The following is a 57,671-nucleotide window of genomic DNA, read 5'->3' as shown; positions in this document are numbered from 1 at the left end:
TGTTCCATGGGGCTTCCTTCCAGGGGGACGATTGACCCGGCCCCGTTTATCTGGGACGAAAATCACCACATATGAAATGGCGCGTCAAATATGAAAGAGCGCCTGGTTCAATGGAGGAAAACGCCATGGCCACGCGGCACTGTCTTGCGCTGGACCTTCACGACGATCCCGAGACCATCGCGGCCTACCGGCGCTGGCATGCGCCCGGCGGTCCGCCCGCCGCGGTGACCGAGTCGATCCGCCGCGCCGGCATCCTCGACATGCAGATCTGGCTGACCGGCCCACGGCTGTTCATGATCATGGAGACCGGGCCGGACTTTTCCCCCGAGGCCAAGGCCGCCGCCGACGCCGCCGATCCTGACGTCCAGGTCTGGGAAGCGCTGATGGGCAAGCTGCAGAAGGCCCTGCCCTGGGCCGCGCCGGGCGAGAAATGGACGCCGGCCGAGCAGATCTTCAGCCTGGCCGAGCAGCCCTGAGACGCTTCAGCTCACGAACGGGAACGGCGAGATGGCCTTGCTGGCCTCCTCGACCAGCAGGGTGCGGTTGATCGGCGCGGCGGCCCGTTGCGGGCAGGCCGGCCGCTCGCAGATGCGGCACGACGGGCCGATCTCGACCGCTGCTGGCGCGGCGATGTCCAGGCCCCGAGCATAGACCAGCTTGCCGGCGTGCTTGAGCTCGCAGCCCAGCCCCACCACCAGTTCGTCCTCCAGCCCCGCCTGCAGGCCCGACACCCGCCGCACGGTGCGCGACACGGTGAAGTAGCGCTCGCGGTCCGGGGTCTCGATCACCTGGGTGACGATCCGCCCCGGGGTCTTGAAGCTGTCGTGGACGTTCCAGCGCGGACAGGCGCCGCCGAACCGCGAGAACGGGAACGGACCGGCCGCGAACCGCTTGGAGATGTTGCCCGCCGCGTCCAGCCGCATCATGAAGAACGGCACGCCGCGCGACCCGGGCCGGCTGAGGGTGGTCAGCCGCTGGGCGGCCTGTTCGTAGCTGATCCCGAACCGCGAGCGCACCCGCTCGATGTCGTAGCCGCTGGCCTCCATGGCGGCCAGGAACGGCTCGTAGGGGGTCATGATCGCCGCGGCCAGGTAGTTGTCGAGGAACACCTTGAGCAGCTGGCGCGTGGCCCGGTCGGGGGCCTGGAAGCGGTCGGTCAAGGCCGACAAGGTCTCGCCGGCCTCCATCAGGCCCAGCTGGTAGCACATGGCGAAGATCCGGCTGGCCGGGGCCAGGGTCTCCGACAGCATCAGCCGCTTGCGGTGATGGTCGTAGCGCCGAAGCGACCCGGTCATGGTCTCGACCGGCATGACCCGCGCCTGGATCCCGAAGCGTTCCAGTAGCCGGGCGCGGACGGCGGGCCCAAGGTCCTGGGGATCGGCCTTCATCGCCGCGACGATCGGCTCGGCCGCGGTCTCCAACTCGGCGAAGTGGTTGCGCTGCGCGCCCACCAGATCCCGCACCCAGTCCGTCGGCGAATGGGACGACACCGGCGCCGCCCCGTCCGGCCGCTCGAACGCGCCCAGGTCGATCAGCCGCCCCCGGTCGAGATAGGCGCGATAGAGCCGCGCCATGGCCTCGGCGATTCCCGGCGACAACTCGGCCACCTCGGCCGCCTCGTGTCGGCTGACGCCCAGATCGGCGAACATCTTGTCGGCCAGCACCTCGTCGAGGCCCGCCCCGCCGCCCGGATCGTCAGCCGACAGGCTGCGCAGGTCCAGATCGTAGGCGTCGGCCAGGCGCAGCAGGATCTGGGCGGTGACCGGCCGCTGGTTGCGCTCCAGCAGGTTCAGGTAGCTGGCCGAGACGCCCAGGTTCTCGGCCATGCGGCTCTGGGTGACGCCCAGATCGCGCCGCAGCCGCTTAAGCCGGCCGCCGAGAAACAGCTTCTTGTCGTGGTTCGCCATCCGGTCACGTTGTCACGTATTTACAATAATTACAAAGTCGATTTGTGACAAATTGCCTTCAATAGGTTCGACGCCGACCGCACCGCGACCCAAGCTCTCCCCACGAACTTTCCCCGGCCTCAGCGGCCGAGCCGACGATGGGACGAAAAGAGCATGACGCTGCGCAAGACCTACGCCCAACACCGCCAAGAGCTGCTGGCCCGCTATCCCCAGGGCGTTACCCCCGGCGGCGTCGCGGTCGACGACATCATCCAGCTGAAGCTGCAGAACACCTTCTCCACCCACCTGGACATCGCCCGCGAGATGGCCGGCGTCATGCGCGCCGACATGGCCGCCTACGACGCTGACGCCGGGCGGTTCACCCAGTCGCTGGGTTGCTGGTCGGGCTTCCACGCCCAGCAGATGATCAAGTCGGTCAAGCGCCTGCGCGGCACGACCAAGGGCGCCTATGTCTACTTGTCCGGCTGGATGGTGGCGGGCCTGCGCAACCGTTTCGGCCACCTGCCCGACCAGTCGATGCACGAGAAGACCTCGGTCGTCGACCTGATCGAGGAGATCTACGTCTCGCTGCGCCAGGCCGACGAGGTGGCGATCAACGACCTGTTCAAGACCCTGCGCGCAGCCCGCGAGGCCGGCGACAAGACGGCCGAGGCGGCGGCGATCGCGGCCATCGACGGCTTCGAGACCCATGTCGTGCCGATCATCGCCGACATCGACGCGGGCTTCGGCAACGAGAACGCCACCTACCTGCTGGCCAAGGAGATGATCAAGGCCGGCGCCTGCTGCCTGCAGATCGAGAACCAGGTCTCGGACGCCAAGCAGTGCGGCCACCAGGACGGCAAGGTCACCGTGCCGCGCGAGGACTTCATCGAGAAGCTGCGCGCCTGCCGCCTGGCCTTCGAGGAGCTGGGCGTCGACGAGGGCGTCATCGTCGCCCGCACCGACAGCCTGGGCGCCGGCCTGACCCAGAAGGTTCCGGTCAGCCAGGAGCCCGGCGACCTGGCCAGCGACTACATCAAGTGGCTGAAGACCGAGCCCATCACCCCCGACAACCCGATCCTGCCGGGCGAGCTGGCGCTCTATCGTGACGGCCGGTTCGAAAAGCCCGTACGCATGCCCAACGGCCTGTTCGCCTTCCAGGAGGGCACTGGCAGGGCGCGGGTGATCGAGGACTGCATCGCCTCGCTGACCCAGGGCGGCGCGGACCTGCTGTGGATCGAGACCGACACGCCCAATGTCGACGAGATCGCCTCGATGGTGGCCGAGATTCGCAAGGTCGTGCCGAACGCCAAGCTAACCTACAACAACTCGCCGTCGTTCAACTGGACGCTGAACCTGCGCCGCCAGGTCCGCGACCAGTGGATCGCCGAGGGCAAGATCCATAAGGACAGCTATCCCGACGGCGCGGCCCTGATGTCGGCCGAGTTCGACGCCAGCGACCTGGGCCGCGAGACCGACGAGCGCCTGGCCCGCTTCCAGGTCGACATCTCGGCCCGGGCCGGGGTGTTCCACAACCTGATCACCCTGCCGACCTTCCACCTGACGGCCAAGAGCATGGACGAGCTGTCGCGCGGCTATTTCGGCGACGACCGCATGAAGGCCTACGTCAATTCGGTGCAGCGCGAGGAGATCCGTCGCGGCGTCTCGGCGGTCAAGCACCAGCACGAGGTCGGCTCGGACCTCGGCGACAGCTTCAAGGAAATGGTCGCCGGCGAACGCGCCCTGAAGGCCGGCGGCCACGCCAACACCATGAACCAGTTCGCCGCCGAATAGCCGACGCCCCTTCCCTCTCCACCCGATCGAGGAGTCATCCCATGACCACCACGCGATTTGCGCCCGTCGCCATGCCGAACCCCGCCGACCAGCAGCGGGCGGTCGACCGGGTGGCCGAGGCCTCGCACCGCCTGAACGAGGCGGTGCGGCGCGCCACCGAGGCCGGCTATTCGGTCGAGCTGGTGCGCACCTCGCGCCACCACGACGGCGCCGGAAACTGGGGCGACCAGATCGTCCCGACCGTCCGCCCCGGAACGAGATAACCCCGTCTCCGCTCATCCGGCGAACGCCGGGACCCAGATGGAAGAGCTTTGAGGTTGACGCCAAAAGCGCCGAGCTCCTCCCATCATCCCATTTGCCATAGGATCTGGGTCCCGGCGTTCGCCGGGATGAGCGGATCAAACTGTCGTCCCAGATATCGCGTCCAACAGGATTTCCCATGCCCCTCGACATCGCCGCCAACGTCCAGATCAACGGTCCTGTCGAGGGCCGCGCGGTAGAGGTCCTGACGCCCGAGGCCTTGGCCTTCGTGGCCGATCTGCACCGGCGGTTCGACGCCCGTAGACGCGCCCTGCTGGCGGCGCGCGTCGCCCGCCAGGCCCGCTTCGACGCCGGCGAGCTTCCCGACTTCCTGCCCGAGACGGCCGAGGTGCGAGCCGCCGACTGGACCGTCGCGCCGATCCCCGCCGACCTGCAGGACCGCCGGGTGGAGATCACCGGGCCGGTCGACCGCAAGATGATCATCAACGCCCTCAACTGCGGGGCCAAGGTGTTCATGGCCGACTTCGAGGACGCCACCTCGCCGACCTGGGCCAACGTCCTGGAGGGTCAGGTCAACCTGAAGGACCGCTGGTCCGGCGACCTGACCCATGTCGACCCCAAGTCCGGCAAGAGCTATGCGCTGGGACCCAACCCGGCCGTCCTGAAAATCCGCCCCCGTGGCTGGCATCTGCCTGAACAGCACATGGAAGTGGATGGCCAGCCCGTGAGCGGGGCCTTGTTCGACTTTGGCCTGTACCTCTTCCACAACGCCAGGGCCACGCTGGCGCGGGGCTCGGGTCCCTACTTCTACCTGCCCAAGCTGGAGAGCCACCTGGAGGCGCGCCTCTGGAACGAGGTGTTCGTCCACGCCCAGGGGGCGCTGGGTCTGCCGGTCGGCACGATCAAGGCCACGGTGCTGATCGAGACCATCCCCGCCGCCTTCGAGATGGACGAGATCATCTACGAGTTGCGCGACCACATGGCGGGCCTCAATTGCGGCCGCTGGGACTACATCTTCTCGTTCATCAAGCGCCTGGGCCGCCGGTCGGAATTCCTGACGCCGGACCGTTCGGCCATGGTGATGGGCAAGGCCTTCCTGGGCGCCTATTCGCTGAAGCTGATCCAGACCTGCCACCGGCGCGGGGCCTTCGCCATGGGCGGCATGGCCGCCCAGATCCCGGTCAAGGGCGACGACGCCGCCAACCAGGCCGCCTTCGCCAAGGTCCGGGCCGACAAGGAGCGCGAAGCCGGAGCCGGCCATGACGGCACCTGGGTCGCCCACCCCGATCTCGTGCCCGTGGCCATGGAGGTCTTCGATCGCCTGATGCCGACGCCCAACCAGCTGGACAGGCGCCTGGCCGATCTCGACATCACCCAGGCTCAGATGCTGGAGCTGCATGACGGCGACCGCACCGAGGCCGGCGTGCGCGAGAACATCCGGGTCGGGGTGCGCTACACCCAGGCCTGGATCGAGGGCCGGGGCGCCGTGCCCCTCTACAACCTGATGGAGGACGCCGCCACGGCCGAGATCTGCCGCACCCAGCTGTGGCAATGGATCCGCCTGGGCGCCGACCTGGCCGACGGCCGGCAGATGAGTTCGCAGCTGTTCGTCAGCCTGCTGACCGAGGAACTGGCCGACCTGCGCCGCGACTTTTCCTCACCCCGCCTGGAGGACGCCGCTCTGCTGTTCTCGCGGATGGTGCTGTCCGACACGCTGGAGGAGTTCCTGACCCTGCCGGCCTACGAGCTGATCGCCTAGGGTTCGGACCCGATCGGAATCGGCCTTGCGGTCCTCTTGACGGAGGATCGCGAGGCGCGTCGTCGTGATCTAGCGGAGTCTCCGCTTCCCCCTTCCCGCCTGTAGAGATTTCACCTATCGATTTGATAGGAACAATCAATTTTACCTATGGCGGGAAGAGCGTTGTCTAGGCGGGCGCCGATGTCGGCGAACAGACAAAAGCCAACGCGGAGAAAGACGATGGACGCCAAGGTCGAAGACAGCGCCGCGGGCCAATGCCCGGTGGGCCACGGCCGCCCCAGGGGCAACCGCGACTGGTGGCCGCAGAACCTGCGCCTCGAGAGCCTCAACCAGCATTCGCCGCGCTCCAACCCGATGGGCGAGACGTTCGACTACGCCGAGGAGTTCAAGAGCCTCGACCTGAACGCGGTGATCGCCGACCTGCACGCCCTGATGACCGACTCCCAGGACTGGTGGCCGGCCGACTTCGGCCACTATGGCGGCCTGTTCATCCGCCTGGCCTGGCACAGCGCCGGCACCTACCGCATTTCCGACGGTCGCGGCGGCGCGGGCGGCGGGCAGCAGCGCTTCGCCCCGCTCAACAGCTGGCCGGACAACGCCAACCTGGACAAGGCGCGCCGGCTGCTGTGGCCGATCAAGCAGAAGTACGGCCGCAAGCTCTCGTGGGCCGACCTCTATGTCCTGGTCGGCAACGTCGCCCTGGAGTCCATGGGCTTCAAGACCTTCGGCTTCGGCGGCGGCCGGGCCGACACCTGGGAACCGGAGGAGCTGTTCTGGGGTCCCGAGGGCTCGTGGCTGGGCGACGAGCGCTACAGCGGCGAACGCCAGCTGCATCCGGCGCTGGGCGCGGTGCAGATGGGCCTGATCTACGTCAATCCCGAGGGCCCGAACGGCAATCCCGACCCCTTGGCCTCGGCGCGCGACATTCGCGAGACCTTCGCTCGCATGGCGATGAACGACGAGGAGACCGTCGCCCTGATCGCTGGCGGCCACACCTTCGGCAAGACCCACGGCGCCGGGGATCCGTCTTTTGTCGGTCCTGAGCCGGAAGGCGGCCAGATCGAGGCCGCCGGTCTGGGCTGGGCCAGCAAGCACGGCAGCGGCCTGGGCGTCGACGCGATCACGTCGGGGCTGGAAGTCACCTGGACCCAGACGCCGACCCGGTGGAGCAACCACTTCTTCGACAACCTCTTCAAGTTTGAGTGGGAGCTGACCAAGAGCCCTGGCGGGGCCCACCAGTGGGAAGCCAAGGGCGCCGAGGCTGACATCCCGAACGCCTTCGATCCGTCGAAGAAGCAGCGTCCGAGAATGCTGACCTCGGACCTGGCCCTGCGCTTCGACCCCGCCTACGAGAAGATCTCGCGCCGGTTCCACGAGAATCCCGACCAGTTCGCCGACGCCTTCGCCCGCGCCTGGTTCAAGCTAACCCACCGCGACATGGGCCCGATCGGGCGCTATCTGGGGCCGCTGGTCCCGCAAGAGACCCTGATCTGGCAGGACCCGATCCCGGCCGTGAACCACCCGCTGGTCGACGCCCAGGACATCGCGGCGCTGAAGGCCAAGATCCTGGCTTCGGGCCTCACCGTGCCGCAGCTGGTCTCGACCGCCTGGGCCTCGGCCTCGACCTATCGCGGTTCCGACAAGCGCGGCGGCGCCAACGGGGCGCGCATCCGCCTCGCGCCGCAGAAGGACTGGGAAGTCAACGACCCGCCGACCCTGGCCAAGGTGCTGGCGGCGCTGGAGGCGATCCAGGCCGAGTTCAACGCCTCGGCCGGCGGCGGCAAGAAAGTCTCGCTGGCCGACCTGATCGTCCTGGGCGGCGCGGCCGCGGTGGAGAAGGCCGCCAGGGACGCGGGAACGCCAGTGGAGGTTCCGTTCACGCCTGGGCGCATGGACGCTTCGGCCGAGCAGACCGACGCCGACTCGTTCGCGCCGCTGGAGCCCCTGTCGGACGGCTTCCGCAACTATCGCCGCGAGGGCCTGCAGTTCATGGCGCCCGAGGAAGCCCTGGTCGACCGGGCGCAGCTGTTGCGGCTCTCAGGCCCGGAGCTGACGGTGCTGGTCGGCGGCCTTCGGGTGCTGGGGGCCAACGCTGGCGGCTCCAAGGCGGGGGTCTTCACCGACCGGGTGGGCGTGCTGACAAACGACTTCTTCGTGAACCTGCTCAGCATGGGCACGACCTGGAGTCCGACGGCCGTCAACGCCTTCGCCGGCCATGACCGCAAGAGCAGCCAGCCGCAGTGGACCGCCACCCGGGTCGACCTGATCTTTGGGTCGCACGCCGAACTGCGGGCCTTCGCCGAGGTCTATGCCTGCGCCGACTCCCAGGCCAAGTTCGTGAACGACTTCGTGGCCGCCTGGAACAAGGTCATGAACGCCGACCGGCTGGACCTGAACTGACGCCTTCCGAAAGGGACAGGACATCTGGGCGCCCGTCATCGTGACGGGCGCCCAGACTTGTCCTTCGAACTGCGATCTTACTCCCGGCCGGCGACGAGGTTGGCGTCAACATGCCCATGGGGCTTGGAATGCCCGCCGCTGCGGAGGTAGCGGCGATCAATGTCGGCGATGATGTCCTCGGCCTTTTCACCGGCCTGCAGCCGGATCAGGACATCCAGCTTGGCCTCGCTGCGGTCGTCGTTCTCCTTGGAGGCCGGCGAGCCGACATAGAGGAAATAGGCCAGGCCCACGACCTGCCAGATCAGTTGCAGGAATTCCGACTGCCAGTTCTCGAAGGTGTCCCGGCCCATCTCGACCAGGTAGGGCGTCAGGCTCGGCGCCTGGTGCAGGGCCTGCTGCTCATCGACGAAGGCGAACCAGCCGAAGATCCAGTGCCCCACGATCGAAACCAGGAAGAAAAGCCCGGTCAGCCAGGCATAGGCGTAGCGCTTCATTGCGGGATCCTTTTCAGCCCATTTCCTGACCTCCAAACTCCGGCGCCGTCCGAAAGGTTCGCGAACCCCTTCCTCCGGTCACGCGTTGCGAACAGGGCAGGTCACCAAGGAGGTCAAGGCGATGGGACAGCTGGACGGCAGGATCGCGATCGTCACCGGTTCAGATTCCGGGATCGGACAAGGGATCGCCGAGGAACTGGCTCGCGAAGGGGCGGATATCGCCATCACCTATCTGCACGACGAGGCCGGCGCGGGCGAAACCCGGCGCAAGGTCGAGGCTTGCGGTCGCCGAGCCTATGTCACTCGCCTGGACCAGGCCGACGAAACCTCGGTGACCGCCCTATTCGACGGAGTCGCCGAGGCGCTGGGCACGCCTGACATTCTGGTCAACAACGCCGGAGCCACCGACATCCAGCGGACCCCGTTCGCCCAGACTCCCACCGCCGACTTCGACCGGATGATCAAGGTCGATCTCTATGGCCCCTTCTTCTGCAGCCGCGAGTTCGTGCGACGCCGCGAGGCGGGCGGCAAGATCATCAACATCACCTCGGTGCACGAAGTCACGCCCAGCCCGGAATACACCGCTTACAACGCCGCCAAGGGCGGATTGTTGACCTTCACGCGCGGCCTCGCTCTGGAGCTGGCGCCGAGGAACACCACGGTCAACGCCATCGCGCCGGGCCTGACACGGGCGCCGCCGACGCTGGAACGCATCGAAAGCCCCGAGGGGCAGGAGAAGATCCGGAAGAACATCCCTCTGCGCCGCGCCGGCGAACCGCGCGAGGTGGGACGCCTGGCCGTCTACCTGGCCTCGTCCGACGCCGATTACGTCACCGGCCAAAGCTTCACCATCGACGGCGGACTGGAGACCAATTGGGGCCAGGGCGCCTGATTCCGTCTAACCGAACCACAACCGGTCCACGGGCGTTCGGACTGCATGGAAACCTTCCGTCTCCTGATCGGTCCGGACAACGGCGACGCCACCGTCGGCCAGCTCTGCGCGCGGGCGGTGATCCTGTTCCTGTTCGGCGTGATCTGCATCCGCATCGCGGGGCGCCGGACCTTTTCGAGCATCACGCCGCTCGACATCATCGTGGCGCTGATCATCGGCTCGAACATCAGCCGCGCCATGACCGGCAAGGCGCCGTTCTTTCCCGGCCTGGCCGCGACCCTGGTGGTCGTCGTCCTGCATCGCCTGCTGGCCATGGCGACGCTGCACTGGAGCCCCCTGGCGCGACTGATGAAGGGCGCGCCGGTGACCCTGGTGCGCGACGGCGTCGCCGACGAGGCCGCCATGCGCCGTCACGCCATCGGCCGCGCCGACCTCGCCGAGGGCCTGCGGATGGAACAGGTCGACCGGATCGAAACCGTCAAGCTGGCCACGCTGGAAGCCGGCGGCAAGATCAGCGTGGTTCCCCGATCACCCGCCGAATGATCGGCCGCGACGCGCCGCGACGCGCCTCGCATCTCAAGAGTCGATGGCCGACAAGAGAAAACGCCCGGGCCAGACCGGCGGGGGAGCCGTGCTGACCCGGGCGGTCGCCCAGGGGGGAGGTGATGGGCGACTTAAAGTTAGAAGCTGTAGCGCAGGCCCAGGTGATAGAAGCGGCCCAGCAGGTCGTAGAGCGCCGGGTTGGCGTCCAGGCCGGTGTTGGTCTGGGGCGACGGCGTCGGATCGCGGTTCAGCAGGTTGTCGACCTTGCCGTAGAGCTGCAGGCCGTTGCCGAACTTGTACGAGGCGCTGACGTCGACATAGGTCGCGCCCTTCATGTGGTTGTAGTCGATGGTCGGCCGGCTACCGGTCGAGATGGGGCAGCTGCCGGGCTTGCACTCGACGTACTCGGTGGTCGTTCCGCCGAACCTGCCGTCGCTGAACCAGCGCTCCTGTACGCTCAAGGCGAAGCGGTCGGTGTCCCAGGACTGGATGGCGAGGACCTTCCAGTCCGGCGTGGCGCCGGAGTTCTGGCCAGCCGAATCGGTGGCGACGGCCCCAGGGATCCCGGGGTTGGTGACGAACTTGTGCGTGTTCGTCGCCAGGCCGCGGATGGTGAAGCGGCCAGGCACGCCGGGCAGCTCGAAGCGGTAGCTGCTCTCGATGTCGAAGCCGCTGGTCTTGATCGAGGCCAGGTTGAACGTCTGGGAGTTGATGAACGGCGTCACGCCGCCCGAAGGGGCGAGATTGAAGGCGCCGCAGAACTGAGTGAGGCCCGCATAGCAGAAATTGACGATCTGCTGAGCGCCCAGGCTGGAGATGCCGCCATTGAGGACGATGTTGTACCAGTCGACCGAGACGCTGAAGCCCGGCAGCCATTGGGGGTTCGAGAGCACCGCGCCGATGGTCACGTTCTTGGCGATTTCCGGCTTCAGATTCGGGTTGCCCACCACATTCTGCAAAGCCGTCAGCGAGCCGCTGGCGGGCTGGCCAGGCGGGGGCGTGCCGGGCGACGGAATGGTGAAGTTGGGCAGGGTCGTCGTCACCGGCGCGGCGAACAGTTCCGACAGGTTCGGCGCGCGGACGTCACGCGAGGTGACGGCCCGCAGGCGGACGCCATCGATCGGCGTGTCCCAGGTGGCGCCGACCTTCCAGGTGTAGACGGTGCCCGAGGTGCTGTAGTCGGTCCAGCGGCCGGCCATGTTGAGGTTGGCCTTGCCGGCGGCCTCCGAATTGACCAGCGGAATGTTCACTTCCGCATAGGCTTCCTTCACCGAGTACTTGCCGGCGCCGGAGTGATAGTTGCCCGCGAACCAGTTGGCGCCGGCCGGGTTGAGAACCGGGTCGGCCGGATAGTCGGCGGTGTTCGGAGAGTCCGTATTGCCGTCGCCGTAGGGGTCGCCTTGGACGTGGTACTGCTCCTTGCGCCACTCTCCGCCGAACGCCAGCGACATCGGGCCGGCCCATAGCGAGAAGGGCTCGCCGCTGAAGTTGATGCTGGCGACGTCCTGCTTCTGCACCGAGTGCTGGTACGGGCCGTTCTCGGGCGTGATGTAGGCCAGGGCGGCGTCGCTGGGGCGCTGGCCGCCGAAGATGTTGATCGGCACGCAGCCGTTGGCGCGCGCGATCGGGTCGGCGCAGACGATCTGGCCATTTACCGAGACGGCCTGAACGGCCGCGCGATAGCGCGGCATCAGCAGGATGTCGCGAACGTGGATGTTCGTCGTGTTCTCGCCGTGCTCGTAATAGGCGTCGTAGCGCCATTCCTTGCCCAGGGCGTTGAACTTGCCGTCCGCCCCGATGACGCCACGATACTGGGTCCGCGTGGGATGGACCGAGATGTTGCGCGGCAGCAGCGCGTTGCTGGTGCCGAAACCGAAGGTCGTGACGCCGTTGGCGGCGCAGGCCGCAACGATCGACGCCGGCAGGTACGGGTTGGCGCACGACATCGTCAGGCCGGTCGTGGCCGCGCCCGGATTGGGCTGGTTGGAGCTCTCCACGCGGGCGGCGTTGAAGGTCGCGTAGATCTCGTTGTTGGCGTCCAGATCGAAGCCCACGCGCGTGTAGGTGTTCATGCGCTTGATGCGCGACTGCAACGAGGTGCCGACGCCGACATTGCCCGACAGGTCGCCGCCGACGCAGAAGCCGCCGTTCGTGTAGCAGCCGACGACTTGGCCGACGGTCGGACCGGTCGAGGCCTTGGTCGGCACGCCGTTCGAGCCGTACTGGAACTGGAACGGATTGCCGCTGATGTCGAAGGCCGTGCCTTGCAGCGGGCCGCTGCTGATCAGTCCGTACTTGGTGTACTGATAGGCTTGGGCGTGCTCGCGATAGAGATACTGCGGCGAGCCGTCATTGGTGATCCCCCGGTTGACCAGGGTGGCGGTCGTGTACCAGTCGCGGCTGCCGGGCGCATCCTCGCCGAAGCCGCCCGCCGGAACGCCCTCCTCCCAGTCGTATTCACCACTGACCTGCAGGTGCAAGCGGTCGTCCATGAAGTTCTTGCCGGCGGCGACCTGGGCCAGCCACTGGTGGTTGTCGCCATAGGTCGTGACGCCGGTCTGGACGTTGGCCTTGAAGCCAACAAACTTCTTGTTGGTGATGAAGTTGACCACGCCGCCGACGGCGTCCGAGCCGTAGGACGCCGAGGCGCCGCCGGTCACCACGTCCACCCGCTCGACCAGCAACTGCGGGAACAGGCTGATGTCCGGCACGCCCGTGACGTTGGCTGGCACGACCCTTTGGCCGTCCAGCAGGGTCAGGGTGCGGATGGTGCCCAGGCCGCGCAGCGAGAACGAGGAAAGACCCTGCTGGCCACTGGAGGTGCTGAACGTGCCCGTCGTCGCGCCGCTTGACCCCTGCAGCGAGGGCAGCTGAGTGATGGCGGTGAAGATGTTCGGCTGGGCGGCGCGCTCCAGGTCGGCCTGACCCAGAACCTGGGTCGGCGTCGGCGCGGTAAAGCCGGTCGACCGGATGCGGGTGCCCGTGACCACGATCTCGGACAGGGCGGTCGCGGAGGCCGGATCGGCCGGCGCCGGGGCCGGCTCCGTCTGCGCGCTGGCGGTCCCCGCCGACAGGAATACCGCGACCGCGCTGGTCGCGAACAAAGCGCTCAAAAAGGATGGTCCGACACCACGCATCCTGCTGCCTCCCGTTTTTCGTTGAGTCCATCGACGATGGCCTGCCCGAAAACTGTCAGACAAAAGAGGCGTGAACCATTACGACCATGGTCGTACGTCGAACGATCGGCCGCTGGGCAAAGGGCGCGTGACGGTCGCGTCGCCCAGCCTAGTCGCGTCGAACTGCGTACAGCGCGTGATGGGTCAGTACGAACAGGGTCCGCTTGTCCGGCCCGCCGAAGACCAGTTGCAGCGGGCGTTCGGGGATGTCCACGCGGCCCAGTTCCCCGCCGTCGGGCGCATAGACGAACACCTGTCCATTGGCGACATAGACGCGCCCTTCCCCGTCCGTCGCGACGCTCTCGCCGCCGCGATCGGCGAAGGCCTTCAGCTCGGTGATCGCGCCCTTCGGACCGACCAGCCCGCTATAGGTCCTGTTCTCCGAGCTGTTGGTCACGAACACCCGCTGGCCGGGCTTGGCGGTGGTGAAGCCGTAGGTGTCGAGCGCGTCGGAGAAGCGCAGCCCGCGGAAGTCGGGCGGTCCCTGCTGGAAGACGCGATAGGCCGGCAGGGCCAGGCTGCCGTCCGGCGACACGTACGCCTTGGGCTTGGGCAGCGCCATGTCGCGGGCGAACATCTCGGCCAGGGTGGTGAACTGGTAGGTTCGCGGATCGAGCTGGTCCTTGAACTCGCCATTGTTCCACCAGTTGACCGGCAGCACTGCAGCCGCCGCCGGATGGTCGGCGGCCGGTGTCGGCGCGATCACCGTGACCTCGGTGTCGGGAGCGCCCGGCTTGAAGCTGTAGACCGTGCCGTTGCGGCCGTCCGACGACAACACCAGCAGGCTCCCCGAGCCGTCGACGGCCAGGTTGATCGGATCCAGCGTGTTGTCGCGGACGATCGACAGCTTGCGCTCGGCGGACCAGCTATAGATGCGCTGGTGGCGGCGGTCGGTGAAGTACAGCGTCCCGGCCGCGTCCACGGCGCCGCCGCCCAGCGAATAGAAGCCGTCGGCGAGCTTCTCCACCCGCGCGCCGACGGGAAAGGTCGAGGGCGCGACCGGCGCCGGATCTGCGACCAGGTCAAGCACCGCGAACTGCCGCTCCCGCGCCTCAAGCCCGCTTGTGACGTCCTGAATGGCGTTCTCGTACGGATACTTGGTCAGCCGCAGGAAGGTCGCGCAGCCGTCTTCGTCGCAGGTCGAAAAGCCGCTTTCGCCGTTCACCGCCACGTTGCGGAAACGGATGTCCCGCGAATTGTAGACCTTGACAGCGGCCGCCGCCGGCTTGCGCGTCCGCGTGACGCGATAGGCATGATAGTTGGCCAGCAGAATGTCGTGGGAGTCGCGGATCTCCAGCGAGACGGTGTCCTCGCCCTCCCCCGCCTCCTCCTCGGTCTGCGGCGCCAGGAACTCCCAGTTGGCGACCCGGTTGAGGCTGATCTCGGTGCGCATGTGGTGCTCGACCGAGGTCTGGTAGACGTGGCCGGGGGTCTGGGTGTCGGACACGTAGATGCCGGAATAGGCGTAGGTGCTGGGGCTCCAGAGGTTGGAGAAGGTCCCGCCGCCGCCGTTGGTGACCCACAGGCTGGGATACTGACCCGCCCAGCGCTTGGCCGGATCGGCGTCCGCCGTGGCGTTGGCGTTGTAGGGATTGAACCGCGTACCGTCATACAGGTTGGTGCCGTGGCCGCCCTGGAACTTGACGTCCTCGACCAGCGAACCGGCGCCCGCCGTCCACAACAGCGCCGTGGCGCGCGGATTGACGCCGCCAGTGTTGAGGCCCAGGCCCGAAACGACGCCATCGCCCCCGGCGGCGGAGGCGACCAGGGCCTTGGGCGCGCCGACGCCCTGATAGCCGGAGGTTCCATCGGGCAGCACGATCTGGGTGAGGCTGGGATGCAGGCCGACCAGCACGGTGTCCGGTCGAAGCCTCAACGTGTCGGTGACCCGGTAGAAGCCGGTCGGGAAATAGACCACGCGGTGGGTGTCGATAGCCTTCTGGATCGCGGCCGTGTCGTCGGCGGCGTTGTCGCCCTTGGCCCCCAAGGTCCGCACGTTGACCCAATCGGACATGGCCGGCAAAGCCCGGATCGCGGGGGCGCGCCGCGCCGGCAAGGCCGAGATGGTCTCGGCCTGCATCGCGGTTCGGTATTCGCCCATCCGCCCAAGACCCGGCAGGACCAGGCCGTAGTTGAACGCCGCGACCCGATAGGCGCGTCCCCGTCCCGGTTCGGTCCGGTCGCTGTCGCGGAAACGGGCGAATACCGGGGTGCTGGCCGCGACCGCGTTCTCGAAACCGACCTGGGTGTAGACGTTGTTCTCGTTGGAGATGACGACGGCGGCCTTCGAGACGTTCTCGAAGCGGACGTCCTTGCCCCACAGCCAGTCGCCGTAGCCGCGATCGATGTCGATCCCGACCGGCGTGTCGCGCATGGCCACATTGACCAGGGTCAGGCCCGCTTCATGCTCGCGGATCGCCGCCTCGCGCTGGCCCTCGAAGGTCGAGTCAAGCAGCACGAATCCCCAGGCCGGCGAGGTCTTTTCGGCCAGGATACCGTAGCGCCCGCCCTTGAAGTGCAGGTCTTCGGCCGTGTTTCCCACCTGGTGCAGGCCCGCCAGGCCCGAGCCGATGTCGAATTCCATGTGGCTGAGATAGGCGTGCTGGGCGGCGTGGAAGCGGATCGCCGTCGCCGCCGGATTACCCTTGCCGATCTGGAAGTCGATGTTGCTCATCGCCGAATAGAAGGTGCCCGAATTGGCGTCGGCGACGTCCTTGTTGAACGGCACGCTGCCGGGCGGCGGGAACGGCACGCGGCGCGTCGGGTCGGGCTTGGCGCCGGCGAAGATCACCATATTGGCCACGCCCTTCTGGAATCCCGGCGTCGCATCGCCCAGCAGGATCCGCGGGCGGACAGCGCCGACCCCGAACATCCGCACCCCCGGCCAGAGGAAGAGCGTCCGGCTGATGCGGTAACGGCCCGAAGGCAGGAAGACCAGACCGCCGCCCGGCTTGGCCGCGGCCGCGTCGATCGCATCCTGCAGGGCGGCGCTGTCGTCGGCGCGGCCGTCGCCCTTGCCCCGCACCACGACGGCGGCCGGATCCTCGGGCGTGGTCGCGAACATCGAGACCGAGGCCGCCGCTGGTCCGCTCGCCGCCACGAACAGCGCGATCAGGGCCGCGCAAGGCGCGGCGAGCCAGCTCTTCATGGGCAGCCTCTCGTCTTCAAGATCCGGGTCAGGGCGTCACCGCGTAGAGCGAATGATGGGTGAGGACAAACAGGGTCTTGCCGCCCTCCCCGCCGAAGATCAGCTGCAGTGGACGCTCGGGCACGTCGATGCGACCCGCCAGCCGGCCATCGGGCTCGTACTGGAAGATCTGGCCGTTGGCGACGAACACCCGTCCCTGGCCGTCGACGGCGACGCTCTCGCCGCCCCGGTTGGCGAAGACCTTCAGGTCGGTCAGCGTCCCGCCCGGCCCAACCTGCCCGCTATAAGTCTTGCCCTCGGACTCGTTGGTGACGAAGACCCGCTCGCCGATCGCGCCGCCGATCAGGCCATGGGCTTGCAGGCTGTCGGCCCAGCGCCAGCCGACATGGTCGGGCGGTCCCTGCTGCCACACCCGGAAGGCCGGCAGCGACAGACTGCCATCGGGCGAGACGTATTCCTGCGCCTTGGGCGCGCCGACGTCGCGGGCGAACATCTCGGCCAGGGTGGTGAACTGGCCGCTGGCCGGATCGTACTGATCCTTGAACTCGCCGTTGTTCCACCAGTTGACCGGCAGCAGGGTCTTGGCGTCGGGCCGGGACCCCGTCGGCGTGGGCGCGATGAGCGTCATCTGGTGCTTGGGGCCATCGGGATCGATCGAATAGACAGAAGCCTGTGGTCCGTAAGACGACACCACCAGCAGGTTTCCCGAGCGGTCCACGGCCAGGTTGGTCGGATCCAGCGAGTGGTCGCGCACCACTTCCAGGCCCCTGGCCTGGGTCCAGCGATAGATCCGCTGGAAACGCTTCTCGACGAAATAGAGCGCACCGTCGGCCCCGACGGCCGCGCCGGAAATCGACCAGAAGCCGCTTCCCAGCTTCTGGACCTTGCCCTCCTCGGCCGGAGCGACCGGCTCAGACCTGCTGGTGACGTCGAGCACCGCGAATTCACGCTCGCGTACCTCCAGCTTGCTGGTCTTGTCCTGGATCGCGTTCTCGAACGGGAACTTGCTGGCCCGCAGATAAGTGCCGCAGCCGATCTTGTCGCAAAGCGCCACGCCGCTCTCGGCGTTGATGTGGACATTGCGGAAGCGGATGTCCGACGAGTTGAACAGCTTCACCGCCGTTTCGGCCGGGTGATACGACCGCGTCACGCGATAGCCGTGATAGTTGGCGAACAGGATGTTGCGCGAGTTGCGCACCTCCAGCGAGACAGCGTCGGGACCGTCGCCGACCTCCTGCTCGGTTTGCGGCGCCAGGAACTCCCAGTTCTGGACGTTGTCCAGCACGAACTCGTTGCGCACATGGTGCTCGACCGAGACCTCGTAGATGTGGCCGGGGGTGCTGGTGTCGGAGATGTAGAAGCCCGCCGATGCGAAAGTGTTGGGGCTCCAGACGTTGGCGAACGTGCCGCCGCCGCCGTCCGTCACCCAGATGCTGGGGTACTGGGCGTCCCAGCGGCCGTCGGCCACCGGATCGCCGCTGCGGGCCTGGGCCGCGCCCAGCGGCTTGCCGTCCATGGTGGGCGTGCCGCCGCCGCCCATGATCTTGACGTCGGTCACCTGGGAGTTCGCGCCCGATCGCCAAAGCAGCGCCGAAGCCCGAGGGTTGATCCGGCCGGTGAAGACGCCCAGGCCGAACAGAATATTGCTCCCACCTCGGGGCGTTTCCAGCACTGGGGCCACGGGCCCGACCCCGGCGTGGCGCGGATTGTCGTCGGGGATGACCAGCTGGGTCAGGGCCGGGTGCAGGCCGATCAGCACCGTGTCGGGCCGCAGCTTCAGTGTGTCGGTGACCTTGTAGAAGCCGATCGGCAGGTAGAGCACGCTATGGGTGTCGATCGCCTTCTGCAGGGCGGCGGTGTCGTCGGCCTGGCCGTCGCCCTTGACGCCCAGGGTCCTGACGTTGGTCCAGTCGGCGACGGGCGGTAGGTCGCGAAGCGCCGGGGCCGGGGCCGCCGGCAAGGCCGGAAGGGCGGTCATGGCCACATCGGTCTTGTACTCGCCCATCTGGCCCAGGCCCGGCAGGGTCAGGCCGTAGGTGAACGAGGCCACCTTGTAGGCCTTGCCCTTGCCGGCCACGGTCTTGCCGCTGTCGCGGAAGCGGGCGAACACCGGGGTGTTGGCCGCCACCGCGTTCTCGAACCCGACCTGGGTGAAGACGTTGTTCTCGGCCGAGATGACGACGCCCGCCTTCGAGACGTTCTCGAAACGGACGTTCTTGCCCCACAGGCTGTCGCTGTAGCCGCGGTCGATCTCGATGCCGACCGGCGTATTCCTGATGGCCACATTGACCAGGGTCAGGTCGACCTCGTGCTCGCGGATCGCCGCGTCGCGCTGCCCGTCGAAGGTGGAGTCGATCAGAGTGAACTGCCAGGCGGGCGAGGTCTTTTCGGTGACGATACCGTAGCGGCCGCCGTGGAAGTGGACGTCCTCCATGATGTTGCCGGCCTGGTAGACGCCGGCGAAGGCCGAGCCCAGGCGAAAGTCCATGTGGCTGAGAAAGGCGTGCTGGGCCATGCGGAACCGCACCCCCGCAGCGGCGGGATTGCCCTCTCCGATCTCCACGTCGACATTGCTGAGCGCCGAATAGAAGGTGCCGGAATTGGCGTCGCGCACCTTTTCCGTCGCGGGGACCACGGTTGGCACGGGCACGGGGATGTCGCCGACCTGGTACTGGTCGCCGCCCGCGAACACGATCAGCGTGCCGACCCCCTTCTGGAAGCCCGGCGTGTTGGGCCCCAGCACGAAGACCGGCCGCGTCGGGCCCACGCCGAAGAGGCGCACGCCCGGCGGGATCAGGAGGCTGCGGCTGAGCCGATAGCGGCCCGACGGCAAGAACACCAGGCCATGACCGGTTTTGTCCCGCGCCGCGTCGATGGCCTGCTGCACCGCTTGAGTGTCGTCCGCGCGACCGTCGCCCACGCCCTTGACGGTGATCGCGCGCGGATCGTCCGGCGCGGTGAGCAGAACCGAGCCGGTCGAGGCCAGAGCCGGCGTCGAAATGGCCAGAAACGCCGCCAAAAGGACCGCTCTCATGCCGCTCTCCTCGTCGCAATCCCTTATCGATAAGGAAACCGCCCCCGCCGGCCATCCTCGACCATGGTCGTAGTTACGTCCGGTCGGCCGGCCGGTAGAAACCCATCTCAACCTGGGATCGGTCTGTCGATCATTCGACGGCTGGCCGGAGATCAAGGAACGCGCTTGCCGCCGCCACCCCGCCTCGCCCCGTTCGCCGTCATCGCCATGGGCGTGAGCGGCAGCGGCAAGTCGACGCTGGGCGCCTTGCTGGCCCGGAGGCTGGACTGCCCGTTCCTGGAGGGCGACGATTTTCACGATGCGCGGGCGGTCGCCAAGATGAGCGCTGGCCAGCCCCTCGACGACAGCGACCGATGGCCCTGGCTCGACCGCCTGGGCTTGGCCGCGGGTGAGGCTGTTGCGTGCGGCGGACGGGTCGTGGCGGCCTGCTCGGCGCTGAAGCGCGGCTATCGCGAACGCTTGCGCGCCGCCATCGGGGCTAACACCCGATTCGTCCTGCTCGACGCCGGCCAGGACGAGCTGCTGCGACGGCTCACCCAGCGCTCCGGCCACTACATGCCCGCCAGCCTGCTGGACAGTCAGTTGGCCACGCTCGAACGTCCAGGTCCTGACGAGGCGATCTTCACGCTCGACACCACTGCGCCGCCCGAGCGGCTTTGCGACCACACGCTCGCCTGGCTGGAAAGCGATGCGCATCATGCCGGCGCCGTGGTCCGCGCCTCAGGGCATTAGACGCTTTCGTCCGCGCGAGAGGTGCCAGCGCATGGCCAGGGCGGCGCTGTCGCCATCCTGGGCGCGGATCGCTTCAACGATCATCTCGTGCTCGCGCATCATCTCCGCGATCGCTTCCGGCGGCCGCGATCGCGATATGTCCACCCCCGCCCGCATGATCCGGTCGACGTCGGGCTGCAGCGCCTCGAACGTGACCAGGAAGGCCGGATTGGCGGTGGCCTGCACGATGCGGCGATGAAGCTCCATGTCCTCGGCATGGGCCGGCGCGTTCGACAGCAGGGCCTCGCGCAGCTTCGACAGCGCCTCCTCGATGCCGGCCATCTCCTCGGCCGAGCGCCGCGCCGCCGCCAGCCGCGCCGCCTCGGCCTCAAGCACGAACCGCACCTCGTAACTGCCGAGGGTGGAGGGCAGCTCGGAGAGCGGCATGTAGGCGCCCAGCTTGTCGGACGGCCGGTTCTTGACGAAGGACCCCGCCCCGCGCCGGGCCTCGGTGATGCTGTCGGCGGCCAAGCGCACCAGGGCTTCGCGCACGATGGTGCGCGACATGCCCAGCGTCTCGGCCAGGCGCGCTTCGGACGGCAGGCGATCGCCGACGGCCAGGCCGTCGGTGTTGATCATCTCGACGATGGCGGTATAGGCCCGGTCGGCTAGGCGGCCTTGGCTCATTCGGCAGGTCTCCAACGCGGTCGCCGCGGCGCGGTCACGCTTTCAAGTTTCACAAAAAACGTCCATGGGCCAGCACCGGCGCCGCGCCGGTGGTCGAGGCGACAGCTCCTTCACTCAGCGACGGCAGGACCGCGAAATTCCCAAGGCCGCGCCCCGAGGCCCGCAAATTCCTCATTTCTCTGCCGTTTCCATCGATCCCGACGGGCGCTCCAGGTCAAAATCTGTATGACAGCTTTTTGTCGGAAGCCAAAAATTCAGATTTGTGCACGCTAACATTGACCAACCCGCTTGAATCTGTCCAACTAATATCGCTAAGTTCGCCGAACACGAACCGCCGCTGGCAAAGACCGGCACACCGATCAAGGCGGCAGCCCGACCGTGACGAGACGGCCGGTCACAGGAGGAAACGCAGGGGATGACCATGACCGCGATGAAACAACGTGACGCCGAAGGGGATCTGAACGTCGGCTTTTGCGAGCTCACGCCGACCCAGATGAAGGTCCTGGAAGGGGTCAATTCCGGGCGGCTCAACAAGCAGATCGCCTTCGACCTCGGAATCGCCGAGGCCACGGTCAAGGCGCACATGACGGCCGTGATGCGCAAACTCAACGTGCACAACCGCACCCAGGCGGCGATTGCGGCTCGCATGATGAGCTTCGGGTCGCGGGCGGAAGCTCAGTAGCGCGCATCCGCGCGCCGGGATGCGACCGGGGGGCCATTCCGGCGAGACCGTCGCCGCGAACCGCCCAAAGCTTGCGTTGCTCGGCTCGCCCGTCCCTATGGGCTGCACCGCAAGCGCGCGCACAACGGCCGAGGCGGCTTACCGCGTCGCCAGCGGACCTCGTGAAGGGTACCCATTGAGCAAGCCAGACCGCCCCCGGGGCGCCACCATCGTCGATGTCGCGCAACGGGCGGGCGTCTCCCGCATGACCGTGTCTCGCGTCATCAACGACGGAGCCAGCGTCCGGGAGACGACGCGCAAGGCCGTTCAGGCCGCGATCCGGGAGCTCAGCTACGCGCCCAACCTGGCGGCCCGAAACCTGGTCATGGCCGGCGAGCTGCGGATCGGCGTGGTCTATTCCAATCCCAGCGCCGCCTTCATGAGCGACTTCCTGGTCGGGGTGTTCGAAGAGGCCACCAACGCGGGGGCGCGCCTGATCCTGGCCCGCGGCGAGAACGGCCATCCTCCGGCGCAGGCGGAGCTGGAAAGGTTGCTGGCGGCCGGTGTCCAAGGCGTGGTCCTGGCGCCGCCCCTGGGCGAATCCGCCGCCGTCCGCGACATCCTCCGGGCCGCCGGCCTGCCCGTCGCCGTGGTCGCCGCCGGCCGTCCGGCGACCGACGCGATCAATGTCCGCATCGACGATCGCCAGGCCAGTTGGACGATGACCCGCCACCTGCTGGACCTGGGCCACCGGCGGATCGGCTTCATCACGGGAAACCCCGACCAGACCGCCAGCGCCGAGCGCCTGGAAGGCGCCCGCGCCGCGGTCGGGGCCGTTGCGGGGGCCGAACTGGTCCTGGCCCAGGGCGCCTTCACCTACGACTCGGGCCTGCGCGCCGCCGGGCAACTGCTGGATACCGATCCGGCGCCGACGGCGATCTTCGCCAGCAACGACGACATGGCCGCCGCGGCGGTGTCGGTGGCCCACCGCCGACATCTCGACGTGCCGCGCGACCTGACCGTGGTGGGTTTCGACGACGCGACCGTGGCCACCACGCTCTGGCCGCCGCTAACCACCGTGCGCCAACCTGTACGGCAGATGGCGGCGGTGGCGCTGGACCGGCTGATCCGCGCGCTGCGCTCGTCGGCGCCCGTCGGCGGAACGGCGACCGACCATGTGCTGGAGCATGCCCTGATCCGACGGGACTCCACGGCGCCGCCACGCCCCATCGACCTCTCGCCCGACGCCGGAACCCACGGAGCCCGCCCCCATGTCTGACCCCGCCGAGGCCCGAACGGAGACGGCGACGATCGGCCGGATCACCGCGCGGCTGATGCCGCTGTTCTGCCTGATGTACCTGATCGCCTATATCGACCGGCAGAACGTCTCCTACGCCAAGCTGGAGATGGTGAAGGCGTTGGGGCTGAGCGAGGCCGCCTACGGCCTGGGCGCGTCGCTGTTCTTCATCGGCTACTTCCTGTTCGAGGCCCCGTCGAACCTGATCCTGGCCCGGGTGGGCGCGCGGGTCTGGTTCACCCGGATCATGTTCACCTGGGGCCTGGTGACCCTGGCCCTGGGCTTCACCCAGAACGCGGCGATGTTCTACGGCCTGCGCTTCCTGCTGGGCGTCACCGAGGCGGGGTTCTTCCCCGGCGTGCTCTACGTGCTGACCCTTTGGTATCCCCAGGCGCATCGTGCGCGCATGGTGGGCCTGTTCATGGTGGCCAGCGCGGTGGCCAACGCCGTGGGGTCGGCGGTGGGCGGGTTATTGCTGGACCTGGACCAGGTGCTGGGCCTGGCCGGCTGGCAATGGGTGTTCCTCGCCACCGGCGCCCCGGCCGTCCTGCTGGCGCCCTACGTCCTGTGGAAACTCCCTGACGGCCCGGCCCAGGCCAAGTGGCTGCCCGAGGCGGGCAAGGCCTGGCTGGCTGGCGTGCTGGACCAGGAGCGCGGCGGCGCGGTCGATGACCATCGCGGAGCCTGGAAGGCCATGTTCGATCCGCGCGTCCTGCTGCTGGCGGGGCTCTATATCGGCATGCCCCTCGGGGCCTACGGCCTCAGCTATTGGCTGCCCACCATCGTCAAGTCGTTCGGGGTGTCCAACACCGTCAACGGCCTGGTCAATGTGATCCCCTGGCTGCTGGTCGCCATCGCGCTGTGGCTGGTGCCGCGCCACGCCGCGCGCCACGGCGCCAGCGCCTGGCACATCGCCGGACCGACCCTGGTGGCGGCGATCGCCCTGACCCTGAGCGTGATCTTGCCGGGCGCGGCGCTGAAGTTCGCCATGCTCTGCGTCGCGGCTCCAGCCATCTTCTCGGCCCAGCCGGTGTTCTGGAGCCTGCCGCCAAGCTTCCTCAGCGGTCCGCGCGCGGCGGCAGGCATCGCGGCGATCAACGCGATCGGCAATCTGGGCGGCTTCATCGCCCAGAACCTGGTGCCGCTGGTGCGCGACGCGACGGGCAGCAACCTGGCGCCCATGCTGGCCCTGGCCGGCGTGCTGGTGGTGACCAGCATCCTGATCTTTTACGCCATGGGCCGATTGGACCGGGCGCGGCTTGGGTCGCCCTCCTAGAGCATCGCGCGGAAAAGTGGACGCCGGTTTTCCGCAAAAGCGATGCGAAAACAAAAATCTAGAGCAAGTCGTGCGATTCCTATATCGCGCGACTTGCTCTAGAACGCCTTCGGGAGGTCAGGGGATCTGCGGCAAGGCGGAGGCCGGACCCAGGCGGCCATGGTCCAGCGGCGCGTCGATGGTGCAGACGACGCCAGCCTGGTCGAACTCCAGGTTCACGACCCCGCGCAGTTCGGCGGCGAGGCTGCGGGTGAGCAGGCGCGATCCGAACCCGGTCGCGGCCGGCGGCGAAACCTTCGGTCCACCGGTCTCCGTCCAGGTCAGATGCAGCATGCCCGAGGCCTCCATGGCCCAGGTCAACGCCACGCGCCCCTCGGGTCTCGAAAGCGCGCCATATTTCAGGGCGTTGGTGCAAAGCTCGTGAAAGGCCATCGACAGCGTCAGAGCGGCGTTGGGTCCCAGCGAGACCGGCGGCCCCTTCAGCGTCACCGCCTCGAGGTTGGCCAGATTGGGCGCCAGAACGTCGGTGGCGATCTTGGCCAGTTGCGCGCCCTCCCATTGCTGGCGCGTGAGGATGTCGTGCGCCCGGCTCAGGGCCATCAGGCGGGCGGTGAACGCCTCCCGGGCCTCGGGCAACGACAGGGTCCCGCGGAAGGTCTGGGCGGCCAGGGACTGGACGGCGGCGAGGTTGTTCTTCACGCGATGGTTCAGCTCGTTGACCATCAGCTCGAGCCGTTCTTGGGCCCGGCGACGATCATCGATGTCGATGCTGGCGCCGATCCACCCGGCCAGGCCGCCCTCGCGGTCCACGACCGGTTCAGAGCGCGACAGGAACCAGCGGAACTGCCCGTCGCCGCGGCGTACGCGCAGCTCGGCCTCGAAACCCTCGCCTCTCTTCAGGGCGGCCTCCCAGATCCTGGCGGCCCGGACAGCGTCGTCGGGATGCAATAGGGACGCTGGATCGACGTCCGCATCCGGCGAGACGCCCGTGAACGCGAACCACCGGTCATTGAGGAACTCGACCTCGCCGCGATCGGAGGACATCCACACCATGGCGGGGACGACATTGGCCAGGGTTCGCAGCCGCGCCTCGCTGTCCCGCAGCACCGCCTCGGCGGTCTTGCGCTTGGTCACGTCGCGATAGAACACGGCCACCCCTTCAGGCGTCGGCTGGGCGCGGATCTCCAGCCACATCGTCCCGCGCCCGTCATTCCACGGCTCCTCAAACGCCAGGGCGGTCTGGGAGACCAGGACCTCTCTGTACCTTTGCCGCAACCTCTCGGCGGCTGGGCCCGGCCAGATCTCCTCATGCGTCTTGCCCAGCATGGACTCCGCCGATCGTCCCCCCATGCGGAGCGCCGCCTGGTTGACCTGCAGCACCCGCAGGTCGCGATCCATCAGCACCAGGGCGTCCAGCATGTTGTCCAGGACGCTCTGGTTGCGATCACGCTCGATCTGTAGCGCCTGTTGCGCGGTCAGGCGGTCGCTGACATCGCGGATGAAGCCGACGAAACCGAGATCGTCGCCATCGTCGATCCGGGCGACCGAAAGCTCGACCGGAAAGAGGCGTCCCTTGCGATCCGTCGCCACGACCTCGATGCGGCGATTGAGAATGCCCGCAGCGCCGGTCTCAAGATGCCTGCGCAATCCATCGGTATGAGACAGCCGGTCCGGCTCGGGAATGATCAGTTCGGCCATGAGCCGTCCGAGCGCTTCCTGGCGAGACCAACCGAAGGTGATCTCGGCCTGCCGATTCCAATCCCGCACCCGTCCGTCGGCGCCCATGATGACCGTGGCGTCGAGGGCGGTCTCCAGCATCAGCCTGATCGGCGAGATCTTTTTGGCGTCAGCGGTCAACGGCACCCTCGCCCCTTGAGCCCTACGAGAAGCTTCAACGCGCACCCCAGGCGCGCAGACTAGCGGCGCTCCATCTGCCATAGCAGATGTGCGCGAGCCTCGCGGTCAAGCCCCCAGGCGCGGTATTTGGCCGCGCCGGCGACCTCGAACCGCCCGCCCCTCTGACACGGACTTTCCGCCTTGGCCCAGAAAGGCTGGCAAGCGCGGCGCTCCAGCCCGTTGGGCGAGTGGGACAACACGCCGCAACCAGGGCGCTAATTCCGATTAACCATCCGCGCCTAGCGTTTTGGTCATGATCTCGATCAACGATTCCAGTTCGGACGGGGCTGACCGTCGCAGTCACCCTCGCTACAGCGACCGCAGCCCGGTCTATGTCGGTGACGGGGCGCTTGCGCGACGATGCCGCCTTATCGACGTGTCCAGCGGCGGCGCGCGGATCCTCCTCGGCCGAGGCGCGGACCTCGCCTCTCATGTCATACTGGTCGATCCAAGGACGGGCTTCAGTCACCGCGCGGCCGTGGTCTGGCGGAGCGAAATCGAGGCGGGGGTTCGCTTCCTGGAAGAAGGCGTCCGCTATCGGGTCATGACCTGCACCGGCGATCTGGGCTGGAACGCCGGCCGGGAGTCGTACCGCCAAGCCTCGTAGGGCCGCCGGTCTCCATCCCCTCCAGGACGGGCGTTCGTTCCGCTCTATGTCGATGCCGCGAAACATCGTTCCGCGCCTGAACAGGGTCGCCACGCAAACGAGAACAAACGTGCCGCCGCGAACCGCCTAGGGTCGGTCCATGACGCAAGACATGACCTACGCGCGATATCTCGCCCTGGATCAACTGCTCGCGGCCCAGCAGCCGCTGAGCGATCGTCACGACGAACTGCTGTTCATCGTCATCCACCAGACCAAGGAGCTGTGGCTCAAGGAGATCATCCACGAGGTGCTCCTGGCCAGACGGCTGATCGCCGAGGGCGACGTCGAGCCGGCCTACAAGGCCCTGGCCCGGGTGTCGCGAATCCAGACGGTGATGACCCTGTCCTGGGACGTGCTGGCCACGATGACGCCGGCCGACTATCTGAGCTTCCGCGGCGAGCTGGGCTCCAGCTCGGGGTTCCAGTCTCACCAGTTCCGGACGCTGGAATATCTGCTGGGCCTGAAGGACCAGAGCTTCCTGAAGTTCCACGCCGAGGGCTCGGACGCCCTGGCCCAACTGCAGGCGGCGCTGGAAGCGCCGAGCCTCTATGACGTCGCCATCGCCCAGCTGTCCAAGGCGGGCCTGGCCGTGCCGGACGCGGTGCTGAACCGCGACTTCGCCCAGACCTACGCGCCCTCGCCCGAGGTGGAGGCCGCCTGGCTGGAGGTCTATCGCGACACCCAGCGCTATTGGGAGCTGTACCAGCTGGCCGAGAAGCTGGTCGACCTGGACGACGCCCTGGTCACCTGGCGCCACAAGCACGTGCTGACCGTCGAGCGGATCATTGGCGGCCGGCCGGGCACCGGCGGCACCGATGGCGTGGGCTACCTGGCCTCGACCCTGCGCCGGCGCGCCTTTCCCGAACTGTGGTCGCTCAGGACCAAGCTGTGAGCGCCGCGCGCAAGGATCTGTTCTCGCGGGCCCTGGTCGCCGCGCCGGGCCGGATGCACATGGCGGCCCACAGCCACCATCTCTGGCCCGACGCCACCCTGGCCGCCCAGGTCGAGGCCTGGGAGGACGCCGCCCGCCTGGCCGACCACAAGTGGGACAAGGCGCTGGGTCAGGTCTACCCGGCCGCCCAGGGCCTGGTGGCCCGCGAGCTGGCCCTGCCCTCGCCCGACACAGTGGTCTTCGCGCCCAACACCCATAGCTTGCTAACGACGCTGGTGTCGGCGGTCCCTCGCCGCCCCGCCAGGATCCTGTCGACCGACGGCGAATTCCATACCTTCCGCCGCCAGGCCCAGCGCTGGGCCGAAGCCGGCGAGATCGAGCTGACCCTGGTCGAGAGCGACGCGCCCGGCTTCGCCGAACGGTTCCTGGCCGCCGCGCGCCTCGGGACTTTCGACCTGGTCTTCGTCAGCCACGTGTTCTTCAAGACGGGTCTCGTCTTCGACCGCGTCTGGGAGCTTGCCGATCTCGCGCGGCCGGAAGGCTCCTGGGTGGTGGTCGATGGCTATCACGGCTTCCGGGCCGTTCCGACCGACCTCTCGGCCGTGGCCGACCGGATCTTCTATCTGGCTGGCGGCTACAAGTACGCCATGGCGGGCGAAGGCGCGGCGTTCCTGCATGCGCCGGAGGGTTTCGGACCTCGTCCCGTCCTGACCGGCTGGTACGCGGAATTCAGCGACCTGGAAGGCCCGCCGGGCGGCGTCGGCTACGCGCGCGACGCCGCCCGCTTCCTGGGCGCGACCTTCGATCCGTCGGGCCTCTACCGTTTCATGGCGGCGGGGCGGATGCTGGAGGCCGAAGGCCTGAGCACGACGGCGATCGCCGGTCACGTGGCGGGCCTGCAACGGAACCTGCTGACCCGGATCGCCGCCGGCGCGGCGGGGCCGCTGAAGCAGGCCGTGGTGCTGAACCCGCCGGGCCAGGGCCCGCGAGCCCGCTTCCTGGCCCTGCGCCATCCCGACGCCCTGGCCTGGAAGCAGGCCCTGGCGGCCCGCGGCGTCGTGGTAGATGTGCGCGACGACGTGCTGCGGATCGGCCTTTCGATCTATCATGACGAGGACGATCTGGAGTCGTTCTGCGCAGCCTGCTCCGCGCTGGCCTAGAGCTTCACGACGATCCCTCGGCGATCCATCACGTAGCCCAGCAGCCAGCAGACCAGCATGTAGGCGATCGCGCACAGCAGGGAGCCCAGCGCGCCCGGCGTCATCGCCTGGAACACGTGAATCCCGACCCACTCGTACGGCCCGACTCCCGGCGCGACCTCGATCATGTTCAGCGAGACGATGAACAGCTCCGAGAACAAGTAGATCACCAGCGGATTGAGGCCGAACACCTGGAAGAAGCGGGTCGCCGCGTTCGGCTTGCGCCCCTCAAGCACGACGGTCAGGGCCGCTAGCAGCACAAGGTCGATGCCGACGGTCAGCAGGACGAAGCTGCTGGTCCACAGTTTCTTGGCGATCGGGAAGGCCAGCCCCCAGGCCAGGCCGCCGGCGATCAGCGCCGCGCCGGCCAGGGCCATGCGGATCGTGGCGCGGCGGGCGTCGGTCGCTTCCTTTAGCAGGCGAGCCGCCAGATAGCCGGCCAGCACGTTGACCGTCGACGGAAGGGTCCCTAGCAGGCCTTCGGGATCGAACCCGCCATCCTTGCGATAGAGATGGTTCTGGCCGACGAGCCAGAGGTCCAGGTGCGTGCCCGCGTTGCCCAGTTTCGACAGCGGGTCGGCCGGATCGCCGAGGGTCAGCAGGATCGCCCAGTAGCCCAGCAGCAGCACGACCGACAGGGCGACGATCAGGCGCGGCGACAGCCAGCGCACGGCGAAGGCGGCCAGCACGTAGCAGAGCGCGATCCGCTGCAGGACGCCCATCACCCGCGTTTCCGAGAACGGGATCAGCGTCCAGTGGCCGTCCACGTTCCGGACGAACGGGAACCAATACATTAGGAAGCCCAGCAGGAAGATCAGGGCGCCGCGCCTCAGCACCTTGGCCATGAACTCCGCCGTCGGGATCGGCCGCGAAAAGGCGAAGGCCATCGAGCAGCCGACCGCGAACAGGAACGACGGAAACACCGCGTCCGCCGCCGTGAAGCCGAACCAGGGCGCGTGGACCAGCTGGGTGTAGGCGTCGGCGCCAGGACCCGCGGTGTTGACGACGATCATCAGGCAGACCGTCAGCCCCCGAAAGACGTCAAGGGACAGGAAGCGTGCGGGCTTGGTCATCCGTTCCGGTTCTTTCTGGCTTCGTCGATGCGGGCGATCAGGGCCTTCACGCCGCCGACCGGATCGGCCGGCCGCTCACGGCGGTAGACGGCGTCGGCGACGACCCAGGCGCGCTCCCAGGCGATTCCCTCGCGGGTGACGGCGGGCTCGTCGAAGGCGCCGGTCCCCGCCGCTTTCAGGGCGTCCAGGAACCGTGACCACCGCGGCAGGTAGAAGTCGCGATAGAGGCCCTGCCAGGCCTTGGACGCGTAGTCGTTGAGATTGCCTTCGCCGCCCCAGATCGTGACCTGGGCCTTGGCGTTGGCGACATAGGCCGCGGCGTCGGCGGGCGTGTCGCCATAGGCGCGGGCGTCGTCGATCCAGGTGGCCAGGGTCTCGGGCTGGACGCCCAGCAAGGCGTCGATCGAAAGCGCCAGCGCCTCGATCTCGCGGCGCGCCCGATCGCCCGCCGCCGCGTCGCCACGACGATAGGCCGCCACGGCGGCTTGCAGATGATCGTCGATCTCCAGGCTGGCCAAGTGCCGGGTCGCATCGACGAGGTCGAGTACGAACAACGGCTCGCCAGCGAAGGCGGGCGCCTGGTCGGCCAGGGCGCGGACCGCCGCGTCCAGTTGGACGCGGTCGCCGGGAGGGCCCGGGAACTCGCCGATCGTCGCCGTCGGCCGCTTGAAGAACAGATAGGCGCCGGCCTTGCTCTTCCACCAACGCGGGGACCAGTAGCGGGTCGAATAGGCGGCCTGGACCAGCTGGCCCATGGCCGAATCGAGCGCCGGCGTGGTGCGGCCGTAGCGCGAACGCGCGTAGGTCGACAGCCAGGCCGACTGCGACACCTGGCCCGCGCCCCAGGCCAGATCGTAGGCGGCTTCATAGACGATCGAGTTGTTGTGCAGGCCTTCGGGAAACATCCCGAAGCCGGCCAGCTTGCCCGTATCGGGATTACCGGCGATCGCCGTCATGTCGCGGCGATAGTAGCCGAGGTCGCCATAGACCGGGTTGCTGCCGCCGTAATTGTGTACGTAGCCATAGATCCAGGGCTTGCCGCCGAAGGCCTTGGCGTTCTTCCAGACGTCCGGATAGCGGTCGTTGCCGATGTCCAGGACCATCAGCCTGTCGTCCGGAACCAGGCTCAGATAGGCCGAGATCGCCGGCGGATCCCAGAAGTGGCTGTCAGCGCCGAACAGCCAGCCCTGCATCACCCACACCGCATCCGGACGGGTCTGGCGGATCGAGTCGTAGATCGCCTTGCCGTAGGCGGCCAGGCGCTTGGCTTTCAGGGCTGGATCGATCTCGACCTTGGTCTTGGTCGCGGCGGCGTTGGCGATCCCGTCGCCATAGGCCGCGTCGCGCGCGTCCGCGCCGTCGGCGTTGATCGGCGGCAGCATCTCGTTGAATGAGTCGGCCAGATAGTAGGTCCCCGCGCCGTAGGTCTGGGTGTAGAGCGCCAGGAAGCGGCCTGCGATCTTGGCGAACAGCGGGTCGGCGGGGTCCAGCCAATAGGTCTCGTGGAAGCCTTCCCAGGGCCGCATCCGATAGATACGGGCCTTCGGATGCTTCTGGGCGAAGGCCTTGGGCACGTAGCCACCGAAGGCCGGTAGGATCGGCGTCATGCCCAGCGACCGCATCCGGCCCAGGATACGGACCTGCAAGTCTTTCTTTTTGTCGATCCACCGACTCGGCAGCGGCGCGCGATAGCCCTCGATATTGCCCATGCGCTGCCAGGGCGTGAAAGCCGGTCCGGAGAAGTAGTCGGCCAGCTCGGCTTCGGTCAGGCCAAACTCCCGCCACAGCGCCCGCCAGACATGTTCCTGGCCCTCCATCGCCAGCGGCATGTCGACGCCGTGGGCCGCCATCCAGTCGATCTCGCGCGTCCAGCGCGCCCAACCCCACCAGGGGGTCGTGTAGCCGTAGGTGCAGGTGTTGAGGTAGGCGCGATGGCCGAAGGGGCTGGCGACCTTGCCGGCGCCGACGTCCGGCAGTCGCGCCGGCAGGTCGACGCGGTCGCCTTCCCAGCTGACATGGGCCAGCCCGGCCTGGCGAAGATAGGCATAGGCCCCGCGAACCAGGGCGACCGGGCTGTCGCCGGTGATCGAGACCTTTCCAGCCTTGCCGCTGACCGCGTACCACGGATGAGCGCCGCGCGGCGCGAGACTGAGGGCGACGCCGCCCAGACGCTTGCCGAACAGGCGATCGAGGCTGGCGCGCGCCGCGGCGGTCCCGCCGCCCCCGCCCTTGGCCGCCGAGGCGAATGACGGCGCCGCGGTCAAGGCCACGGCGGCCAGGGCCTGCTTGAGAGTTTGGCGACGCGAAGGCCTGGACGACATCGGAACCTGCTCGTGAGGACGTCAAGTGAACGAAAATCCGACGGTCGCCCGTCGCCCCGTCACCGCATCGTGGGAATGACAAAGCTCTGATCCAGCACCGCCCCGCCCTTGGGCCAGCGCTGGGTCACGGTCTTGGTCCGCGTGTAGAAGCGCACGCCGTCCATGCCATATTGGTTGAGATCGCCAAAGCCAGAACGCTTCCAGCCGCCGAAGCTGTGATAGGCGACGGGCACCGGGATCGGCACGTTGATCCCGACCATGCCGACCTCGACCTGATCGGCGAACTCGCGGGCGGCGTCGCCGTTGCGGGTGAAGATCGCCACGCCGTTGCCGTACTGGTGGCGCGAGGCCAGGCCAATGCCCTCCGCCAGGCTCTCGGCCCGGACCATCTGCAGCACCGGGCCGAAGATCTCGTCATGATACGAGCGGTTGGTCGGCTTGACGTGGTCGAACAGGGTCGGGCCGACGAAGAAGCCGTCCTCGTGACCCTGCAGGGCGAAGCCACGACCATCGACGACCAGTTCCGCGCCCTCGTCGACGCCCATCTGGATGTAGCTTTCGATCCGCGCCTTGTGGGCGGCGCTGACCACCGGGCCGTAGTGGGCGTCCTGGTCGGTGCTGACGCCCACGCGAAGGCCGCCGATCGCCGAGACCAGCTTCTCGCGCAGGGCTGTGGCGGTTTTCTCGCCTACCGGCACGACCACCGGCAGGGCCATGCAGCGCTCGCCGGCCGAGCCGTAGGCGGCGCCGATGATGTCGGCCGTCGCCTGGTCGAGGTCGGCGTCGGGCAGGACGATCCCGTGGTTCTTGGCCCCGCCCATGGCCTGGACGCGCTTGCCGTTGGCGCCGGCGCGCTGGAACACCGACTGGGCGATGTCCGAGCTGCCCACGAAGCTGACGGCCTTGACGTCCGGGTGATCGAGGATGGCCTCGACGCAGTCCTTGTCGCCGTGAACGACGTTGAGGATCCCCGGCGGCAGGCCGGCCTCCATCATCAGCTCGGCCAGGCGCACCGGCACGGACGGATCGCGCTCGGAGGGCTTCAGGATGAAGGCGTTGCCGCAGGCGATGGCGGGGCCGAACATCCACATCGGGATCATGGCCGGGAAGTTGAACGGGGTGATCCCCGCGACGACGCCCAGGGCCTGGCGCATCGAATAGACATCGATCCCGGGACCGGCGCCTTGGGTGTACTCTCCTTTTAATAGATGCGGTATTCCACAAGCGAACTCAATGACTTCCAGCCCCCTCTGAATGTCACCCTTGGAGTCGGCGATGACCTTGCCGTGCTCGGACGACAACAGCTCGGCCAGCTCGTCCATATGGACGTCCAGCAGGCGCTTGAATTCGAACATCACCCGGGCGCGACGCTGGGGATTGGTGGCGGCCCAGGCCGGTTGGGCGGCCTTGGCGTTGGCGATGGCGGCGTCCAGCTCCGAGGCCGAGGCCAGGGCGACCTTGGCCTGCACCTTGCCGGTGTTGGGATCGAAGACGTCGCCGAACCGGCCGGACGTTCCCTCGACGGCGCGGCCGCCGACGAAGTGGGGGATGCTGCGCATGCCGCGCTCCTTCTCGAATGGGTCGGGGATCACGCTTGCCGCATGATCCAGTCGTGGGCGGGGTCGTTGCGGAAGATCCACTTCCGGTGCGGTCCGGCCATGACGTTGAGGTAGTAGAGGTCGTAGCCGTGCGGGGCGCCGACGGGATGGTAGCCGCGCGGCACCATCACCACGTCGCCGTCCTGGACGCAGACGGTCTCGTCCAGGCTGCGGTCGTCGGTGTAGACTCGCTGGAAGGCGAAGCCCTGCGGCGGGTTCAGGCGATGATAATAGGTCTCCTCCAGCGCCGTCTCCTCGCCCTCGGCGGCGGTGTCGTGCTTGTGCGGCGGATAGCTGGACCAGTGACCGCCGGGCGTGATCACCTCGACCACCAGCAGGCCGTCGGCCGGCGCCGTTTCAGGTAGGATGTTGCGGACCAGACGGGTATTGGTCCCCTTGCCCCGGGTCTCGCGCGGCATGTCGGCCTCGGCGATCAGACGCGCCTCGCCGCCCGGCTGGCCCGGCGCGGTGCAGAGAGCCAGCTCGACGGCGGTGACGGCGGTCACCCCGTAGGACGACGCGGCCGGGACGTAGACCGCGCCCGGCGCCCGGTCCTCGAACACGCTCGTCCGGCCGCCGACGTGACCGAGGGACACGCCTTCGGTCGAAACCTCGGCGGTCCCGCTCATCACGACGACGCAGGTCTCGCGATCGGGGTCGGAGCCCTCGAAGGTTTCACCAACCGCCAGCTTGACCACCTGGAAACCGACGTGGGTCCAGCCGGCGCTCTCGGGGGTGATTTCAAGGACGGAGCCCGACGCATCCGGAGCGTGGGGACGGACGAGGAGCTTGCTCATCACGCCGCCCTCAGCCCCGCCGCGGCCGCTTCCTTCTTCAGCGTCGCCAAGCCGATCTCGCCGTACTGGCGCGGGTTGGCGATGGCCGGATCCTGCTCGGCCTCGACGATGATCCAGCCGGAATAGCCGATCTCGGCCAGGGCCTGCATCACGGCGGCGTAATCCAACGAACCGTCGCCGGGCACGGTGAACATGCCGGCCAGAACGCCTTCCAGGAAGCTGCCGCCGCCGTCCGAGACCACCTTGCGGAACACCTCGCCCCGGATGTCTTTGCAATGCACATGGGCGACGCGCTCCGGATGCGCGCGGATCACCGAGACCGGGTCCAGGCCGCCAAGCGCCGCGTGGCCGGTGTCGATGGTCAGGCCGACCGACGGGCCGGTGTTGGCTAGGAAGGCGTCCAGATCCTCGGGGCGCTCGACGACAGTGCCGAGATGGTGGTGATAGGCGAACTTCAGGCCCTGGGAAACGATGTAGTCAGCCACCGCCGTCAGGCGGGCGCCGAATTCCTTCCACCCCTCGGCGTCGAGACGCGGCGTGGCCGACAGGGCCTTGCTCTTGTCGCCATGGATGGCGTTGCTGGTCTCGGCGTGGACGAAGACGGTGCAGCCCATCGCCTTCAGCAGGGCCAGGTGCGGCTGCAGCGCCGCGATCTCTTCCTCGGCCGACTGGACCAGCAGGTTGCCGCTGTACCAGCCGCCCACCAGGTCGAGGCCGTAGCGCTCCAGCAGCGGCTTCAGCACCGCCGGATCGCGCGGGAAGACGCCGCCCAGCTCGACGCCGGCGAAGCCGATCGCCTGGCAGTCGGCCAGCACGCTTTCCAGCGGGGTGTCGCCGCCCAGCTCGGGCATGTCGTCATTGATCCAGGCGATGGGGCTCACGCCGAAACGGATGGTCATGGGCGTCTAGTCTCCCGTACGCTGCTGCTTGATCTTGTCTTCGTAGTCGACCCGGGCGGCGTTCACCGCCGGACGCACCGAAACCTCCGGCACCGCCACGTCCCACCAGGCGCCGCCCTGCGTGGTCGGCATCGGGTCGGTGTCGATGACCACCACATAGGTCCGGTCGCTGGCCTTGGCGCGTTGCAGGGCGGCCTCCAGCTCGGCAAGGTTGGCCACCTTCTCCGACCACGCCCCCAGGCTCCTGGCATGGGCGGCGAAGTCGATGTCCGGCAGGGTCTCGTGGACGGTGTCGGCCAGCAGGTTGTTGAACGCCGCGCCGCCGGTCGCGGCCTGCAGGCGGTTGATGCAGCCGAAGCCGCGATTGTCGAGCACGGTGACGATCAGCTTGGCTCCCAGCATCACCGAGGTGGCCAGTTCGGAATTCAGCATCAGATAGCTGCCGTCGCCGACCATCACGTGGACCTCGCGGTCCGGCGCAGCCATCTTCACGCCGACGGCGCCGGCGATCTCGTAGCCCATGCATGAAAAGCCGTACTCGACGTGGTAGCCGCCCGGCCGGCGGGTGCGCCACAGCTTGTGCAGCTCGCCCGGCAGGCCGCCGGCGGCGCAGACCACCACGGCGTCGTCCGACGAGGCCCGCCAGACCGCGCCCAGCACCTGGGCGTCGGTCGGCAGCGACCGGTGGTCGGCCCTGGTCGCCGCGTCGAAGACGGCGTTCCAGCCGGCCACGCCGCCCGTCGCCTTTTCGGTCCAAGCAGCGGGCGCTCGCCAACCGTCCAGCGCCTCGGACAGGGCCTCGACCACCGCAAGGGCGTCGCCGACCACGGTGGCGGCTCCATGCTTGTGGGCGTCGTGCGGCGCCACATTGATCTGGACCAGCTTGCGGCCCTGCGCGCCGAACAGCGCGCGCGAGCCGGTGGTGAAGTCCTGCAGGCGCGTGCCGACGCCGATGACGAGGTCCGCCTCCTCGGCCGCCGCCACCGCCGCTGTTGTGCCGGTGACGCCGATGGCGCCCAGGTTCAGCGGGTGGTCCCAGGCCAGGCCCCCCTTCCCGCCTTGCGTCTCAGTGACCGGCAGTCCGGCGCGGGAAGCAAGATCGGCCAGGGCCGCCTCGGCCCGGGCGTAGAGCACCCCGCCCCCGGCCACGACCAGCGGCCGCTGGGCCGCCTTGATCAGCGAGACGAGGTCGGACAGCTCGCGCAGATCCGGCCGCGGCGCGCGGATGCGCCAGACCCGCTTGGCGAAAAAGGCCTCCGGATAATCGAACGCCTCGGCCTGGACGTCCTGGCAGAAGGCCAGGGTCACGGGGCCGCTGGTCGCCGGGTCCAACATGACGGCCAGGGCGCGCGGCAGGGCGTCGAGGATCTGCTCGGGCCGGGTGATGCGGTCGAAATAGCGCGACACCGGCTTGAAACAGTCGTTGGCGCTGACCGTGCCGTCGCCGAAATCCTCGATCTGCTGCAGCACCGGATCGGGACGGCGGCTGGCGTAGACGTCGCCGGGCAGGAACAGCACAGGCAGGCGATTGACGTGCGCCAAGGCGGCCGCGGTGACCATGTTGGTCGCGCCGGGGCCAATCGAGGTGGTGCAGACCATGGCCCGCTGGCGACGCGACTGCTTGGCGAAGGCGATGGCGGCATGGGCCATGCCCTGCTCATTGTGCGCGCGCCAGGTCGGCAAGACGTCGCGCGCGCCATGCAGCGCCTCGCCCAGGCCCGCGACGTTGCCGTGGCCGAAGATCGCCCAGACGCCGGCAAAATACGGGATCTCGCCCTGCCCGGTCTGGACATGCTGCGCGCAGAGCCAGCGGACGGTCGCCTGAGCGGCGGTGAGACGAACTGTAGCCATGTTCAGGCCGCCTTCTCCGCAGCGCCGCGCAGGCGCTTCCACGCATCGACCAGCACCTTGAACTTGCCGGCCAGCGCCGTCACGGCCGCCTCGTCGTCGATCCGGTTGGCCAGCCACTCGCGGGCGATATCGTAGAAGATGGTCCGGCCGACGGCGAAGCCTTTGACGATCGGGATCGGGGCGACGACTTCGAACGACGCCAGAAGCTCGTTTTCCGGCGCCGAGAGACCCAACAACACCACGCCCCGGCAAAGGGGATCGTTCTCGGCGATGGCGGCCTCGATCTCGCGCCAGGCGGCGGGGTCGGTCAGCGGCTCCAGCTTCCACCAGTCGGGCCGGATGCCCAGACCGTAGAGCCGGCGGACGCCGCGCGCCACGGTATGGCTGTCGCTAGGCATGCCGCCGGGAAGGATCAGCTCCACCAGCAGTTCGTGGCGCGTCTTGCGGCAGGCGTCGAACAGGCGAAGCAACTGGCGCTCCTGGCGCTCGCGCAGCTCGATCTCGTCGTCGGGGTGGTAGAAGACCAGGCACTTGACCACCTGGCCGGCGGGCCATTCGGTCAGTTCGGTGGCGACGTCGGCCGAGCTTTCGAACTCCAGCGGCCGCGACTTGGGCAGCTCAATGGGCCTGGCGATCCAGTAGTCGTGGTCGGCGGCCTGGGCCAGGGCGTCGAAGCCGAAACGGCCGTCCAGCAGCATGCCGAAGCGCGCCTCGTCGCGGCCCGCCACCTGCTGCACTGCTCGTAGGGCCAGGGTCTTGAAGTGCGGGATGCGCGCGGGATCGCCGCCTGTCTCGGCGATCAGATCCAGGAACTGGCTGCGGTGATCGACGGCCAGGACGGTCAGCTCGTCATAGACGCGCTCGCGGGTCGTGGCCCAGTGGATATGCTCCAGCTCGACGTCCTCACGCAGCCGGAACGGCCGCTGCCGGTCGCTCAGGAAGGCCTGCAGCTCGACCCAGGTCGGCATGGCCGGCGTACAGCCGTGGCGCGAGACGACGATGGCTCCGCAGGCGTTGCCCCACTCGCAGCAGGTCTCGACGCTTTCACGGCGCAGCCATCCGCGCAGGAAACCGGCCATGAAGGCGTCGCCCGCCCCCAGCACGTTGAACACCTCGACCTTGAAGCCGCGGGCGCTGACGCCCTGGTCCAGACTGTCAGGGATGGAGCCGGGGAAAGCCACGCATCCGTCAGGGCCGCGCTTGCAGACCAGCAGGGCGCCAGGAGCGCCTTTCCGGATCGCGCGCAGGGCCGCGATGGTGTCGGTCGAGCCGCCCAGGATATGGATCTCTTCTTCCGTGCCAACGATGAGGTCGCACAGGGCCACGACCTCCTGCAGCTTGGCGGTCACCTGCTGGTTCTCGACGAAACGATTCTCGCCGGCGTCCTTGCCGGTCAGGCCCCACAGCACGGGGCGGTAGTCGATGTCGAAAGCCACCCGGCCGCCGGCGGCCTTGACGGCGCGCACGGCCTTCAGACTGGTCTCATAGACGTTCGGCTGCGACAGGTGGGTGCCGTTGATCAGCACCGCCCCGGCGCTGGCGAACCAGGCCTCGTCGACGTCCGAAGGCTCCAGCGCCATGTCGGCGCAGTTCTCGCGATAGAAGATCAGCGGAAAGTTCACCCGGTCGCGGATGCCCAGGATCACCAGGGCCGTCAGGCGGTCCGGGTCGGACAGCACGCCAGCGACGTCGACGCCCTCGCGCTGCAACTGCTCGCGGATGAAGCGGCCCATGTGATCGGCGCCGACCCGGGTCAGCAGGCCCGTCTTCAACCCCAGGCGCGCCCCGCCCGCGGCGGTGTTGGTCGGGCTGCCGCCCAGGTACTTGGCGAAGGACGCCATGTCCTCCAGCCGCCCGCCGACCTGCTGCCCGTAGAGGTCGACGCTGGATCGGCCCACGGCGATCAGGTCAAGGGTCTTTCCGTCCTGGGCCATGCGGTTCCACGTCACTCACGGGCCGGCTCCCTACCGGCGATATGAAACGCATATTCCAACATCAGAATACTCGCAATATCCATTTCATTCTCGCGCGAAATGGAACGGACGGTTCAGCCGGCACCGGCCTTGGGCTTCTTCTTGCTGGCTGTGAAGGCGAAACCGATCACCAAGGCCTGGGCCAAGCAGATCGAGGCGGCGAGCGATCGGAACGTCCTGACCTCCGACTCGCGCACGTGCAGGACCAGGCTGGCCAGCTTGGCGATCGGACTGACCAGGCTGTCGCTGATCGACAGGATTCGGGAGCCGCGCTGGCTGGCCGTCTCGACGGCCTGCACGGTCTCTTCCGCATAGGGGTGGTAGCTGACCGCGATCAGCAGATCCTTGGGACCGATCGTCTGGACCTGCTGCTTGGTCAGGCCGGCCACTCCGTCGATGAAGAGCGTGCGCTTGTTCAATTGCTGCAGCGAATAGGCCAGGTACGAGGCGACCGGGAACGACCGGCGGAAACCGACCACATAGACGGTCTCGGCCTTGTCGATCAGGGACACGGCCCGGGCCATGTCCGCCTCGCTGACCGTCTGGTTGAGATTCTGCAGGGCCAAGGTGTTGCCCTCGACGAATTCGGACAGCACATCGGCCCCGCCCTCGGGCTTCTTGGCGACCGCCTCGTTGAAGTGGCGCACCCGCTCGCCATAGCCCAGACCCGCATGGCCCGACAGCAGGCCGTCGCGGAACAGTCGCTGCATTTGGCTGGCGCCGGGATAGCCGAAGCTCTTGGCGAACCGGACGATCGCCGAGGGCTGCACCCCGCAACGCTCGGAGATCACCGCCAGGGTTTCCAGCGCCATCTCGTTGGGTTCGTCCAGAACGTAGCGCGCAATCTGCTGCAGCCGCTTGCTCAGCGAGTCGTAGCGTTCGAGAATCGCCGCCCTCAGCTCATCAGCGCTTGCCGGCGCATTCGCGGCCATGATCTCTTCGGTCATCCGACCCCCGATACAATTCGTCCAAATTTAGAATATCCGTTCCCCTCACAAACACCAGAGCCTTGCTCATGTCGCAAAATTCCACTTTACCCGTAGAGGGAATTTTCGTTCCAAGTTACAGGAAGTCGAAAACCCGGCCACATCAGAGCCGGACGAGGGAGCGGTGATGATCGAGGCGCTTTTGAACGGTAGTCCAAGGCGGATCGTTCCGTCCGCGCTTGCGCCAGCTTGGCCGCGAGACGCCGACGCCACGCTCCCTCCCCTGCCCGCTTTCCTGAGACCATGAAGGTTCCCATGCACGATATCGCGATCCTGGGCGCAGGCCGCATCGGCCGCATCCACGCCAAGAACGTCGCCGGCCAGCCGGGCCTGCGGCTGAAATATGTGGTCGACCCGATCGCCGCGGCCGCCGACGGCCTGGCCGCCGAGACCGGCGCCACCGTCGCCGACCTGGACGCCGTCCTCAACGACCCGTCGGTGGCCGGCGTCATCGTCGCCAGTTCGACCGATACGCACCTGGACTACTCCCTGAAGGCCGTCGCGGCCGGCAAGGCGGTATTCTGCGAGAAACCGATCGACCAGGACCTGACCCGCGCCCGCTCGGCCGCCGGCGAGCTGGGCGGTCAGGACGTGAAACTGTTCCTGGGTTTCAACCGCCGCTTCGACCCGAACTTCCAAGGCCTGAAGGCGCGCCTGTCGGCCGGCGTGGTTGGCGCCCTGGAAACCGTGCACATCACCAGCCACGACCCGGCCCCGCCGCCGGTCGCCTATGTCAAGGTGTCGGGCGGCCTGTTCAAGGACATGGCCATCCACGACTTCGACATGGCCCGCTGGCTGCTGGAGGAGCCCGTGGCCGAGGTCTTCGCCGCCGCCAGCTGCCTGGTCGACCCGGCGATCGGCGAGGCCGGCGACGTCGACACCGCCAAGATCATCCTGCGCACCGCCTCCGGCAAGATCTGCGTGATCAGTAACAGCCGCCGCAGCGGCTACGGCTACGACCAGCGGATCGAGGCGTTCGGCTCCAAGGGCCTGGTCCGCGCCGACAACGTCATGGAAAGCACCGTCTCGGTCTGGGGCGAGGCTGGCGCGGCTGCCGACGCCTTCCAGAACTTCTTCCTGGATCGCTACGCAGAAGCTTACCGCCGCGAGATGACCCACTTCGCGCAGATCATCCGCGGCGAAGCCCTCCCGTCGGTCGGCTATGTCGACGGCGTCGAAGCCCTTGCCCTCGCCGAGGCGGCCGGCCAGTCGGCAAAGGCGGGTCAGGTCGTAAGGCTGTAGCCTCGGCCGGAGGATGAGGCGCTTTGGGATGGCGTGATCGGGGAGGCTGATCGCATGGCGCGACGGCCTCCCTACAGCGAAATGAAACACGGCTTCCCAGACATTCTTGACATGGAATTTATATTCCATTCTTGTGTCAAAGAAAAACCGGGCGATGCTCCACGCTCGATAAACATGTGATTAGAGAGTCGAGAAACGCCATGAACCGCACCCCGACATCGCGCCGGCGCTTCCTGGGCTTGGTGTCCGGACTGGGGCTGACGGCGGCGGCGGGCGGGCTGCTGGGCGGTTGCGCGCGCGGCGGCCAGAACGCCTCCGAAGTCGTGGTCAGCTTCAACGATCTTTCCCAGCCGTTCTTCGTAGCCATGCGCCGCGAACTCGAAGACGAAGCCGGCAAGCTGGGCGTGAAGGTTCAGGTGCTGGACGCCCAAAACAACTCCTCCAAGCAGATCGCCGACCTGGAGGCCGCCGCCGTGCAGGGGGCCAAGGTGGTGATCGTCGCCCCGACCGACTCCAAGGCGCTGGCGACGGCGGCCGACGAGCTGGCCGAACAGGGCGTGGCGGTGATCTCGGTCGACCGCAACATCGTCGGCGCCAAGTCGCCTGTACCGCACGTCGGGGCCGACAACGTTGCCGGCGGTCGCGCCATGGCCGACTGGGTGGTCAAGACCTATCCAGCGGGCGCGCGCGTGGTGGTGATCACCAACGACCCGGGCAGTTCCAGCTCGATCGAGCGGGTCAAGGGGGTGCACGAAGGCCTCGCGGCCGGCGGCCCGGCGTTCAAGATCGTCGCCGAACAGACCGCCAATTCCAAACGCGACCAGGCCCTGACCGTCACCCAGAACGTGCTGACCTCGATGCACGACACGCCGCCCGACGTGATCCTGTGCCTGAATGACGACATGGCCATGGGGGCCCTGGAGGCGGTGCGCGCGGCCGGGTTCGGCCCGGACAAGATCAAGGTGCTGGGCTTCGACGCAATTCCCGAGGCCCTGGCCCGGATCAAGTCCGGCGAAATGGTCGCCTCGGTCGAGCAGAACCCAGGCAAGCAGATCCGCACCGCGCTTCGCGAGGCCGTGGACAAGATCAAGACCGGCGCGGCGCCCAAGAGCGTCAGCCTCACGCCCGTGCTGATCACCAGCGCCAACCTTGCCGAGGCCTCGCGCATCTCGGAAGTGAAATAGTCCGCGGCAGATGATGTGATGACGCTTCTGAACGTCAGCCAGGTCAGCAAGAGCTTTCCCGGCGTGCGGGCTCTCGACCGGGTCCGGCTTGAGGTCGGGCGCGGCGAGGTCCACGCCCTTCTGGGCGAGAACGGCGCGGGCAAGTCGACCCTGATCAAGATCCTGTCGGCGGCCCATGCGCCCGACGAGGGCGTCGTGGCCTTCGACGGTCAGCCGCTGGATCCGCGCGACACGCCGCTGCGTCGCCAGCGGCTGGGCATCGCGACGATCTATCAGGAATTCAACCTGTTCCCCGAACTCAGCGTCGCCGAGAACATGTATCTGGGCCGCGAGCCGAAGCGCCTGGGGCTAGTCGACTGGCGACGCCTGCGCGCCGACGCGGCCGCCCTGCTGGGTGAGCTGGGCCTGCCGCTCGACCCGGGCGCACCGGTCAGCCGCCTGACGGTGGCCGAGCAGCAGATGGTCGAGATCGCCAAGGCCATGACGCTGAACGCCCGGCTGATCATCATGGACGAGCCGACCGCGGCCCTCAGCAGCCGCGAGGTCGACCGCCTGCACGCGATCATCGCCGACCTCAAGGCGCGGGGCGTCAGCGTCATCTACGTCTCGCACCGCTTGGCCGAGGTGAAGGCCATGTGCGACCGCTATACGGTGATGCGTGACGGTCGCTATGTGGCCAGCGGCGACGTCGCCGATGTCGAGATCGACGACATGGTCCGCCTGATGGTGGGACGCTCGGTCGAGTTCGTTCGCCGGGCTCGTTCGGGTCCGCCCGGCCCCGTCGTCCTGAAGGTCGAGACCGTGACGCCCAAGCGCCCGCGGCTGGCCGCGCCAGGCTATCTGAAGGACGTGTGCCTGGAGGTGCGCGCCGGTGAGATCGTCGGCCTGGCGGGCCTGGTCGGCGCCGGCCGCACGGACCTGGCCCGGCTGATCTTCGGCGCCGACGCCATCGCCTCCGGATCAATCCGGCTGGACGACAAGCCCCTGAAATTGAAGTCGCCGCGCGACGCGATCCGGGCGGGCGTCATGATGGTGCCCGAGGACCGCAAGCAGCAGGGCTGCTTCCTCGACCACTCCATTCGCCGCAATCTGAGCCTGCCCAGCCTGAAGCCGTTGAGCCGCCTGGGCCAGTGGATCGACGAACGGGCCGAGCGCGACCTGGTCGAGACCTATCGCCAGAAGCTGCGAGTCAAGATGGCCAGCCAGGAAACGCCGATCGGCAAGCTGTCCGGCGGCAACCAGCAGAAGGTGCTGCTGGGCCGCTCGATGGCCCTGGCCCCGCGCGTCCTGATCGTCGACGAGCCCACCCGCGGCATCGACATCGGCGCCAAGGCCGAGGTCCATCAAGTGCTGTCCGAGTTCGCCGCCCAGGGCGTGGCGATCCTCGTCATATCGTCGGAACTGGCGGAAGTCATGGCCGTCAGCGACCGGATCGTCGTGTTCCGCGAGGGCGTGGTCGTCGCCGACCTCGACGGCGAGACCGCCACCGAAGAGGGCCTGATGGCCTATATGGCGACCGGCGTCGGCCGGGCTTCGCCGCCAGGAATGGAACACCGCCCCCTATGACCTCCTCCCCGACGCTTTCCCCCGATCCGGCGGCCGACCAGGCGGCCGCCCCGCCGCGCCGCTTCGATCCGCTGGCCTTCGCGCGCAAGCACCGGACCATCCTGTTCCTGCTGCTGCTGATCGCCGTGTTCGGCGCGGTCAATGAGCGCTTCCTGACCATCCGCAACGCGCTGAACATCCTCAGCGAGGTGTCGATCTACGGCATCATCGCCGTGGGCATGACCTATGTGATCCTGATCGGCGGCATCGACGTGGCTGTCGGCTCGCTGCTGGCCTTCGCCTCGCTGGCGGCGGCCTATGTGGTGACGACCGTCGTTGGCCCCTCCCCGGTCAGCTGGCTGATCGCCCTGGGCATTTCCACCCTGGTCGGCCTGGCCGGCGGCTACGTCCACGGCAAGGCGGTGACCTGGCTGCACGTGCCGGCCTTCATCGTCACCCTGGGCGGCATGACGGTCTGGCGCGGCGCGACACTGATCCTCAACGACGGCGGGCCGATCTCGGGCTTCGACGCCGCCTATCGCTGGTGGGGCACCGGCGACATCCTGTTCGTGCCGGCGCCGATCGCCGTCTTCATACTGGTCGCCGCCCTCGGCCACGTCGTGCTGCGCTATACGCGCTACGGTCGCCAGGTCTATGCGGTCGGCGGCAACGCCGAGGCCGCCCGCCTGTCGGGCGTGAACGTCGACTTCATCGTCACCAGCGTCTACGCGGTGATCGGCGCCCTGGCCGGCCTGTCAGGCTTCCTGTTGTCGGCGCGCCTGGGTTCGGCCGAGGCCGTGGCCGGCGCCGGGTACGAGCTGCGGGTCATCGCCTCGGTGGTGATCGGCGGGGCCAGTCTGACCGGCGGCTCGGGCGGCGTGGGCGGCACGCTCCTGGGCGCGCTGCTGATCGGCGTGCTGTCCAACGGCCTGGTGATCATGCATGTCAGCTCCTACTTCCAGCAGGTGGTGATCGGCCTGATCATCGTCGCCGCGGTGGCGTTCGATCACTACGCCCGCACCCACAAGGCCTGATCGCCGATGCGCGCCCTGAGCGGCCTCTTCCTCGGCGTCGCCCTCGCGACGCTGCCGCTCGCGGCCCTGGCGCAGAGCCCCGCCCCCGACCTGGCGAGCAAGGCCGATCCGTTCGTCGGGGTGGACGGCGGCGGGGTCACCGGCGGCAACACCGTGCCCGGCGCGGGCGTGCCGTTCGGGTTCGTGTCGTTGAGTCCCGACACCACCAACGCCGACACCAACGGCTACGACTCCAGAAGCCCGATCATGGGCTTCAGCTACACCCATGTCAGCGGCACGGGCGGTTCGGGCAAGTACGGCAACTTCCGGGTCACGCCCGCCGTCGGCCCGCTACGGATCAACCACCTGCACTTCGGCAAGACCGACGAGCAGGCCTCGCCGGGCTATTACAGCGTCGGCCTGGGCAACAGCGACGCCGAGCGGATCAAGGTCGAGCTGACGGCCTCGCGCCGCGTCGGGTTCCAGCGCCTGACCTACCCCGCCGCCGCCGAGAGCCAGCTGATCTTCGACGTTAGCTCGGTGGTGGCCATGCGCGGACGCGGCCAGCGGGTGAGGCTGGCCAAGGTCGAGCTGATCGACGACCACACCCTGGCCGGTGAGGTCACGGTCGAAGGCGGCTGGAACCCCGCCGCTTACACGCTCTACTTCCACGCGGTGGTCGACCGCCCGGCCAAGACCTTCGGGGCCTGGAAGGCAGGCCAGGGCTGGTTCGAGACCACGCCTGGCCCCGGTCGCTCGGAAGGCGGTTCGCAGGTCAAGAGTCCGGCCAACCGCCAGGGCCTGATGATCGAGTACGACACCGAACGGGAGTTCTCCAACCGCCTGGGCGCCTATCTCACCTTCGACACCACCGCAGATCGCCAGGTGCGGATGAAGCTGGCGGTGTCGTTCATCAGCGCCGACAAGGCGCGAGCCAACCTGGCCGAGGAGATGCCCGGCTGGGACTTCGACGCCTATCGCCTGGCCGCGCGAGCGCAATGGAACGACGCCCTGGCCAGGATCCGGGTCGAGGGCGGCGGCGACGAGCAGCAACGCATCTTCTATTCCGCCCTCTACCGCGCCCACACCATGCCGCACGACCTCTCCGGCGAGAACGTCTGGTGGAAATCCGACGAGCCTCACTACGAGGACTTCTACACCCTGTGGGACACGTTCCGGACGCTGCATCCGCTGCTCACCGTGATCCAGCCGCAGCGGCAGCGGGACATGATCCGTTCCCTGATCGACACCTACAGCCACACCGGCTGGATGCCGGATTCGCGCATCGCCGGCGCCAACGGCATGACCCAGGGCGGCTCCAACGGCGACATCTTGGTCGCCGACGCAGTGGTCAAGCGTCTGGGCGGCTTCGACCAGGCCCTGGCCTATGAGGCGATCCGAAAGAACGGCGAGGTCGACTCCGATCAGCCCTTCCTGCAAGGCCGCGTGCTGAAGGACTATCTGAAGCTGGGCTATGTGCCGTTCACTCAGACCCGCTCGGCCTCGCGCACCCTGGAATACGCCTATGACGACTACGCGATCGGCGTGGTGGCCAAGGCCTTGGGAAAGACCGACGACGCCAAGCGCTACCTGACCCGGTCCGGCAACTGGAAGAACCTCTGGGACGATGCGCTGGGCTGCGTCCGCCCCCGCTACCCGAACGGCGAGTGGGTCGAGAATTACAGCTGCACCTACGAATACCCCGACCGCTCGGGCCCGTGGTGGGACGCTCCGTTCTACGAAGGCAATTCGCTGCAATACTCCACCTATGTGCCCCAGGACGTGGCCGGATTGATGGCCAAGACCGGCGGGCGCGAAGGTTTCGTCGCCTGGCTGGACCGACTGTTCGACGGCCACTACTCGCAGGGCAACGAGCCCGACATCCTGGCGCCGTATCTCTACATTCACGCCGGACGTCCGGACCGTACGGCCGAGATCGCGCGCCAGCTGATGGTCAAGCATTATCGGCCCACCCGCACGGGCCTGCCAGGCAATGACGACGCCGGCGCGATGTCCAGCTGGTATGTCTGGAACGCCATCGGGCTCTATCCGAACGCCGGCCAGCCCTACTACTACATCGCCTCGCCGGTGTTCGCGCGCAGCCTCATCGCGCTGGAGGGCGGCAAGACCTTTACGGTTCAGGCTTTGGCGACTTCGGAGGCGAACCGCTACGTCACGGCCGCGAAACTGAACGGCAAACCGCTGGATCGCGCCTGGATCACCCACGCCGAGCTGGCCCAGGGCGGCGTACTGGACCTGACCATGGGCCCGGCGCCGTCGGGCTGGGCGACGACCTTCACGCCGCCGCCCAACGGGCTTTGAGCCCCTGCCCCTAATGGTTCTCGTGCACCGCCACCTGCTCAGGTAGGACCAGCCTCACGCGATCCAGGCCGACGCGGCCTGTGCGCGAGGTCACGGTGATCGTATGGCGTCCCGGTGACAGCGACGGGCCGACCGTGACCTTCAGCAGGTTGTCCAGCACGCCCTCGGCCCAGGCCGGGGACCCGACCTTGCGCGGCAGACGCACGGGCTCAACCGCGCCGCCATCGATGCTGACGTCGAGCTCGATGTCCTGAGCCTGACCGTCCGGGAAGATCGGCAGCACGCCCAGCTGCGCGCGGCGACCGTCGGAACTGGCGATATCGACGGCCAGGGTCAGGGCGGCGCCCGGCGCGTCGGCGATCATCACGCCGCGGCCGCGACCGACGCCGTCCACCAGGCGCCACCCTTTGTTGGCCGTGAAGGCCTCGGCCTCGAACACCGGCGAGGCGGCGGGCGCATTGCCGTCGACCACGGCCAGGAACCTGGCCGGATCCGCGGTGAGGCCGGCGCCCGGCATCGGGATCGGACGGGCGCGATAGATCCGCCACTGGCTGTCAGCCGGCTCCTCGGGCATCAGCCAGCGCCACTTGCCGCCGGCGACCTGGTTGTTGAAGCGATCGGTCAGGGCGGTAATCTCAGCCTGGGCGTCGACGGCGGCCCCGCCGGCCGAGCGCGCCATCGCCTGGTCGCTGTCGACCAGCTCGTTGTACCGCTCGGCCGCGAAGAACCGCATGTTGGCCGCAGCCGAGATGCGGATCGGAAACTCGACCAGCTCGAACCAGGCGTCGGCCAATTCCGGCGGCACGGAGGCGCTGGTCGCCTTGGTTTCGGCCACCAGCTTGCGGAAGGCCCGCAGTCGGTCGTTGACCTCGTCGGGCGTATAGCTGGACATGTGCCGGGTCTCGGCCTGGGGCTGCCACTCCAGGTGCTCGGGCCGCCGCTCGAAGTTGAGGCGGTAGTAGGCGTCCATCAGATCGGCGGTCTTGCCGGCCAGGGCGGGACCGAAGGCGCGCCCGCTCCAGTCCTCCAGGAACTGGCGCTGGGTCTTGCCGCGCCAGCGATCGATGTCCCAGGCCATTTCCAGGAAGTGGCTGGCGCCGATCTCGGCCGGCTTGATGTCGCCGACATTGGCGATCCAGACATTGCGCGCTCCCTTGTCCCAGGCGTGGATCATCTCCTCCTGCACCAGGGCCGGCGGCGTGGTGCCCAGCCACAGATAGGCCAGCGGATAGCCCAGATAGGACAGGTGGTAGTAGACCCCCGCCCCGCCCTTGCGCCCGGCCTCCTGCGTGCTCGGGAACTGGCGGATGTAGCCGAAATTGTCGTCGGGCCAGACGATGGTGACGTCGTCCGGGACCTTCACCCCCGCCCGGTAGATCTCAAGCACCTCCTTGTAGGGCACGAAGATCTGCGGGACCTTAGTGACGTCCGACGAGACGTTCCTGGCCAGGATCTCGCGCTGGTCGGCGATGATCTTGTCCAGCAGGGCCACCTTGTCCTGCATGGTCTTGGGACCGACCATGCCGGTGTCGTGGATGCCGCGCATGCCCAGCGTCCACAGGCTTTCGTATTGACCGTTCAGCTTGGCGCGCTGTTCCCAATAGGTCTTCACACCGTCGGGATTGGTCGCGTAGTTGAACGTCTCGGGCGGGGCCTTCCACTCGCCGACATTGTTGCGCAGCATGGCCTCGGCGTGGGACGAGCCCATGACGATGCCGTACTCCTCGGCCAGCTTGGCGTTGGCCGGATCGGAATTGAACGGCGCGGTCGTGTGGTGCATGGCCGGCCACAGGGTGTTGGCCTTCAGGCGCAGCAGCAGAGTGAAGATCCGGCGGTAGGTCTTGGGTCCGATGTCGCCGCGTTCGGGGTCGAAGGTCTTGACCGCCCAGGGGTAGAGCCCCCAGTCCTCGTCGTTGACGAAGACGCCCCGGTAGCGGACCGAGGGCGGGCCGAAACGGTGGACGCCGGGGGCGACGAACAGCGTGTCGCGATGCTTGGGCGTCACGTCGGCCCACCAGGCCCAGGGCGACACGCCCATCCCCTGCGCCACCTCATAGACCCCGAAGGCGGTCCCCCGCCGGTCGCTGCCGATCACCACCAGGGCCTTGTCGACGCCGGCCGTCGGCCGATCGACCGAGGCGATGACGAAGCTCTCCCAGGCCCCGGACAGGCGCGAGACGTCGACCTTCCTGGCCGCGACCAACTGGTCGATCAGCTTGCTGTGGCCAAGGGTGCCGACCAGGATCGCCGTCTTGTTGGAAGGTGCGGCCGCCACGGTCGCCGGCTGGGCGGTGACCGTCTTGATGTCGTCCGCCAGATCGTCGGCGGCGTGACGCACGACGGCCGCGTCGGCCGGATCGACCACGATCGTCGGCGCACGGCCCGCCTCGAGCAGCACGAAGCCGCCGCGCGCCAGACTGTCGGTGAAGAGAGGACCGTTTTCGCGGCGGCCCTGCGCCTGCACGGCGTGGGCGGCGCCGAGACAAAGAACCAACGCCAAGGCGCCCCGCCAGATAGACTTCAACCTGTTCATTGGCCCGGGCCTCCCTACGCGTGACAATTCTTCTACTTTGGATGACGTCCGATCACGACGCCAAGGCTTGCGAGACCACGGCCTCGAACCTGTCCAGGGGACAGTCGAACGCCGGCGTGGCCGTGCTGCAGGCCGGGATGAACACGGGCGCCGCCAGCGGCGGCGCGGCCTCGGTCAGCGGCGTGGCCTCGCGCAGTTGCCGTAGGCTCTGGCCGGTGAAACGGGCGCGGATCACGCGCACGCCGTCGGCCCGACGCCAGCGCTCGAAAACCAGGGCGCCGCCCGGACCGATCTGGTTGGGCTGGTAGCCCGGCAGGGCCCATTCGAGGCGCAGCAGGCCGCCCAGCACCGCCAAGGTGCCGTCATGGCCGGCCACGAAGACGATCCGGGCGTCCGCCGGACCAATCGCCGCGTCGGAGTTCTCTCCCTCCAGCGTGGCCAGAATCCGTCGCGCCAGCGGACCGCCAAGCGTCTTTGCGACATAGGGCGTGCGAAGCCGCAGGTCGAATTCCGCCTGGTGCAGGGCGAAAACACGGGTCAGGGCGTCCCCGTCGAGGCCCCGCCACCCCTGCCCCGCGAAGTCCTGGCCGTCGGCCCAGGCCATCAGCAGGCTCTCGGTGACGCCGGACGCGAAGGCCTCAGGCCCCGACAGCGACACCAGGTCCTCGCCCTCGACGAAGCCGGGCTTGGCGTCGAGGATCCGCCGCTTGCCGGGCGACGGCGGGCATGGACCGACCGGGCATTGCATCAGCAGCGCGTCCAGGCGCTCGATCGCGTCGCGATGGCTGGCGCTCCAGGCAGCAAGATCACCGCCGGCCCGGCCGGCGACGGCCGCCCGCGCCAGAGCCGGGTCGGCGACCACAACGCCGGCCTTGACCGGTTCGAACATCGGATCGACGCGCCCCTCGCCCACCGTACCGACCGCGACGGCGCAGCCCGGGGACAGGGTTCGCCCAACCGCCTGGGCCGTGGCGATCGTCCTCTGAGTGACGTTGGCCCAGTAATAGGCCGCGCCGCAGTCGCCCCTTTGCTCCAACAAGCCCTCGCCGACGTAGTGGCTATGGAAATAGCCGCCCATCAGCGACGCCAGGGCTTCCCCCCTGGCGGTCAGATGGCCCGGCGGGACCGAGAACCGCGGCCAGGGCCAGGCCGAGGCCTCTTCCAGCCGTTCGGGGCTCGACATCGCCGCCCGCACCCCGTGGCGGCTGAGGATCACCACCTTCTCGAGTCGCTCGCCCGGCGCGGCCCAGGCGGAGCCCGTCGACAGGAGAACGAACGCGGCCAGGGCGGCTCGAAGAAACGGGATCATCGTGCGGTTCCGGATCCTAGTGGCAGCCGGTTCCGGCGATCAGCTCGACCTCGGCGACCTGGACGTCCTTACCGGCCGTCAGCGCCAGCCGATAGCGGGAAAAGGCCTTGGCCTTCAGGGCGAAGGTCCTGGTGGCGTGACGATGATCGAAGCGTTCGCCGCGACGGTCGTCCAGCGTCACCCAGCGCTTGCCGTCGAAGCCGCTGAACCGCCAGCCGCTCGGATCGGCCTCGTTCGGACCGACGCTGATCGTATAGGCCTTCAGGCAGGTCGCCGTCGGGCGGGTGAACACCGCCGCCTGGCCGGCTGAGGCGGTCCAGACCGTCGAGGTCTTGCCGTCGTTCAAAACCGGAACGTCGCCCGTCGCCACCAGCACCGCGCCGTCATAGGCCCATTGGCCGGGCTCGCCGCTCATCGTGAAGCTCAGCACGCCGCCGGCCAGCAGTTGCGCCTGGGAGACGAAGGGGCCCAGCAACGGCTTGCCGTTCAGGCTGGCGGCGGTGATGTACGGATGGTCCGCGCCGGCGTTCTCGGCGCGGATTTCAAGAGTCTTGCCGCCCTCCAGGTGGACCAGGCTGCGGGGATGCCGCGGCCCGTGCAGATAGAACAGGTCGCTTCCCAGCTTCGGGAACAGGCCCAGGCGGTTGAACACGTAGTTGGAACTCATCGCCCCGGCGTCCTCGTCACCCGGATAGGCGGTGTCGGTGAAGTGCTTGAACACCTGTCCCGCCCAGTAGGACGACAGGTCGGCCCGGCCAAGGTTGTGGAACAGCCAGGGCGTGGCGAACGAGGGCTCGTTGGTGATGTCGATCAACCCCGCGTCCAGCGCGTGGTTGAGACGCTCGTTGAAGCGCACCCGTCCGCCCATCGCCTCGACCAGGCCCGGCAGGTCGTGCAGCACGCCATAGGAATAGATCCAGGCCGTACCTTCGTAGTAGCCGACATTGTTGTGGACCTTGCCGTCCCAGCCGAGCTTGGGATCGATCTCCTGGAACTTGCCATCCGGATAGCGCGGCATCAGGAAGCCCCTGAAGCCGTCGCTCTGCGTGTTCGGGTTCCAGATCCTGCGCCAGTTCTGCGACCGCCTGGTCAGCGCCTCGGCCTCGCCGGCGTGGCCGGCCTTGGCGGCGACCTGCGCGGCGAAGTAATCGTTCAGCGCAAAGCCCAGGGTCGACGAGCCCGACTTGGCGCGCTGGTTATTCGGTTCGGGACTGAGGTCCCCGACGCCGAAATAACCGCTCTCCAGATAGCGCGGGCGACGACGCTCGAAGGCGTTGAAATGGGTCACGCGCCAAGCGTCGTTCCAGTTGACGCCCCGGGCGCCGCGCAGCGCCGCCTCGCCTAGCACGTTGTCGACCTCGTCCCCCCCCTGCCCGACATGGTAGTTCTGGCCGCCGATGATCGCCGTGTCGGCGGCGCCGAACTTGTCGAAGGTGTGGATCAGCGAGTTGAGGTTGGCTGCATATTCGCTGGGCCGCAGCACCGACATCAGCGGGAACAGAGTCCGATAGGTGTCCCACAGGGTGTAATGATCATCCCAGTTCGGCCGACCCAGTTCCTTGGCCGGCTGGTCCAGCGACCGATCCCGCGGATGGGTCGAGGCGTGGTAGAACGCCGTGTAGAACCGCCGGGTCTGGGCCTCGGAAAGCCCCGAGACCTCGATTTCGCCCAGCCGGTCGTTCCACGCGGCCTGGGTCTCCCGGCGCACGCGGTCGAAGTTCCAGTCCGGGATTTCGCGGTCCAGCAGAGCCTCGGCGGTCTCGGCGCTGGTGAACGACACCGCGACCTTGACCAGCAACGGCTTGTCGGGAGAGGTCTTGAAGGTCTGCCAGGCGCCCAGGCGCTCGTCCGCCCCCGTCTTGCCCTCGGTCGCGCCGGCCTTGCGGTCCTGCTTGTCGAACACACCCCAGGCGGTGGGCTTCTGGTCGAACCTGGCCACGAACCAGATGTCGATCAGGGCCGGGTTCCAATAGCCCTTGGCCTTGACGTGGCCGACGATCTTGCCCTCGGCGGGAAACAGCTTCACGTCGGCTTGGTCCGAGGCGACCAGTCCCCCCACCTTGCGGGTCACGTCGAAGACCAGCTGGGCTTGGTCCGTGTTCGGATAGGTCAGGCGATAGATGGCCGCATAGTGGGCTGGCGTGACCTCGACGCGCGTGTCGTAGCGCGCCAGGCGGACGGAATAGGCGTCGGCGGCCAGGATCTCTTCAGCCTTGGGCGACAGGTGGGCCGCTTCGTCGAACTGCGCCGTTCCGACCTGGGGCGACAGCAGGAACGTGCCATAGGTCGTCACCCCGCCCGACCCTTGCGAATGCAGCTGGGCGAAACCGCTGATCGGCTCGGCCGCGTTATAGCCGGCGTTGCTGGGGTTGGGGGTTTCTGGCGAGGGATGGATGGAGCCGTTGGGCCGCGTCGGCCCGGGGATGGTGTCGCCTTCATTGTCGTTGCCGAGGCCGACAGTCAGCGCGGGGAGCTTGTAGAGTGACCGGTCGGGCTGGGCCCAAGCCGTTGAGGACGCCGTCAGGAGGGCCAGAACCAACAGGGGCGACAGGCTCGCGCGAAGTCCGGGCATCAAGATCCTCCGGCTACGGAACGAAAGGCCGCCGGAACGCACGTCCGGCCGGCAGCCTCCCTGAAATCGAAAATATAGCCGGTCCACGAATGGACCGGCTATCAAGTGCCTTCACACGGGGAGCATGAAGATTAGAAGGTGGCTCGCGCCGTCAGGGTGTAGGTGCGGCCGTCATAGTCGACCCAACGCGAGACCTTGGTGTCGTTCTCGTATTCGAACCGCTTGGCGTTGGTCAGGTTGTAGGCGTCGAGCGACAGCGTGAAAGTGTCGGTCACGTTGTAGGAAGCCGACAGGTCCAGCTGGCCGCGGGCCCTGACCGAACGGGCGGCGCCGGTATAGGTGCCGTTGGCGTTCAGCGGGTAGTCCGAGCGGTAGTTGTAGACCGCGCGGATGCCGTACTTGGGCGTCTCGTAGTAACCGATCAGGTTGACGTTGTGCTTGGAGATGCCCGGGAACGGGGCGATCGCCGGGCTCTTGGAGGTGGTGTAGGCGTAGTTGAAGCTGCCGCCGAAGTTGGCCCAGAAGCCCGGCAGGAAGTCGAGGTTCTGCTGGACGTTGAACTCCACGCCCTCGACGGTGGTCGGCTTGTCGAGGTTGTAGGCGCCGCTGGCGTTGACGTGCACCTGCTTGGTGGCGCTGGAGAGGCTGGTGGCGTTGCAGTAGGTCCCGTCCCACGACAGGGCGCCGAAGCCCCAGGTCGAGCCGTCCGCTGGGCAGAGGATCGACGGGTCGGTGGTCGAGGCGACGCGGCCGGTGATGTTCTTGTGGAAATAGGCCAGCGAGATCAGGCCGTTGGGGCGGTTGTACCACTCCAGCGACAGATCGAAGGACTCGGCCAGATAGGGCCGCAGCTTGTTGTTCCCGATCGCGACCGAGACGTCATAGACGCTGACCGACCCCGAGCTCAGGCTGCTGTTGAGGATCTGGGCCGGACTGACCTTGGTCGACGGCGAATACTGGCGTGGGTGCGGACGCACATAGGTCTTGTAGTAGGCGCCGCGCAGGACCAGGTCGTCGGTGACGTCGGCCACGAAGATCGCCGACGGCAGGAAGTAGTGGTACTTGTTCTTGTACTCGTCGGTCTTGAACGCCGTGGACGAACCGATCGAGTCGGTCGGCGGCGTGGTGCGGTCCAGCGTCGTGATGGTGTTCTTGGTGTCTTCGTAGCGTCCGCCGAAGTTGCCGCGCACGCCGTGACCGAAGATCTCGGTGTCGTACTTCGCCTGAATATAGAACTGATCGACGTCGTTCTCGTTGGTGAAGTTCTTGTCGTAATAGCTGCTGTCGGCGTACTGGATGTTGAAGCCTTTGCTCGACAGGCCGCCGCCCTGATAAGGCGTGACCGGCGTGACCGCGTTGATGAAGTCGCGGACGTTCAGGACCTGCCAGTTACGATTGTAGTCACCGGCTGAGCCGCCCATGAAGTCATCGACGAACGGCGCGGTGACCATCATGCCGGACGTGATGTTCTGCGTCTGGGCGCCGTAGGCGTAGATCCGGTATCCGGTCGATACGAACTTCTCGCGTTCGAGACGCACGCCAGCCTGGATGCTCTTGATCGGTCCGAACTTGACGAAGCGCTCCACATCGAAGGCGGCCGTCTTCACCTCGCTCTTGGCGAAGCTCTCGGTGCCTTGGATCTGGAGTTGGTTGGTCGAGTTGGCCTTGGTTCCATTGTTGTAGAACGCGGTCGGGTCGCTGGGCCCGCCCCAGGTCCAGGTCTGGCCGGTCGTGAGCGAGTTCTGCGGCGTCGGGGCGGTTGAGTACTTGAAGGCGCCGATGTCATCCAGGCCCGTGGTCAGCGAGCCCGTGATGCCGTTGCCGCCCGCGCGGGTATAGTTGGCGACGTCGACCTCGGTCTCGACCGAGGCGTTGTAGCCGGACGACGCGGTCAGGACGCCGGCCAGACGCCAGTCGTCGTTGCTCCAGTCGATATTGCCGATGAGGCCGTCCGACTTCTGGCGCTGCGAGTACAGGCGCGTCGACGACAGCGCGTTCATGTTGGCGAACGAGTAGCTCTCATACAGATAGCGGCCGTCGTTGGTCTGGATCGGCGTGCCGGTCGGGGTGATCACCGTGCCCGCGCCGGCCGTGGAGGACGGCAGGACGGTGTTGATCAGGAAGTACTGGGTCGTGTCGGGCAGGTTGCGATCGGTCTTGAAGCCGATCAGGCCGATCTTGGTGTTGTCGTTCGGCCTCCACTCGATGCCGCCCGAGCCCGACCACACCTTGCCGACGTTCATGCGCGTGTACTGACGGATCTGGCTGTTGGCCCAGACGCCGTTGGTGCTCTTGGAACCGGTGTTGCTGGTGACGAAGGGCGTGGCCGCCGCTTGCGACAGGCCCAGGGCCTGGCCCAGCGAGCGGCAGTACGAGGTCGCGCTGGTGGGGCAGGCGGTCGGCGAGAAGTACTGACCGTAGGTGGCGTTGAACTGGGTCGGGCTCAGTCCCGTCATCGCCGAGGTCAGGTAGTCGTAGCTATTGAGACGGACCGTATCCCGGCGGAAGTTTTCCTTCTTGTAGGCGATCGTCCCGAACACCGCGAGGTCATCGGTCAGGTGCTTGTTGTAGCCCAGGGTCGCGGCCGGGGCGTTCAGGTCGCCCAGGGTGTTGTGCTCGTAGGAGAGCTTGGCGACGCCGCCGTCCTTGCGCGACAGGGCCGGCGCGATCTGCATGTCGACATTGCCCGACAGGCCGCCGGACACGGTGTTGGCCATCGGCGACTTCTGGATCACGAAGGCCGAGAAGATGTCGGAGTTGAACGCGCCCAGCGGCGTGCCCTGGTTGTCGCGCAGCAGCGGCGGATAGGCGAACGACTGGCCGTTCAACGTGGTGCGGGCGTACTCGCCCGGCATGCCGCGCAGGTTGATGGTGGCGTCGCGGCCCTCGGCCTCGCGGTTGATCTGCACGCCCGGGATGCGCTGCAGCGCTTCACCGACGTTCAGATCGGGGAAGCGGCCCAGGCCGTCCGACGAGATGCCGTCGGTGATCTCGATGGCGTTCTTCTTGGCGCGGACGGCGTTGGCGTAACTCTGCTTGAAGCCGGTCACGACGACCGCGTCGAGCGTGTTGTCCTGGGGAGCCGCCTGCGGCGCGGCGGCTTCCTGCGCCGCCGCGAGCGCGGGCAATCCGCCGATGATCGTGGCCGACAGGAGCGCGACCTTCAGGACGCGCCTCGGGCTATATTTCGCTTGCAACTCGTTTCCCTCCTCGTTGTGGCCATCGCCTTGGCGGCTTATTGGCCCGACCTTTTCGCGACATCGATCGACACCGAAATTATTGACTGGTCAGGACAATATTTCCGGAACGCCCACCCCCGTGCCGCACCCTGCGTTCAGCCACAATGATGTTGATATCGTTTATCTATTTCATGTAGCCGATTTGGTTTGTATATTATTTTTTGTTCGAGATCTAGAATTTTTTTTTCATATTCCCACACTGGTCAGGCCAAAATAGAAAGCTACAACCAACGGTGAACGACGCTTCATCCAGGCGTTGAGAGTGTTGATCACGAGGGCCTGAGAAGACCACTGGACCGAGCGCCTGTCTCAGCGACATATGCGCCCGCCCCTGCCGGAATCAGGCGTTGGAAAACAAGCCGAGCCCAGCGACGTCGTGGGTCAGGGAGAAACTGGAATGAAGCGAAGCATGGTGCTGGCGGGCGTGGCGGGCCTGGCGATCGGCTTCACCGCCCGGGCGGATGAAACGCCCCGCGTGCAGCCGGTGCAGGTGGACGCGTCGCGTCCGGACTGGGAGAACCCGGCGGTGTTCGCGCGGGGCAAGCTGGCGGCCAGCGCCACG

The 57,671-nt window shown here is 67.7% G+C and carries 38 protein-coding genes and 1 pseudogene (1 of these 39 running past the window's edge); 19 read left to right on the top strand and 20 right to left on the bottom strand.

Annotated elements, in window-relative coordinates; translation table 11 throughout:
- Positions 1-8, bottom strand: partial view of an L-fucose:H+ symporter permease gene (fucP, locus tag EV278_RS20485; RefSeq protein WP_132095508.1) — the beginning only. Its footprint begins 1,297 nt before the window's first position; only the first 8 of its 1,305 coding nucleotides appear in the window; it begins with the start codon at positions 6-8; its stop codon lies off the left edge, out of view.
- Positions 9-125: 117 nt separating this feature from the next.
- On the opposite strand from fucP, the gene EV278_RS20480 reads away from it, so the two are divergent.
- Positions 126-476, top strand: a complete 351-nt coding sequence (locus tag EV278_RS20480; RefSeq protein ID WP_132095506.1) for an L-rhamnose mutarotase — start codon at positions 126-128, stop codon at positions 474-476.
- Positions 477-482: 6 nt separating this feature from the next.
- On the opposite strand, the gene EV278_RS20475 is transcribed toward EV278_RS20480, so the two are convergent.
- Positions 483-1,907: a helix-turn-helix transcriptional regulator gene (locus tag EV278_RS20475; protein WP_132095504.1), complete on the bottom strand. Its 1,425-nt coding sequence runs from the start codon at positions 1,905-1,907 to the stop codon at positions 483-485.
- Positions 1,908-2,060: 153 nt separating this feature from the next.
- On the opposite strand from EV278_RS20475, the gene EV278_RS20470 reads away from it, so the two are divergent.
- The 4 genes from EV278_RS20470 (at position 2,061) to katG (ending at position 8,100) form a co-directional block, all read left to right on the top strand.
- Positions 2,061-3,680, top strand: coding sequence for an isocitrate lyase (locus EV278_RS20470; RefSeq protein ID WP_132095502.1), 1,620 nt, complete (start codon positions 2,061-2,063; stop codon positions 3,678-3,680).
- 71 nt (positions 3,681-3,751) lie between these two features.
- Positions 3,752-3,943: a hypothetical protein gene (locus EV278_RS20465; RefSeq protein ID WP_132095550.1), complete on the top strand. Its 192-nt coding sequence runs from the start codon at positions 3,752-3,754 to the stop codon at positions 3,941-3,943.
- A gap of 176 nt (positions 3,944-4,119) precedes the next feature.
- Complete coding sequence (aceB, locus tag EV278_RS20460; protein ID WP_132095500.1) at positions 4,120-5,700, top strand: malate synthase A; 1,581 nt, start codon at positions 4,120-4,122, stop codon at positions 5,698-5,700.
- Positions 5,701-5,880: 180 nt separating this feature from the next.
- Entirely contained in the window at positions 5,881-8,100 is a 2,220-nt protein-coding gene (gene katG / locus EV278_RS20455; RefSeq protein WP_132095498.1) for a catalase/peroxidase HPI, read from the top strand.
- 77 nt (positions 8,101-8,177) lie between these two features.
- Here katG and EV278_RS20450 read toward each other — a convergent pair whose 3' ends face one another.
- Positions 8,178-8,594, bottom strand: coding sequence for a DUF6766 family protein (locus EV278_RS20450; RefSeq protein ID WP_132095496.1), 417 nt, complete (start codon positions 8,592-8,594; stop codon positions 8,178-8,180).
- 121 nt (positions 8,595-8,715) lie between these two features.
- On the opposite strand from EV278_RS20450, the gene EV278_RS20445 reads away from it, so the two are divergent.
- On the top strand, positions 8,716-9,486 hold the full coding sequence (locus tag EV278_RS20445) for a glucose 1-dehydrogenase (RefSeq protein ID WP_132095494.1): 771 nt from the start codon (positions 8,716-8,718) through the stop codon (positions 9,484-9,486).
- 45 nt (positions 9,487-9,531) lie between these two features.
- Positions 9,532-10,029 (top strand): YetF domain-containing protein, encoded by a 498-nt coding sequence (locus EV278_RS20440; RefSeq protein WP_132095492.1) that lies wholly within the window; start codon positions 9,532-9,534, stop codon positions 10,027-10,029.
- 137 nt (positions 10,030-10,166) lie between these two features.
- On the opposite strand, the gene EV278_RS20435 is transcribed toward EV278_RS20440, so the two are convergent.
- From EV278_RS20435 to EV278_RS20425, 3 genes are all read right to left on the bottom strand, one after another.
- Positions 10,167-13,166, bottom strand: coding sequence for a TonB-dependent receptor (locus tag EV278_RS20435; protein WP_132095490.1), 3,000 nt, complete (start codon positions 13,164-13,166; stop codon positions 10,167-10,169).
- Between the two features lie 148 nt (positions 13,167-13,314).
- Entirely contained in the window at positions 13,315-16,353 is a 3,039-nt protein-coding gene (locus EV278_RS20430) for a glycosyl hydrolase family 28-related protein (protein ID WP_132095488.1), read from the bottom strand.
- A 28-nt stretch (positions 16,354-16,381) separates the two neighbouring features.
- A complete protein-coding gene (locus EV278_RS20425; protein WP_132095486.1) occupies positions 16,382-19,387 on the bottom strand; it encodes a glycosyl hydrolase family 28-related protein in 3,006 nt (1,001 codons plus the stop codon).
- A gap of 165 nt (positions 19,388-19,552) precedes the next feature.
- Between EV278_RS20425 and EV278_RS20420 the strand changes: the two genes are divergently transcribed.
- Complete coding sequence (locus EV278_RS20420) at positions 19,553-20,119, top strand: gluconokinase (protein ID WP_243692285.1); 567 nt, start codon at positions 19,553-19,555, stop codon at positions 20,117-20,119.
- On the opposite strand, the gene EV278_RS20415 is transcribed toward EV278_RS20420, so the two are convergent.
- A complete protein-coding gene (locus EV278_RS20415) occupies positions 20,108-20,785 on the bottom strand; it encodes an FCD domain-containing protein (RefSeq protein ID WP_132095484.1) in 678 nt (225 codons plus the stop codon). The genes EV278_RS20420 and EV278_RS20415 overlap by 12 nt on opposite strands.
- Positions 20,786-21,200: 415 nt before the next feature.
- Between EV278_RS20415 and EV278_RS20410 the strand changes: the two genes are divergently transcribed.
- The 3 genes from EV278_RS20410 to EV278_RS20400 all read left to right on the top strand — a co-directional run bounded on the left by EV278_RS20410 (position 21,201) and on the right by EV278_RS20400 (position 24,019).
- Positions 21,201-21,467: a LuxR C-terminal-related transcriptional regulator gene (locus EV278_RS20410; RefSeq protein ID WP_243692284.1), complete on the top strand. Its 267-nt coding sequence runs from the start codon at positions 21,201-21,203 to the stop codon at positions 21,465-21,467.
- Between the two features lie 175 nt (positions 21,468-21,642).
- On the top strand, positions 21,643-22,725 hold the full coding sequence (locus tag EV278_RS20405) for a LacI family DNA-binding transcriptional regulator (RefSeq protein ID WP_132095482.1): 1,083 nt from the start codon (positions 21,643-21,645) through the stop codon (positions 22,723-22,725).
- Positions 22,718-24,019, top strand: coding sequence for an MFS transporter (locus EV278_RS20400; RefSeq protein WP_132095480.1), 1,302 nt, complete (start codon positions 22,718-22,720; stop codon positions 24,017-24,019). Before EV278_RS20405 ends, EV278_RS20400 begins: the two co-directional genes overlap by 8 nt.
- 117 nt (positions 24,020-24,136) lie before the next feature.
- Here EV278_RS20400 and EV278_RS20395 read toward each other — a convergent pair whose 3' ends face one another.
- Entirely contained in the window at positions 24,137-25,876 is a 1,740-nt protein-coding gene (locus EV278_RS20395) for a PAS domain S-box protein (protein WP_165916722.1), read from the bottom strand.
- A gap of 292 nt (positions 25,877-26,168) precedes the next feature.
- Between EV278_RS20395 and EV278_RS20390 the strand changes: the two genes are divergently transcribed.
- From EV278_RS20390 to EV278_RS20380, 3 genes are all read left to right on the top strand, one after another.
- The gene (locus EV278_RS20390; RefSeq protein WP_132095476.1) at positions 26,169-26,522 is read left to right on the top strand and encodes a PilZ domain-containing protein; all 354 of its coding nucleotides are present in this window, start codon (positions 26,169-26,171) and stop codon (positions 26,520-26,522) included.
- A gap of 139 nt (positions 26,523-26,661) precedes the next feature.
- Positions 26,662-27,453 carry a tryptophan 2,3-dioxygenase gene (locus EV278_RS20385; RefSeq protein WP_132095474.1) on the top strand — a complete coding sequence of 264 codons (792 nt, stop codon included), beginning with the start codon at positions 26,662-26,664 and terminating at the stop codon, positions 27,451-27,453.
- A complete protein-coding gene (locus tag EV278_RS20380) occupies positions 27,429-28,613 on the top strand; it encodes an aminotransferase class V-fold PLP-dependent enzyme (RefSeq protein WP_132095472.1) in 1,185 nt (394 codons plus the stop codon). The genes EV278_RS20385 and EV278_RS20380 overlap by 25 nt, the downstream gene beginning before the upstream one ends.
- On the opposite strand, the gene EV278_RS20375 is transcribed toward EV278_RS20380, so the two are convergent.
- From EV278_RS20375 to EV278_RS20340, 8 genes are all read right to left on the bottom strand, one after another.
- Positions 28,610-29,725, bottom strand: a complete 1,116-nt coding sequence (locus EV278_RS20375; protein ID WP_132095470.1) for an acyltransferase family protein — start codon at positions 29,723-29,725, stop codon at positions 28,610-28,612. The genes EV278_RS20380 and EV278_RS20375 overlap by 4 nt on opposite strands.
- Positions 29,722-32,046 (bottom strand): alpha-N-acetylglucosaminidase, encoded by a 2,325-nt coding sequence (locus tag EV278_RS20370; RefSeq protein WP_132095468.1) that lies wholly within the window; start codon positions 32,044-32,046, stop codon positions 29,722-29,724. The genes EV278_RS20375 and EV278_RS20370 overlap by 4 nt, the downstream gene beginning before the upstream one ends.
- A 59-nt stretch (positions 32,047-32,105) precedes the next feature.
- Positions 32,106-33,605 (bottom strand): CoA-acylating methylmalonate-semialdehyde dehydrogenase, encoded by a 1,500-nt coding sequence (locus tag EV278_RS20365; RefSeq protein ID WP_132095466.1) that lies wholly within the window; start codon positions 33,603-33,605, stop codon positions 32,106-32,108.
- 29 nt (positions 33,606-33,634) lie between these two features.
- Entirely contained in the window at positions 33,635-34,444 is an 810-nt protein-coding gene (iolB, locus tag EV278_RS20360) for a 5-deoxy-glucuronate isomerase (protein ID WP_165916721.1), read from the bottom strand.
- A complete protein-coding gene (iolE, locus tag EV278_RS20355) occupies positions 34,441-35,340 on the bottom strand; it encodes a myo-inosose-2 dehydratase (protein WP_132095462.1) in 900 nt (299 codons plus the stop codon). Before iolE ends, iolB begins: the two co-directional genes overlap by 4 nt.
- Positions 35,341-35,346: 6 nt before the next feature.
- Entirely contained in the window at positions 35,347-37,191 is a 1,845-nt protein-coding gene (iolD, locus tag EV278_RS20350; protein ID WP_132095460.1) for a 3D-(3,5/4)-trihydroxycyclohexane-1,2-dione acylhydrolase (decyclizing), read from the bottom strand.
- A gap of 2 nt (positions 37,192-37,193) precedes the next feature.
- A complete protein-coding gene (gene iolC, locus EV278_RS20345; RefSeq protein WP_132095458.1) occupies positions 37,194-39,125 on the bottom strand; it encodes a 5-dehydro-2-deoxygluconokinase in 1,932 nt (643 codons plus the stop codon).
- A 113-nt stretch (positions 39,126-39,238) separates the two neighbouring features.
- Positions 39,239-40,111: a MurR/RpiR family transcriptional regulator gene (locus EV278_RS20340; RefSeq protein ID WP_132095456.1), complete on the bottom strand. Its 873-nt coding sequence runs from the start codon at positions 40,109-40,111 to the stop codon at positions 39,239-39,241.
- A gap of 294 nt (positions 40,112-40,405) precedes the next feature.
- Between EV278_RS20340 and iolG the strand changes: the two genes are divergently transcribed.
- The 5 genes from iolG to EV278_RS20315 all read left to right on the top strand — a co-directional run bounded on the left by iolG (position 40,406) and on the right by EV278_RS20315 (position 47,456).
- Positions 40,406-41,392 carry an inositol 2-dehydrogenase gene (gene iolG / locus EV278_RS20335; RefSeq protein WP_132095454.1) on the top strand — a complete coding sequence of 329 codons (987 nt, stop codon included), beginning with the start codon at positions 40,406-40,408 and terminating at the stop codon, positions 41,390-41,392.
- A 200-nt stretch (positions 41,393-41,592) separates the two neighbouring features.
- The gene (locus EV278_RS20330) at positions 41,593-42,576 is read left to right on the top strand and encodes a sugar ABC transporter substrate-binding protein (RefSeq protein WP_132095452.1); all 984 of its coding nucleotides are present in this window, start codon (positions 41,593-41,595) and stop codon (positions 42,574-42,576) included.
- An 18-nt stretch (positions 42,577-42,594) separates the two neighbouring features.
- The gene (locus tag EV278_RS20325; RefSeq protein WP_132095450.1) at positions 42,595-44,142 is read left to right on the top strand and encodes a sugar ABC transporter ATP-binding protein; all 1,548 of its coding nucleotides are present in this window, start codon (positions 42,595-42,597) and stop codon (positions 44,140-44,142) included.
- A complete protein-coding gene (locus tag EV278_RS20320; protein ID WP_132095448.1) occupies positions 44,139-45,155 on the top strand; it encodes an ABC transporter permease in 1,017 nt (338 codons plus the stop codon). The genes EV278_RS20325 and EV278_RS20320 overlap by 4 nt, the downstream gene beginning before the upstream one ends.
- A gap of 6 nt (positions 45,156-45,161) precedes the next feature.
- Positions 45,162-47,456, top strand: a complete 2,295-nt coding sequence (locus EV278_RS20315) for a GH92 family glycosyl hydrolase (protein WP_132095446.1) — start codon at positions 45,162-45,164, stop codon at positions 47,454-47,456.
- A gap of 10 nt (positions 47,457-47,466) precedes the next feature.
- Here the strand turns inward: EV278_RS20315 and EV278_RS20310 are convergent.
- From EV278_RS20310 to EV278_RS20295, 4 genes and pseudogenes are all read right to left on the bottom strand, one after another.
- Positions 47,467-49,890: pseudogene (locus tag EV278_RS20310) on the bottom strand (glycosyl hydrolase 115 family protein); the annotation flags it as partial.
- 151 nt (positions 49,891-50,041) lie between these two features.
- Positions 50,042-51,298 (bottom strand): histidine-type phosphatase, encoded by a 1,257-nt coding sequence (locus EV278_RS20305; RefSeq protein ID WP_132095442.1) that lies wholly within the window; start codon positions 51,296-51,298, stop codon positions 50,042-50,044.
- Between the two features lie 16 nt (positions 51,299-51,314).
- Positions 51,315-53,870 (bottom strand): GH92 family glycosyl hydrolase, encoded by a 2,556-nt coding sequence (locus tag EV278_RS20300; protein ID WP_132095440.1) that lies wholly within the window; start codon positions 53,868-53,870, stop codon positions 51,315-51,317.
- A 131-nt stretch (positions 53,871-54,001) separates the two neighbouring features.
- Entirely contained in the window at positions 54,002-57,067 is a 3,066-nt protein-coding gene (locus EV278_RS20295; protein ID WP_132095438.1) for a TonB-dependent receptor, read from the bottom strand.
- Between the last annotated feature and the right edge of the window lie 604 nt (positions 57,068-57,671).

Origin of the sequence: Caulobacter sp. BK020, assembly GCF_004342605.1 — a bacterium.
In the GTDB taxonomy this organism is placed as follows: Bacteria; Pseudomonadota; Alphaproteobacteria; order Caulobacterales; family Caulobacteraceae; genus Caulobacter.
The sequence above is the reverse complement of the archived record's forward strand: the minus strand, read 5'-3'. Positions and strand labels throughout refer to the sequence as shown.

Excerpts from the sequence above, each read along its gene's own strand:
- EV278_RS20480 (WP_132095506.1), top strand. The coding sequence starts at position 126 with ATGGCCACGCGGCACTGTCTTGCGCTGGACCTTCACGACGATCCCGAG.
- EV278_RS20475 (WP_132095504.1), bottom strand. The coding sequence starts at position 1,907 with ATGGCGAACCACGACAAGAAGCTGTTTCTCGGCGGCCGGCTTAAGCGG.
- EV278_RS20470 (WP_132095502.1), top strand. The coding sequence starts at position 2,061 with ATGACGCTGCGCAAGACCTACGCCCAACACCGCCAAGAGCTGCTGGCC.
- EV278_RS20465 (WP_132095550.1), top strand. The coding sequence starts at position 3,752 with ATGCCGAACCCCGCCGACCAGCAGCGGGCGGTCGACCGGGTGGCCGAG.
- aceB (WP_132095500.1), top strand. The coding sequence starts at position 4,120 with ATGCCCCTCGACATCGCCGCCAACGTCCAGATCAACGGTCCTGTCGAG.
- katG (WP_132095498.1), top strand. The coding sequence starts at position 5,881 with ATGTCGGCGAACAGACAAAAGCCAACGCGGAGAAAGACGATGGACGCC.
- EV278_RS20450 (WP_132095496.1), bottom strand. The coding sequence starts at position 8,594 with ATGAAGCGCTACGCCTATGCCTGGCTGACCGGGCTTTTCTTCCTGGTT.
- EV278_RS20445 (WP_132095494.1), top strand. The coding sequence starts at position 8,716 with ATGGGACAGCTGGACGGCAGGATCGCGATCGTCACCGGTTCAGATTCC.
- EV278_RS20440 (WP_132095492.1), top strand. The coding sequence starts at position 9,532 with ATGGAAACCTTCCGTCTCCTGATCGGTCCGGACAACGGCGACGCCACC.
- EV278_RS20435 (WP_132095490.1), bottom strand. The coding sequence starts at position 13,166 with ATGCGTGGTGTCGGACCATCCTTTTTGAGCGCTTTGTTCGCGACCAGC.
- EV278_RS20430 (WP_132095488.1), bottom strand. The coding sequence starts at position 16,353 with ATGAAGAGCTGGCTCGCCGCGCCTTGCGCGGCCCTGATCGCGCTGTTC.
- EV278_RS20425 (WP_132095486.1), bottom strand. The coding sequence starts at position 19,387 with ATGAGAGCGGTCCTTTTGGCGGCGTTTCTGGCCATTTCGACGCCGGCT.
- EV278_RS20415 (WP_132095484.1), bottom strand. The coding sequence starts at position 20,785 with ATGAGCCAAGGCCGCCTAGCCGACCGGGCCTATACCGCCATCGTCGAG.
- EV278_RS20410 (WP_243692284.1), top strand. The coding sequence starts at position 21,201 with ATGACCATGACCGCGATGAAACAACGTGACGCCGAAGGGGATCTGAAC.
- EV278_RS20400 (WP_132095480.1), top strand. The coding sequence starts at position 22,718 with ATGTCTGACCCCGCCGAGGCCCGAACGGAGACGGCGACGATCGGCCGG.
- EV278_RS20390 (WP_132095476.1), top strand. The coding sequence starts at position 26,169 with ATGATCTCGATCAACGATTCCAGTTCGGACGGGGCTGACCGTCGCAGT.
- EV278_RS20385 (WP_132095474.1), top strand. The coding sequence starts at position 26,662 with ATGACGCAAGACATGACCTACGCGCGATATCTCGCCCTGGATCAACTG.
- EV278_RS20375 (WP_132095470.1), bottom strand. The coding sequence starts at position 29,725 with ATGACCAAGCCCGCACGCTTCCTGTCCCTTGACGTCTTTCGGGGGCTG.
- EV278_RS20370 (WP_132095468.1), bottom strand. The coding sequence starts at position 32,046 with ATGTCGTCCAGGCCTTCGCGTCGCCAAACTCTCAAGCAGGCCCTGGCC.
- EV278_RS20365 (WP_132095466.1), bottom strand. The coding sequence starts at position 33,605 with ATGCGCAGCATCCCCCACTTCGTCGGCGGCCGCGCCGTCGAGGGAACG.
- iolE (WP_132095462.1), bottom strand. The coding sequence starts at position 35,340 with ATGACCATCCGTTTCGGCGTGAGCCCCATCGCCTGGATCAATGACGAC.
- iolD (WP_132095460.1), bottom strand. The coding sequence starts at position 37,191 with ATGGCTACAGTTCGTCTCACCGCCGCTCAGGCGACCGTCCGCTGGCTC.
- iolC (WP_132095458.1), bottom strand. The coding sequence starts at position 39,125 with ATGGCCCAGGACGGAAAGACCCTTGACCTGATCGCCGTGGGCCGATCC.
- EV278_RS20340 (WP_132095456.1), bottom strand. The coding sequence starts at position 40,111 with ATGACCGAAGAGATCATGGCCGCGAATGCGCCGGCAAGCGCTGATGAG.
- iolG (WP_132095454.1), top strand. The coding sequence starts at position 40,406 with ATGCACGATATCGCGATCCTGGGCGCAGGCCGCATCGGCCGCATCCAC.
- EV278_RS20330 (WP_132095452.1), top strand. The coding sequence starts at position 41,593 with ATGAACCGCACCCCGACATCGCGCCGGCGCTTCCTGGGCTTGGTGTCC.
- EV278_RS20325 (WP_132095450.1), top strand. The coding sequence starts at position 42,595 with ATGACGCTTCTGAACGTCAGCCAGGTCAGCAAGAGCTTTCCCGGCGTG.
- EV278_RS20320 (WP_132095448.1), top strand. The coding sequence starts at position 44,139 with ATGACCTCCTCCCCGACGCTTTCCCCCGATCCGGCGGCCGACCAGGCG.
- EV278_RS20315 (WP_132095446.1), top strand. The coding sequence starts at position 45,162 with ATGCGCGCCCTGAGCGGCCTCTTCCTCGGCGTCGCCCTCGCGACGCTG.
- EV278_RS20305 (WP_132095442.1), bottom strand. The coding sequence starts at position 51,298 with ATGATCCCGTTTCTTCGAGCCGCCCTGGCCGCGTTCGTTCTCCTGTCG.
- EV278_RS20300 (WP_132095440.1), bottom strand. The coding sequence starts at position 53,870 with ATGCCCGGACTTCGCGCGAGCCTGTCGCCCCTGTTGGTTCTGGCCCTC.